Below are 57,671 nucleotides of genomic sequence, written 5' to 3'. Positions count from 1 at the left end.
AGATTTAATGGATTAACGGATAAATTAATTATTGAATCAACTAGTGAAATTGAGACTATTAAACATCCAAATATTATTGATGGGGTTAAAAATAGAGATTTAACATTACCTTTTTGTAGAAGCATTATTAACAGAGATTTACAGGGCGCATTAGAGGGATGGATGCCAAATGGCCAACACGATCCTTCTGCTGTTGAACTTGCCCAAGAAGCTTTAGCAGGAAGCATAAATAACGCATTATCATTCACATACCAACTAATAGAGATTATTCAAGATCGGGTTAAATATACCAAAAGACATACAGGTCCAGCATGGCCCGCTAGCAGAACACTAAGAGAAAGGGTAGGTTCATGCAGAGATTTGGCAATGCTTATGGTTGAAGCTTGTAGATCTGTGGGCATCCCAAGCAGATTTGTAAGTGGTTATCATTTTGAAGATCCGTTACCTTCTGATTTAGATTTACATGCTTGGGCTGAGTTATATATTCCAGGTGCTGGTTGGAGAGGATTTGATCCAAGCGGGAAAGGATTAATAGACGAAAGATATTTAACATTGGTATCCTCTTCCAAATCTAATTTGACTTCAGTAATTACAGGAAACTTTATTGGAAAAAATAATTTAGAAAATACTTTATCCTGGGAAATCAAACCTATTGAAATTAAATAAATACAGAATTATTAACCTTTTAAAATAAGAAAAAAAAGATAAATAAAAATATGTTTTGTTTTTAGTGTTTATTGATACGTTGTTAGATATATATATCTGTTTTCATTTGTTTATTCTTTAAAGAAAATTGAACTCAAGTTTACAAATTCCTGCTATTAAACCAAACAAATCGAAAATGTTTGAGTTGATAAGTTATGAAAAATTTCGCGATACAAAAGATGTCAGATTTTTTGATATAAGTATTAATGAATCAAATTATAGAGATTTAGTTATTCACAATGGTCCTGCAGTTAGTCCGCCAAATGATAGGGAATTTAATAATTGGCAATTTTATATACATCACAAGCAAGAAGATAATCTATTAGCTATTTCTGGGGGAAGAACATTTTTTCTCGTAAATTTTGGATGGGATTATCCATTTTATAAGGTTAGATTAGATTCTTGTGGATATATTTTAAAGATACCTAGAGGGACTTTTCATAGATCAGTATCTGATGAAAACGGTTCAATAGTTTTAAATCAAGCCGTAAGAGATAAATACGGTACAGTTGAATCTGAATTCAAGGTTACAAATAGCAAAGGGAACAAAAAACTTCTTGATTGTATAACCAATTTAGAGCCTAAATTTAAAATTTATAGTGTTAAATAATCTTAAAAAGGACTTTTAAATTTATATATCAATTTAAATAGTTATCTAATTGTTATAAAATAATATTATTGCAATTTTTGTTATGAAATTTTTTAGTTTTTTAAAATATTTTTTATGCATAACCTTTTCTTTCTTGATTTTATCCTCTCCAGTTTTTGCTGGCGCAAATGTTGCTGTTAAGGGAGAGGGAGATGAGGTTCCAAGTTATGTAAGATCGAATATTACAGGATATAATTTCCATGGAGAGGATCTTCATTTATCCTCCATAGCTGGAGCAGTAGCTAGAGATGCCGATTTTAGCGATGTTGATTTACATGGAACTACATTAACCCTATCTGATTTAAAAGGTTCCAATCTAAATGGAATCGACCTTACCGATACTCTTTCTGATAGAGTTAATTTTCAAAAAACAGATCTTAGAAATGCTGTTTTAATAAACATGATCGCATCGGGCAGTAGTTTCGCAGGAGCTCAAATTGAAGGGGCAGATTTTTCTTACGCTATTCTTGATAGCGAAGACCAAAGAAATCTTTGCGAAATTGCTGATGGTATTAATCCAAAAACAGGAGTTTCAACAAGAGAAAGTCTTGAGTGCCACTAGAAAATTAAAATCATAAGTAAATTTTCTTACCGTTTGTAATTTTATAAATTCTTTGTTCATCATCTTGAAATATCATTACGCCATTTAATTTAGATTTCTTAAATTTTGAAAGTCTTGCTCGGTGTATATTAGATTTTCTATTAATATTATTTTCACTATCGGAAATTCCAATAGAAATATTTATATTAGGATTTGAAAAGGTTTTTTCTTCCTCTCTTAAAAAAATTCTTTCGATATTGGCTTGCGTGCTCTTGAGTTTATTTTTAAATTTGTCTAATTTAAAGTTCTTTGGTTTTTTCGAGTTAATTTTTTTGTAAAACAAAAAGAAAATTCCTAAAATTAAAAAAACTAAAAAATTTTTCATTTCCTATTTAATTTTTATTTTTATATCTACGCCTAAGTTACTTTTAGTAGTTAATATTTCTTTTTTGAAAATTCCATAAGTAAAAATTCTAGATAAAGTTTTCAAAGATTTAAAAACCAAAACAACAGTGAATAAAAAGAAAACTATAAGGTTTTCTACAAGAAGATTTTTATTTTCATTATCTAAATTACTCATAAAAAACTTAAATCAATAATTACTCATAATTTTGTGCATATGGGCCAAAAAATTGACTAGTATTTCTTCCTATGATTTTAGCAAGATTTAAACTTTTATCTATATTCCATTTAGATGTCATTCCGTAAAGTATAGCAGCAGCGAAAGAATCGCCACAACCATAAGAATCAACCTTTGTTTTATTGTTTTTAAGAGCCTTATATCTTCCTCCGGGAAATATTATACCCCCATTCTCTCCTTCAGTTTTAATAATATATTTTGGCTTAACCGCTAATTCAGATAAAGAAAAACATTCTCCAGGATCAAGATTACTTCCTATCAATCCATCTAAAAGGACATTTGATTTATTAATTGTATTCAATCCCACCCTTGGAGTCGTACAAAGTATTGAAGCTGATCTAGCCATTTTAAAAATCTCTGAATCAGATGCAGTAATAAAAATTCCGTCCATATTTTTTAAAACGCTCCATTCTAAGTTGTCATTAGAATTTGGAGCCAACCTTTCTCCAATAACTGTAATTGCTCTCTCACCTTGTAAGTCAATTAAACTAAATCCTTTTCTAGTAGGTTTATCACGCCAAGCGACATGCAAGTTTATTCCCATATTTGAAAGAATTTTGAAGCATTTATCTCCATAATCATCTTTACCTAATGCAGTAAAAAAATGAATTTGGTTTAAAGTTAATTCTGAAAGTGTCTTCGCGATAATAGACCCTCCACCTGCAGGATATTCAAGTGACTTTTTAGAGTGAGAAATAACTCCTGGTTTTGGCAATTTATCGACGTTTAAGAAATTCATCCATTCAACATGACCTATTACAGCAAAATTTAAATTTCCTTTTTTAAATTTATCTTCTTCAAATCTATTATTCTTTTCAACAGCCATAAGCTTTTAAATACTATTATTAAAAGAAATTATTTTAAAAAGTGAACTCATTTAACATTCTAAAAGATAATAAACAGATCCTATCTTATCTTTACCTTTTTCTATCAATTTTGGGGGCTGTTCTTCCAATGATGGCGAATTTCGAATTTGCTAGAGAATATGGGAATAGTTTTGATATTAATAACTTTATTGCCTTGGCTAATGCAAATCCTGCAGCTCAGTCAATTTCCAGAGACTTATTAGTAGGAGCTAGCGCTATTTTTATATGGATAGTAAATGAATCAAAAAAATTGAATATGAAGAACATGTGGGTTGTTTACATTGGTACTTTTCTTATTGCATTTGCATTCTCTGCACCTTTTTTCTTATTTCTAAGGGAAAGAAGAATTATTGAATTAGAGAAGATTAACTAAAATAATTTTTTAAATAGAATTGCCAATACAATAAAGCAACAACATGAAATAGAAAGCCAGATTATTGAGGCATAACCAAATAGATCCAATATACGTCCCGAAAAAAATGGTCCAAAAAAATAACCCATAGCAAAACATTGTGACAATAGAGCAAGTGCAAAACCTTTTTTGTTTGAGGGAGCTATTCTGAAAACAACATCTGTTGAAGTTGGAAGAAATGAAGCAGTGCCTAAACTAACTAATATCAATGAAAAAGAAATCAAATAAAAAGCTAGGATATTTAAATAGCTAGAAATAAATAATAAAAATGAAGCAAAAGAGAAGTTTATTAAACTAAATTTCAATCCAAATAATCTTCCTTTCTTTGAAATCCAAGAACCGACAGGCCATTGTAAAAACAACAATAAAATTAACTGAATAGAAATTATAAAACTAGTAATTTCTTTACTTAATGCATTCCGAGATACTCCACCTTTAACAAGATCCAAAGGCAAAGTCACCTGAATCAAAGCTAAAGATGTAGTTATCAATAAAATAGATAAAATTATTATTTTGGAATTTTTATTCCATTTCAATTGTCCCTGATTAATTGGATCTACTAATTTCTTTTGGAAATTTTCTAAATTTCTTTTAATAGAAGAACTATTTCTAGATATTAAATATGTAATAACTAGCATGCAAAATATATCATTAATAAAAATTGATTTATGGTACATAAAATTCGTCATAACCCCCCCTAAGAAAACCCCTAGAAATATTCCAAAAGCCTCCGAACTTCTCACAAGAGCATAAGCTTTTCTTGTATCAATCGGATGGCAAAAATATGGCACTCCAAACTCGGCAGAAGGCCAATATATACCTGCAGCCGCACCAACAAATGATTGCCCAATTATGTAAAAAAAAGTATCTCTAGAAAAAATGAGAAATAAGCTAGCAGCAATACTTAGAATTGATGAAGCAATTAATGGAAATTGTATTTCGCCTGTTTTATTAAGATAATTACCTGTAAAGAATCTTGTTACGGTTCCAATTATTGCTGAGATGGTAAAGCCCAAGCCAATATCTGTTGCCGATAAGCCAATGTTATTAAAAATGAGTGATGTTAAATAAATAACACCTCCTGCGCCAAAAGCGGCGTAAAATCTTATTTTGGTTATTAACCTCAAATGATATGGAAATTGAATCCACCAATTTTTGCTAATTTGAATACTATTTGGACTAATCACAAGTGAAATACATTTTTATAATTTTTTTAGGTTTTTATAGTTTATTTTTTAATAATTGTTCAAAAGCAGCTGAAAAGGTAAATATTAATTTTGAAGAGATGGAAATCCCTCTTACTATAGAACAATTATCAAAATTAGAAAAATACAAAGAAGATTCAACAGAATTAGTTGATTGGTTAAAAAAATATGGATTTATAAAAGTTTTTGAATTATCAAAATATATAAATTTTCCAGTTTTCAAGGAAGAAGGATTAAATAGAGAAGTATTAAGAAGTTGGATAGGACGTAAAATCCTTACAGAATTAAGCAAAACAATTATAGTCCCTAATGACAAAAATGGAGTCGAAATTTATAACACTATAGAAAATTTATTAGAGGAGAAAAAAGAAGTTTCAACATATGACATCATTAAAGCATTACCTTCAGAAGAAATTTCATTAGATATTGATAACTTAATTTTAATAATATCGGCTTGGAAGAATGAATTAGCAATGCAACAAGATCTAATATCGAAATTAAATAATCTTGAGAAAACAAACAAAGCAACTTTTAAAAAAATTGATAATAATTTCACTTCAAATCTTATTAAGATAAATAAAAAGATTTATGCTCCTCACCGAGTAAAACCATTAGAAATTGAATTATGGAGAAGCAAAAGAAAAAACAATGATAAAGAACTAATAATTTTTATGCCAGGACTTGCAGGTGAAATCGATAATTTTAAGTGGTTAGGAAACGAATTAACTAAAAGGGGTTGGCCATTAGTATTCATAGACCATAGAGGAAGTAATTTGAAAGCCTTTACGGAAGTTATTGAGCGTGGAAAATCAATTCCAGGAAGTGCAGACTTTTTCTTATATAGAATTAAAGATTTAGAAGCTGTAATAAAAGCACATGGGGCTGGAGAATTTGACCTTCCTAATGATTCTTATATCTTAATGGGGCATTCACTTGGTGCTTTAATAGCACTTTTATATGAGGGCAATAAACCAACTGATCAACTTGAGGAAAAATGTGATTCAGCATTAAAAGACTTTGCTCTAACAAATTTATCTAAATTACTTCAATGTCAATTGAGCGAAATACCATTTCCTGAGCAAAATAATGATAAGAAGGCTACTGCGATAATAGGTTTTAATTCGTTTGGAAGTTTATTATGGCCAAAAGAAAAAAGTTCTGGGATTGAAATACCAACTCTACTTATAGGTGGAACATATGATCTTATTACACCCTTAATGAATGAACAGTTTAGAGTTTTTTCAGCTTTAAATAATCCGTCAAATAGGTTTCTAATTTTTGAAGGTGCAAGTCATTTCTCTCCAATAAGAATTAATAATAGTTATAGAGAAAATAATGATGTCTTCAAAATAAGTAAATCTTTTATTGGTTCAGATCCAAATTTAGTACAAGAATTATCTAAGGAACTTATAGTTAAATTTTTAAAAAATATTAAGGACCAAGAGGTCCCTACTGTAATTAAAAACCAAAGAGATTTGGGACTTGATTTCCATCTTTTAGATCTTGAAACTATTAAAAAAGTTTCAAAAAATTAGTACTCTATTCTTGGATCTAAATACGCAATTAAAATATCCACAAAGAGATTTAAAGAAACTATGAGAATAGAAGTAAAAATTACAATGCCTTGAACCAAGGTATAGTCCCTTTGAGAAATTGCTTCATATAATCTTAAAGCAATACCTGGCCATGAAAAAGTTACTTCAAACAATAGAGCTCCTCCAGCTAATGAAGCCATAGTCAACCCAGAAATAGTGACAATTGGCAATAGAGCATTAGGCAATGCATGGTTTAAAAAGATTTTTTTCCTCGATATCCCTCTACATATAGCAGCATTTACATAATCACTTTTTAATGTCTTATCCAAATTTACTCTTAATGAGCGGCTGAATATACCACTTAAAAGGAAACCAAGTGTAATTGAAGGAAGTGCTAGATGATAAAGGCTATCTTTCAAAGCAATAATATTATTTGAAAGAATACTATCTAAAACTAGAAAACCTGTAATTTGAGGTTGTTGCTGAAATATTGGAAATCTTCCCCCAATTGGAGAAACCTTAAAAAATACAGAAAATAATAATTGAGCTAACATCGCCCCCCAAAAAGGAGGTATAGAATATGTGGCAATTCCTAATATTCTCAAAATATAATCAGTTTTTTTACCCCTATTTCTTAAGCCAATTAATCCCAATGGGAAACCTATTAGTGTGGCACTTAATATTGAAAAGAAACAAAGTTCAAGACTTGCAGGAAATGACTTAAGAATAATATTTAGGACTGGCTCTTGGGTACTAAGAGATTGGCCAAAATCTAAGTGCAATATATTTTGAATATAGGAAAAATATTGATTTATTAAAGGTTCATTTAGTCCCAATTTATTTCTTAGAAATTCTCTTGAAACCTCATCGGCACCAGATCCAATAATTGCATCGACAGGATCGCCAGGAGCGACTCTCAATAAAATAAAAACTAATGAAGAAATTATCCATAACATTATTGGTATTAATGAAATTTTTAATAAGGAATAATTTAGTAGTTTCTTTAAATTTCTACTCATCAATTAACTTAAGATCACTCAATGAGATTATTCCTGCACCATTAAAAATAGGTTTTGATATCTTATTTTGAGACCATGCTTTTTGAGAGGATATCCAAATAGGAATGTAAGGAATTGAATTTGCTGCTATTTTTTCAATTTCAACAAGTTTTTCTAATCTTTTATGTCCACTTATTTTTTCACTCTCAAGAAATAAACTTTCCACTTTATTAGATCCCCAAAAACTACCGCTATAAACTGATTCTCCTTTTTTACATATGCCATCAACTATTTCATTACAACTTAAAAGTGGGGTAAGATAGGCTTCTGGATCTGAATAAGCTCCAGTCCAATCTAGAATAACAGCTGTGTAAATTCCTAAACTTAGATTCTTATAAACTGTTGTAGATTCAACCCCATTAAGTTCAATATCAATACAATCTTTCAAAGAATTTTTTATTTCTTCCTGCCATGTCAGGGCAATAAGTTTATCAGCTGGTACATTCGATCTGTAAGTAAGAGGTATTTTCAGTATGTTTCCATTACAATAATTCTCTTTTTGCAATAAACTTCTCGCTTCTAAATAATCATATTTAGGCCACAGTCCTTGATTATCGTTTTTTAATATCGGAGGAATAATTGATCTTGATGGTTTTCTTAAGCCATAACTTACTTTTTCACTAATTAGTTTTCTATTAATACTTTTAGCTAAAGCAAGTCTTAAATTAAGATTGTTTAATGGATAAGAACTAGTTCTAAGGCTTATAAAACTTAATTCGCTAAAAGGGCTATTACCTTCTTTAAATTTTTTATTTTTACTTAAATTATTTAAACTATTTCGCTGAATATCATCAATTGAGTTAGATAAGAGTACATCAATTTGTTTACTTTTTAAAGCTCCAAAAAGAGAGGATGAATTAGAATAACCCACAAAACTAATACCCTTATTTAGTGGTTTTTCTCCCCAATAATCTAAATTTGGATTGATCAGTTGAACTTCATTAGAAAAACTCGTAAGTACATACTTGCCAGTACCAATGAATTTTTCATTTAGATACTTATCAGAATATTCTTTATAAAAGATAGGAGAAATTGGTGTTAAATATACTGATGTAAGTAAACCATTTAAAGAACTTGATGGTTTATTTAAATTTATTATGACTGAAAATTCACTTGGAGTTTCAATTGATTTAATCCTATTTCCTAAAATATAATTCATCTTCCCAATGTTTTTGAATCTATCAAAAGTAAACTTTATTGCGTTTGAGTTAAATGAAGTACCATCGTGAAATAAGACATTTTTTCTTAAATTAATAGTTATCTTAAGTCTATCCTTTGAAATAATTGGCATTTCTAATGCCAATTTAGGTATTAATTCTCCATTAGAACTTAATTCATATAATGTGTCTCCAAGAGAACTTATTAATTGAAGAGCCTTAAGCGTATTAGCATTGGCTGGATCTAAAGATTCGATTTTCCCATAACTTGCAACTATAATTTTTTGAGATATATTTTTTGAACCACAAGAATTAGGTAATAGAGAAATAAAAAAAATAAAAATTGTTATAAGAAAATTTTTTTTCATCTTTATAAGTAACAAATTATTCAGAAGATTGATTAGAGCAAAAAATTTGTAAGGTTATTTTACTTATTTCTAAAGCAAATGTTTTTTTAGAATTACTGGCGAAGGGCCACTCTCTAACCCAACAAATTTTTTTATCTAGATTGATACCAATTACTTGAAAAGTCTTATTGCTATTTTTAATATTTACGCAAGCACCTTTATAAAGGTTTTCTGAACAAATTAAATTATTATTTTTTCTATATTTTTTATCTAATAATTTTGAATGCATCATTATAGCTTTAAAAATTAAACATTTACTTTCTTCGGTTTAACAAGCTATAAGGAAATTTGCAAATTATTTTTTTAAATACAACTTAATTGACTTGCAATAATTTTTACTTCTTTAAGAGAATTTATTTCATTTTTTGATTTCTCAAAATTCCCAGTATCCACTTTATGTGTTATTACAACAATTTCTGCTTCATCCGTACTCGCATCTAGTTGAACAATTGATTCGATTGATACATTATTATTTCCAAAAATATCTCCAATCTTGCCTATTACACCAGGACTATCAAGACAAATAATTCTAAGGTAATTTTTTTTAGTAATTTGAGACGATTCAACTATATGACAGTTTCTCCAGAAATCAAAAGCTAATAATGGATCGATTGAATTATTATTTTTTACTGAGGAAGCATGAAGATTCAATATGTCTGATACCACTGATGCAGCAGTTGGGCCACTTCCTGCCCCTGGACCATACAACATTATTTCTCCAAGAGGATCTGCCTCTATCAATAAGGCATTGTTAACTCCATCAACTGTTGCCAAAGGATGAGATTTAGGAATCAAAGAAGGTCCCACCCAAATATTTAAAGGAAGAGAATCATTAGTAGTAACTTTTTGTCTTTCGGAAAGCGCTAAAAGTTTTATTTCAAATCCTAATTTATTTGCATATTCGATATCTTTGAGGTTAATTTTACTAATACCTACAGTATTTATTTCATTTCTTTTAATTTTCCCTCCAAATGCGAGTTCACTAAGAATTGAAATCTTGTCAGCAGCATCATGTCCTTCGACATCTGCCGTTGGATCGAATTCTGCATAACCAAGGCTTTGAGCCAATTTTAAGGTCTCCTTATAATCAGCTTTTTCGTTTGTCATCTTTGAAAGGATAAAATTTGTAGTGCCATTTATTATCCCAATCATTTTTTTTATCCTGTTACTTTTTAATGATCTTTTTAAAGGCTCAATTATAGGAATCCCCCCGCAAACTGCCGCCTCTGACAAGACATAAACTCCTTCTCTAGATGCAGTTTCATATATTTCTTCTCCATATCTTGCAATCACGGCTTTATTTGCTGTAACTACAGATTTACCTGATTTTATTGATTTCAGAATTAGATCTCTCGCCAAATCAATTCCTCCCATTACTTCTACAATTACATCTATAGAAGAGTCATTAATTAATTCAAATGGATCTTCAGTTAATAAATTATTATCTAGCTCGATGTCTCTTTTTTTATTAAGATTTTTAACTGCAACTTTTGCAATTTCTATTTCTTTTAAAATAGGATGTGAATCAACATCTGAATTTAATATTTTATAAATCCCTGAGCCCACAGTTCCAAAACCTACAATACCAATTTTGCATTTTCTCATTTTTTATTTCTTTTTACTTTGAATTTAATTTTATATTATTGGGCCTACAAAAATTGATTTGCTTGAGACTGCATTTTCAATAGTATATTTAAAAAACCATTTGAACGTGAAGGAGTTAAGCTTGCTTTCAAACCAGTATCTTCAATAAATTTCTTATTTATTTTAACAACTTCATTTGGCGTTAATTCATTTAATCCAATAATTAGAAATGACAATAAACCCTTTGTTATTAGGGCATCTGAATATCCTTCCCAAAATAATTTACCGCCTTTAATATTTGCTTTAACAAAAACCTCTGAAACGCATCCCTTAACTTTATTTTCTTCGACAAGGAGCTTACTATCTGGTTCTTTCAATTTTTTCCCTAGCCATAAAATGTACTCATATTTTCTTTTTGGATCTTCTGATTTCTTCAACTTTTCGACTAGTTTTGATAAATTATTATATTTTATTTGATTTTCCATTTTTTAAAAAACTATTAATAAATCACTTGTAAACTAATTATTATACAAATATTTCTTTTTCTGTGATAAAACCTGATAAGGGAATATCCCACTCAGCTCTTGTTAATGGAATTGTACTTACACAATTAGAAGTTAAAACTCCAATGCATGGAACATTTCTCCAATTTTTATCTCTTCTTAATATATCAAAATAGCCTCCTCCATAACCTAATCTTATTAGATTTTTATCAATTGAAAGGCAAGGGACAAATATCATACTTATCTTCTTATAACTTAATGAGAAAGAGTTATTTGGACTTAGTATCCCCTCATAGTCTTTTGTAAGAGGTTTTTCAGCCCATGGATAAAACAATAACTCTTTTTTATCTTGGCATCTGGGCAAAGCCAAAGAAAATTTTTCCTTAAGACTTCTTATATCCACTTCGTTTTTTAGAGGCCAATATATTGCTATGTAACCTATATTTTTATATTCCTTGACAAATGAATCAACATATAGTTTTACATTCTTTACTACATTTTCCCTTTGATTAAGGGAGATTTGATCTCTAAGTTTTCTAAAAGTATGCCTTTCTAATTTCTTTTTTTCAAAGGTATTCATAATGAATCTTCAGTTGAAGCCTTCTTCATTAAGTTTTGTCAGTGCTATGGCCAACGCATCTGCCGAATCATCGGGTCTTGGAGGTTTGTTAAGATCTAAATTATACATAACAGCATCAAGAACTTCTTTCTTGGATGCTTTTCCAGAACCTGCAATAGTTAACTTTATCTGAGCAGGAGAATATTCGCTAACTCTAATTTTTTTAGAGGCCAATACCATCATAATCACACCTCTTGCTTGTACCACGCTAATAGTGGTACTTGATCTATAAAAGAAGAATTTCTCTACCGCTGCTACATTTGGATTCCAATGATTTATTAATTCATTAAGATCTGTGAATATCTCATGAAGTCTATCTTCTTCTTTTTTATCTTTACCTGTCTCAATAACACCACAATCTAATAATATCTTTTTCTCATTTTCTATTTCAATAATTCCATAACCAACTCTAGCTAATCCAGGGTCAATACCAATTATTCTCACTGTAATTAAGATTCTGCAGATAATTGAAATTTTGAAAGATTATCTTTTACATCTAAATCAAATACTTTACAAAAAGCTTGAATAACTCTTTCACCTGAATCAACTTGTTCTAGAGGATCTTTTCTAAGTCTATGTCTTAAAGAACAAGAAATAACCCTTGCTATGTCATCTTCTTGTACTTCAGTTCTGCCCTCAAAGGCTGCAATAGCCCTCGCCGATCTATTTGTAACAATATCTCCACGTAAACCATCAACATCAAGTTCTCCGCAGATCGCAGAAATATTTAATCTAAGGTCATCGTCCATTTGAACAGAATTTAAAATTTCCTGAGCTTTAATAACCTTTTGCTGAAGTTCATCTTGTTGATTCTCAACACTTAATGAAAACTCATCAGGATTATCATCAAAAGAAGTCCTTTGATCTACTACCTGTACTCTTAATTCAGCATCTCTAACTGTCTTAACCTCAACACTCATTCCAAACCTGTCTAATAGCTGAGGCCTTAATTCACCTTCTTCTGGATTACCTGAGCCAATAAGGACAAATCTCGCAGGGTGTCGAACTGAAACTCCCTCCCTTTCAACTGTATTCCATCCCGAAGCAGCCGAATCTAAAAGTACATCAACTAAATGATCATCAAGCAGATTCACTTCATCAACATAAAGTAGTCCCCTATTAGCTTTTGCCAATAATCCAGGTTCAAATGCCTTAACACCTTCACTTAACGCCTTCTCTATATCAATGGTTCCACAAAGCCTGTCTTCAGTAGCCCCTAGAGGTAAATCAACCATGGGGACTTGTTTTTGAATACTCTCTAGATTTTCTCCTTGAACAATTTTTTCCAAAACTTCTTTACTCTGCAAATCAGGATCAATTAAAGAACTATTGTATGGATCATCTTTTACAACTTCTATTGCTGGCAACAAATCAGCTAAGGCTCTAATTGTAGTAGACTTTCCAGTCCCTCTATCACCCATTATCATCACTCCTCCAATTCTTGGATCAATAACATTTAATAAGAGAGCTAATTTCATTTCTTCCTGACCAATTACAGCTGTAAAAGGGAAAACTCTTCTTTTCTTTGTTGTAGGCACAGTTTTAGTTCTCTTAAATATTCAAATAATCAATAGATGTTACTTCAGAAAATGTTTTTAGTAAATATCCCTTTCAAATTTAATCTACAGAGAAATAAAATCTAATTTTATTTATAAATCCCTAATTTTTTTTTGAATTATTCAAAAACCAGTTTATTTGATTTACAATTCCTCTTAAAACATTTATTTCGTGCATTGATGTATTTGCCCTTAATATGTAATTCTTAAATTTATTTATTTTTGCCCTTGAGGTATGTTTCAAAAGATATCCTACTCTCAGAAGCATTTCCTCTATCTCCCCAAATGAATCATGTATTTGTTTTGATGATGCAAGATTAAAAACTTCTAATTCTTTATTAAGATTTCTCTTAGAAGACTTATTTAATTCATACAAAACTATTGAAACAGCATGAGAAAGATTTAAAGAAGGATTATTCTGAGAACTAGGTATAGTAAAAATCTTATTTGCCAGGAGTAATTCACTATTAGTTAAACCTCTATCCTCTCTGCCAAATATAATTGCTAAATTTTTTATCTTTTTAAAAGATGTAGTCCAATTAAATATATCTTCAGAAGATTCAAAAATTAAATCTTTTCTTACATCAATCCTTCCAGAAGATGCGATTACCAAATCACAATCAAAAATTGCTTTTTCAAGATTATCAAAAACCTTGCAATGATCAAGAAATTTTTGACCTTTAAGGGCCATTTTTTTTGCTTCTATAGAGAAGATATCGCATTTTGGAGAGACTATTCTTAATTCATGAACTTCAAAGTTGGAACATAATCTAGCAACGCACCCTACATTTAAAGGGCCATTTGGTTCAACTAATATTACCTTTAAATTAGAAAAATTTTTGTCCAAAATAATTAAAGGCTATGAAGAAATTTTAATAAATTGGACATATTTTTTGGATCAATTTCAAAACTTGGCATTGGAGGTGTGAGGCCACCAGTAACTTGTTTTATTATCTCTTTATCATTCAAACGTTGAGTTATTGAGTGTAAGTCTGGACCCACTAACCCTCTTGCTGTAATTCCATGACATCCAACACAATTTATCTTAAAAAGAGCATCTCCTTCATCAGCAGATCCATTAAGCTCAAGAGTTTCAATTATAAATTTGTTATTTTCATGATTATTTAAGAAAAATATTAAAAAACAACCTATCAATAAAACTACAAAAACAATAATAAAATTTTTTAATAATCCTCTATTAAATTCTTTTTCTGCTGCAGATGATGAAGATGTTGACACAAAAAATAGTCTCTATGTAACAATTGTGAATAAGAAATTCAAAAAAGGCAAAAAAATGATCGAGCCTCTTCTATGTGGAATAGTTTTAGGGTTGGTTCCAATAACTCTTCTTGGATTATTCGTAAGTGCTTGGAATCAATACAGAAGAGGTTCAGGAATGTTGGACATTGATTAAAAATGTTAATCTTGACTGTCCATAATTTCTTACATCAATAGTTTCCCATAAAGTACTTTTCTTAATACATATGTTTGGAGAATGTTCACAAATAACTAATGAATCTTTTTTTAAAAAATTACAATTAAATATTTGATTTAAAACTAATTCATGGATATTTACATTATATGGAGGATCTAGATAAACAAAATCAAATTTTAATTTATCTAAATCCATAATTTTAGATGACTCGTTTCTCACATAATTTGGTTTTGTCCAGTTCATAACGTCTTTACAAATAACATCAATATCTTTTTTCCTATTGTCTATATCCTGCATCGAAAGTAAATTTTCTAAGCAAATTTTTGAGTTGTATTTGTTTTTTTCAATTGCAATTATTTTTCTTGCCCCGTGATTATATGCTTCACAAGATATTGCCCCTGTGCCACTAAACAAATCTAACCAGTTACTATTTTCAACTCTATTATTCAATATATTAAATATAGCCTCTCTAACTCTCAAAGTTGTAGGTCTAGTATAAATATTATTTGGACTTTGGAGTCTCTTGCCACCTATTAATCTTAAGTTTGTCTTCATCTCTATTATCAGTTATTGAATATTACTGAGCCATCTTCTCAAAAGTTTTTCTCCAGTTTTACCAGACTTTTCTGGATGAAATTGACAGGCCAATAAATTATCATTTTCAATCATCGCTGTTAATTTTTTAGAACCATAATTAACCTGAGCAGCAATAATATTAAGATCATCAGGTATTGCATGATAGGAATGTACAAAGTAGACCCAATTATTTAATTCTTCTAGATCTAATAGAGTATTGGGTTTTGTAGGTAAAAGCTGACACCAACCCATGTGGGGAATTCTTTGGTCCTTCATATTAGGTATTTTTTGTATTTTTCCCTTTAAAATTCCTATTCCTTGCACTTTTCCTTCATCACTAGATTCAAAAAGGAGTTGAAGGCCTAAACAAATCCCTAAAAAGGACTTGCCACTATTAATCCAGTTTTTTAAATCAGTTATCAAATCTGTATTTATGAGATTAATCATCGCAGGATCAAAAGAACCAACTCCTGGAAGTATTATCGCCTTGCAAGCCTTTGATTGATTAAAGTTTTTAATTAATATTATTTCTTCTCCAAGACTTTCAAGAGATTTTGTTACAGAATGAATGTTACCCATTCCATAGTCTATAAGTCCGATTTTATGCAAAGATCTTTATTTTACAAATGCTTAGTTAAGGTGCTAGAAAGTGTTGCTTTTGGTACTGCTCCAACTACGGTATCAACTTTTTGACCTCCTTTAAAGATCATTAATGTGGGAATACTTCTAATTCCATATTGACTTGCGACATTTGGATTCTCGTCTGTATTTAATTTGAAAACTTTAATTTTCCCTTCAAAGTCTTTAGAGATCTCTTCTACTACTGGTGCAACCATCCTACATGGACCACACCAAGGGGCCCAAAAATCAACCAATACTGGCAGATCGCTTTGCAGCACATCTTTATCAAATGAAGAGTCAGTTACGGCTGGAGCTGATGACATAATTTAAATATTCCTTTTAGAGAATTTAGCAAGCTATTCTTTTAAGTGATGATTTCATTACAGATAAAACAATATAAGTAACAAAACATCTAAAAAAGCCCGATTAATCGGGCGATTTAGTGTGTGAGGAGTATGGGGTTTCCCCCATCATTTAATAATAACTCCTAATCAGAAATTTGTTCAATTTAAATAATTAAAAATTTAGTTTTTAAAAATTTGTTCGATGCAAACTATTTACCCATTCCAAGCTGCTGAGCTTTTTGATAAACCTTTCCCTCTGTTAGCAGAGATGGGGCAATAACTATTTCAACAGCTTGCATTTCTTTGATATTTTTAGCCCCAAGAGTGCTCATTGATGTTCTAATTGCCCCTAACAAATTATGTGTACCATCATCAAGTAAAGCAGGTCCTTTTATTATTCTTTCTAATGATCCTGTAGATCCAACTTCAATTCTTGTACCCCTTGGCAAGAGTGGGCTTGGAGTAGCCATACCCCAGTGAAATCCTTTACCTGGAGCATTTGAGGATTTAGCTATTGGCGATCCAATCATTACAGCATCTGCACCACATGCTAGACATTTACAAATATCTCCCCCCGTCACTATTCCTCCATCACCGATAATAGGGATATAACGGCCACTTTCTTGAAAATAATCATCTCTGGCTGAACTACAATCAGCAATTGCAGTTGCTTGAGGAATTCCAATTCCCAATACACCTCTGGAAGTACATGCTGCTCCGGGTCCAATACCAACCATTAATCCTGCAACTCCAGCTTCCATAAGAAGTTTTGCAACTTCATATGTAACACAATTACCAGCTATGACTGGGGCTTTCATAGATTGACAGAGCAATTTAATATTTAAGGTTTCATTACCTTCTATACCAAGATGCTCAGTTGAAACTACTGTTCCTTGAAGGAAGAATAAATCTATTTTGGAATTATTAAGAATTTCTCTAAATTTAATAGCAGCTTGAGGAGTTCCACTAAACGCAGCAATACCGCCTCTTTCTTTAACTTCATTTATTCTCTGTAAAATCAATTCCTCTTTAACAGGCTCACTGTAAATCTTCTGCATTAATGGAACAAAATCATTTTTCCCGACTGATGCTATTTGATTTAATATTTCATCAGGATTTTCATATCTTGTTTGTATGCCCTCCATATTAATAACCCCTAGCGCACCTAATTTGGTAAGTTCTACAGCAGTATTAACATCCACAACGCTGTCCATAGCACTAGCAATAATTGGGACTTCTCTCCTTAAGTCACCTATTAACCATGAAGCATCTGTCAAATCGTAATCAAGTGTTCTTTTGCCAGGAACTAAAGCTATTTCATCAATGCCATAAGCCCTCCTAACTTTTTTGTTCAAGCCAATTTCAATATTCACGGAATTTTTACTTATTTTGAATAAATTAACAACTAAAGGGGTAATAAGCCAAGGATTATTCAAAAACAAAAGTTTTTTTTTAAATTTGTGATTAAATGTCAGTATTTGTGGATTAAATATATCTTTTTTTTTTTTCATTATGACAATCAACGACTATTATTAAATAAAGGTTTTTTGTATGTCTGATATTTTAGATTCCGGTAATTCTGGATTTAGCGAAGATAAAGACCGAATTATTCAGACCGACTTAAGAAATGAGATGTCTCGCTCTTATCTCGAGTATGCAATGAGCGTTATAGTCGGTCGTGCGCTGCCAGATGCACGGGATGGCTTAAAGCCTGTTCATAGAAGAATTCTTTATGCAATGTATGAACTTGGCTTAACTAGCGGTAGACCTTACAGAAAATGTGCAAGGGTGGTTGGAGAAGTTCTTGGAAAATACCACCCTCATGGTGATACTGCTGTCTATGATGCTTTGGTGAGAATGGCTCAGGATTTTTCTATGAGAATGCCACTTATAGATGGTCATGGGAACTTTGGTTCTGTAGATAACGACCCTCCCGCAGCAATGAGATATACAGAATCTCGTCTGCAGTCTCTTACAGATGAGAGTTTACTAGAGGATATTGAATCTGAAACTGTAGATTTCTCTGACAACTTTGACGGTTCTCAACAAGAGCCAACAGTTTTACCAGCAAGAATTCCTCAACTACTTTTAAATGGATCATCTGGAATAGCGGTAGGAATGGCAACTAATATTCCACCCCATAACTTGGGAGAATTAATCATTGGTCTCAAATCAATAATCAAAGATCCTTCGTTTGAAGATAGAGATCTTTTCGAACTAATCAAAGGTCCCGATTTTCCCACTGGTGGTCAAATCCTTGGAAGAGATGGAATCAGAGAAACTTTCAAAACAGGGAGAGGGTCAATAACAATGAGAGGTGTAGCAAATATTGAGCAAATTAAATCAACTGGCAGAGTGGAAAAAGATGCCGTAATAATTACAGAACTCCCTTTTCAAACCAATAAAGCAGCCTTGATAGAGAGAATTGCAGACTTGGTTAATGAGAAAAAATTAGAGGGTATTTCTGATATTAGAGATGAAAGTGATAGAGATGGTATGAGAATTGTTATTGAGCTAAAAAGAGAGGCCTATCCACAAGTAGTTTTAAATAACTTATTTAAGTTAACCCCTCTTCAAAACAACTTTAGTGCGAATATTTTGGCTTTAGTTAAAGGAGAACCCACAACTCTTTCACTTCGAAAAATGTTGGATGTATTTCTAGAATTTAGGGTAGAGACAATTAGACGAAGAACTGGATTTTTATTAAAAAAGGCAGAAGAAAGAGATCATATTGTAAAGGGACTTTTATTAGCATTAGATGTTATGGATGAAATTATCAATCTAATAAGATCAGCTAAAGATACAATTTCAGCTCGAGAAAAATTACAAACTGATCATGAGTTATCTTCTACGCAGGCAGAAGCAATTTTACAAATGCAGTTAAGAAGATTAACCGCCCTGGAGGCAGATAAAATTAAAGCAGAGCATGATGAATTAACTCAAAAAATCAACCGATATAAGGAAATATTGAATAGTAAGGAAAGAATATTTGAAATTGTTCTTGAAGAACTCAATAAAATCGATGAAAAATTTTCTTCCCCAAGAAAAACAGAAATACTAGACTTAGGTGGTGGTCTAGATGATATCGATCTTATAGCAAATGACAGATCAGTAGTTTTATTAACTGAAGCAGGTTATTTAAAAAGGATGCCTGTCAATGAATTTGAATCTACCAGTCGCGGGTCAAGGGGTAAAGCTGGCACAAAGACCCAAGGAGATGATGAGGTCAAATTATTTATAAGCTGTAACGATCATGATACTCTTTTGCTTTTCAGTGATAGAGGTGTCGCTTATGCTCTCCCAGCATATAGAGTTCCTATGAGTAGCAGAACCGCAAAAGGGACTCCATCAGTTCAACTTCTCCCAATACCAAGGGAAGAAAAAATAACTTCACTAGTTGCAGTGGATTCTTTTGACAACGATTGTTACTTATTAATGCTAACCAGGGCTGGATTTATAAAAAGAACTTCACTTTCTGCTTTCTCAAAAATTCGCTCAAATGGATTAATAGCAATTAATCTTGAGAATGGAGACGCCTTAACATGGGTCAGATTATCAAAAGAAGGGGATAGTGTTTTAATTGGATCAAGAACAGGAATGGCTATTCATTTCAGACTAGATATTAACGAATTAAGGCCACTTGGTAGGACGGCAAGGGGGGTTAAATCTATGAACCTGAGAGCAGGAGATAATCTAGTATCTATGGATGTTTTAACATCTGATTTAGTTGATGAATTGGCTAAAAATGAAGATCTTACTGAAGAAATTGATGAAAATCTTGAAGACAACTCTTCAGAAGGTCCTTGGGTACTAATCGCCAGTGGATTTGGACTAGGAAAGAGAGTACCCGTAACTCAGTTTAGATTACAAAAGAGAGCAGGGATGGGTTTAAGAGCAATAAAATTCAGAATTAAAGATGATGTATTAGTTTGTTTGAAGGTCCTTGGAGAAGGAGAAGAGTTACTTTTTGTGACCGAAAAAGGTGTAATAGTTAGAACAAACGCAGATAAAATTTCTCAGCAATCTAGAGCCGCAACTGGAGTAAAATTACAAAGACTGGACGAGGGCGATCATTTATCAGAAGTGGTATTAGTTCCTCGAGAACAAATAGAGGAAATAGACCAAATAAGCTTAGAGAAAGAAAAGTAAATTAATTGTTAATTAGATTATATGGAAATACTTGATATTTTAATTTTAGGTTCTGGTCCTGCAGCATTATGTTTAGCTTCTGAATTAGCCAAGCAGGATCTAAATATAAAGGGAATATCCACAAAATCTCCCAATGAAAAATGGGAGAATACATATGGTATATGGGCATCTGAATTAGAGGAATTAGGATTAGAGTCTTTGTTATCTCATCGATGGTGTAAAACAGTTAGTTTTTTTGGAAATGGGGAAAATAAAAATGGAGATATTCCGACAAAGCATAACTACGATTATGGTTTAATAAATCAAGAAGCCTTTCAAAATGAACTTTTAAAAAAATGTAAAGGAATTGAATGGTTGAATGAAACAGCAAAAGAAATTATAGAGAAAAACAAAATTTCTGAGGTAATTTGTTTTTCAGGCCTAAGAATAAATGCAAGGTTAGTAATTGACGCAAGTGGTCATAAAAGTAATTTTGTAAAAAGACCCATTCAAAAGGAAATCGCACAACAAGCTGCGTATGGAATTGTAGGTAAATTTTCATCCCCACCTGTTAATAAGGAAGAGTTTGTTTTAATGGATTTTCGTCCAAATCATTTAAACTATCAAGAAAAGTTATCATCTCCTTCCTTTCTTTATGCGATGGATCTAGGGAATGAAACTTTTTTTGTTGAAGAAACATCATTAGCTAGTTATCCGGCATTATCTCAAGAAAATCTTAAAAAAAGACTTTTTAAAAGACTGGATAGTAAGGGTATTAAGGTAAGTGAAATCTTTCATGAAGAGAATTGCCTTTTCCCAATGAATTTACCCCTTCCATTAAAAAAACAATTTGTACTTGGTTTTGGAGGGGCCGCAAGTATGGTACATCCTGCCTCAGGATACATGATTGGATCTTTGCTAAGAAGGTCTCCACTACTTGCGGAAAAATTAGCAATCTTTTTAAAAGAGCCCCAGCTAAGTTCTCTAGAGCTAGCCACAAAGGGTTGGAACATTCTATGGCCCTACGAGTTAACACAAAGGCATAAACTTTACCAATATGGTCTAAGAAGATTAATGAGTTTTGACGAAAGTAGACTAAGAAGCTTTTTCTCAAATTTCTTTAGACTATCGACCAAAGAATGGGTAGGTTTTCTTACGAATACACTTCCACTTCCAAAACTAATTTACGTCATGAGTAAGATGTTTATAAATTCACCTCTAAAAGTAAAACTAGGAATGCTTAAGTTAAATTAGTATTTTTATTTTCGCCAATCATCAATATTTATATCTGGAAAAACTTTATCTTCTTCCTCAATTTCTTCAAGAAATTGCAAATTAATATTGGAATAATCTTTAATCATATCAACTAGTTTCCAGAACCTGAACAAGTGTCTTTCTATCCTTTCTTTTGCAAGCTGGGTTGCAGTTCCAGCTCTTAGGATAAAACTCCAATCAGAGGATTCAGAGAGAAGTAATTCTCTTGCTGCTTGATTGAACAATCTTGGAGATAAGTCATTTTTAAAATTTTTCGAGCATAAATCAATAAAAGTTGAGCCTGCTTTTGTAATTTCTGGAACGATCCACGCATTTGCATCATTAATCCAGTAATTGTGGAAACCACCTTGCCCCCAGCTTGATGGCGATGGATCACAAATCTGAAGATTTGGCTTTTGAAGTAAGAATTCTCTTAGATTTGTAAGCCTAATTGAATATTTACTAGAATTCTTGAGAATAATTTCAATAAAAGAAGGTCCCTCATACCACCAATGACCAAACAACTCTGCATCAAATGGTGCTACCAATAATGGATTGAAGGAAGAAGATAAAGATATTTTTTCTAACTGCTTGGATCTCTCAATAAGATAAGCTTCAGCATGTTCTGCAGCCTTCTTTTGAGCTTCATTTTCTAAATAAAACTCCTTTTCCCCTAATGGTGTGTTTTCATCTGTAATCTTATGAAACTTTAAACCCAAAGGTCTTTTAGTTGAAATACCTTTCTTTTGGAGCTCATAAATAGGTAATTCCCACCCCAAATCTTTATGAAATTCCCTATAAACTTTGTCGCCAGGGAATCCATCTTTAGCAGACCAAACGGGCAAGGTTGACTCACTATCTCTTCCGAAGAATGCAACACCTTTTTTAGAACAGATTGGTGCATAAACTCCATACCTTGGCCTTGGAGTAGCATTTAGAATCCCATGACCGTCTAAAATTGCATATCTAATTCCAGAATTAAATAATATTTCATCTAAATTTTCATAATATGCACATTCAGGCAACCAAATACCTAAGGGCCTAGTTCCAAAAATTATTTCATGGCTTTTAATGGCTGTATTAATTTGTCCTTTAACAGTTCCAGGATTCTCTCTTAGGATTGGTAAATATCCATGTGTGGCCGCACAAGTAAGAATATCTAAATTTCCAGCTTTATTTAAAACTTTGAATTTCTCAATTAAATTTCCAGAACATTCTTGCCAATATAAGTATTTTTCATTGAGGTTCTTAATTAAAAATGCAGAAGCATTTTTTGCTTTTTGTGGTAGATCGCTTAAGAAATCATTCCTTGTTTTAATCCAACCTGGAAAGGTTTCTTGAATTTGTTTATTATCTAGAAGAGATAATAATGTTGGAGACAAACTAATAGTAAGTTTTGTGTTAAGAGGATTTTCTTTTTTGGAAGATTCTATTGTTTGAAGGAGGGGTATATAGCATTCCAAAATCGCCTGAAATAACCAATCCTCTTCTAAAGAGTTTTTTTCATTTTTCCTAACATAAGGAAGATGAGCATGTAAAACTATCGCTAATTGGCCTAAAACATTTTTTTTTGGGTATTGCCCATTCATATTTGTTAAAATTTACGCCTGAAATTCTATAAAGAATCAAAATTAACCTTTAAATAAAAAGTAGACTTTAATCATTAAACAATACTTTAATAAATAAAGCATTTTATTTTTTTTCTAAAAATTTTAACCAAAATTGTTAAGCAATAATCCCAAAGCAATTTTTATTGAACAAAAATCTAGTCAATTTTTTTTAATTAGCTTAGTATAAGTGTAAGTGATTTCTAATAATGTCCAAGGATCCTGGAAGAATTTTGATCTTTGATACAACTCTGCGAGATGGAGAGCAATCTCCTGGTGCTAGTTTAAATCTTGAAGAAAAACTTGCCATCGCTCATCAATTAGCAAGATTAGGGGTAGATGTAATTGAGGCTGGATTCCCTTTTGCAAGTCCAGGAGATTTTAAAGCTGTTAATAAAATTGCCAATTCTGTAGGAAAAGAAAACGGCCCAATAATATGCGGTTTAGCTAGAGCTTCCAAAGGTGATATAAAAGCGTGCTATGAAGCGGTAAGTGCAGCTCCCAAGAAAAGAATACACACTTTCATTGCAACAAGTGATATTCACCTAAAACATAAACTTAAAAAATCCAGAAAAGATGTTCTACAAATAGTTCCAGAAATGGTTAATTATGCTAAATCATTGGTAGATGATATTGAGTTCTCTTGTGAAGATGCCTCAAGAAGTGATCCTGATTTTTTATACGAAGTAATTCAACTAGCAATTTCTGCAGGAGCGACAACAATAAATATCCCTGATACTGTTGGATTTACAACACCTAGTGAATTTGGCAAATTAATTGCCGATATTAATAAAAATGTCCCAAATGTTGATGAGGCAGTAATCTCCGTTCATGGTCACAATGATTTAGGTTTAGCAGTTGCCAATTTTCTTGAGGCGGTAAAGAATGGGGCAAGACAACTAGAATGTACGATTAATGGAATTGGTGAAAGAGCAGGGAATGCCTCTCTAGAAGAATTAGTAATGGCATTGCATGTTAGGAAAAGTTTTTTTAATAGTTTTTTCAAAAGAAATCCAGATTCACCAACTCCTCTTACAGCTATAAGAACAGAAGAAATAACAAAAACTTCTAGGCTTGTTTCCAACCTAACTGGAATGACTGTCCAACCTAATAAAGCAATTGTGGGTGCTAACGCATTTGCACATGAATCAGGCATTCATCAGGATGGAGTTTTAAAAAATAGGCTCACTTACGAAATTATCGATGCAAAAACTGTTGGATTGAGTGAAAACAAAATATCTTTAGGTAAACTTAGTGGAAGAAGTGCAGTAAGAGCAAGATTAGAAGAGATGGGATACGACTTGAGCAGGGAAGACTTAAATGATGCTTTTGCTCGTTTTAAGGATTTAGCTGATAGGAAAAGAGAAATTACTGATAGAGACTTAGAAGCAATTGTAAGCGAACAAGTACAGCTTCCAGAAGCTAAATTTCAATTAAGTCTTGTACAAGTAAGTTGCGGTAACGCTTCTAAACCTACTGCCACCATTACGCTTATAAACACGGAAGATAATACCGAGGATAGTGCAGTAGCAATAGGGACTGGACCTGTTGATGCTGTGTGCGAGGCATTAAATAAATTAGCTAAAATTCCTAATGAACTAATTGAATTTTCTGTAAAATCAGTTACAGAGGGTATTGATGCTTTGGGAGAAGTAACAATAAGAATAAGAAGGGATAAAAAGATATATTCTGGTCATTCTGCTGACACGGATGTTGTAGTTGCTGCTGCGAATGCTTACCTTAATGCTTTAAATAGGCTTGTTTTTTCTGAGAAAAAAAGTTCAATTCACCCACAGTTTGATAATTTAGAAAATTCTGAGAAAACATTTTTATCTAATCCTGGAAATTAAATTATTTATTAGGATTATTAAGTAACATTCAAAATAGTCTCTTAATACTGTAAATTGAATTAATAGTTAAAGCAGTAAATAATGAGAGAAAGATTACTAGGATATTGGGCACTTTCATGGGTTGGGTTAATCAGCAATATAATCGCACTTCCTATAATCGCGTTAATAATAAGTTTTGGACCTCCACTAAAAGTTGCAAATATAACTCTTGCTATAAGCCTTGGTTGGCCTGCTGCAATAGTTGGAATAGTTTCTTCAGCAGCTCTCCTAGCAGAAAGAAAATGGGGAGTAACTTTAACTTTAGTATCCCTATCAATGGTAATTTCTGGTATGGGTCCTTATTCAATAGTAAGACTTATTACTCTTCAAGACATTTTGGGAATTGGTGGAATTACTCTTTTAACAACATTTTTAAGTATGTTAGCTCTTCTGTATTGGTGCAATCCCAAACATCGTAGAACTATAAGGCTTTAAATTATTTAAAAGAAAATTAAGAAAAAGTATTATTCTTGCTTGTTGGATACTGAATTCTTCTATGCCTAATTCTTTTCCATACACTCAAGAATGCCCTTTTAATTAAAAAAATCTCTCCCTTCGATAAATTACTATCATTTAATTGGCCATCTTTTTGACGTGAGTAGATGATATTAGATATTGTTTCCAAAGCTTCATTATCAGATGCGTTAATATTCATAGCTCTAAGTGCTGCTTCACATCCATCAGCAAGCATTAAAATAGCTGTTTCTTTTGACTGAGGGATAGGTCCATTGTATCTAAAATCATTTTCATTAATCTTTATATTTTTTTCTTTAGCCTTGTGAAGAAAATATCCCATTTTTAGAGTGCCTTGATGTTCTGGTATAAAATTTGCTATCAATTTAGGTAGTCTATTTTTTCTTGCATATTTTAATCCTTCATCAACATGTGCCTGTAAAACCTTTGCACTTCTAATAGGATCATCTATTTCGTCATGTGGATTTTTTGAACCATCCTGATTTTCAATAAACCAATTAGGGGCATGTAATTTACCCACATCATGATATAACCCTCCAGTTTTAATTAGATCAATATCACCACCAATCATTCTTGTTGCTTCTTCTGCTAAACCACATATTAATAAGGTATGTTCAAAAGTACCTGGAGCTTCAAGAGACAATCTTCTAATGAGAGGTTTCTCTTTATCAGCCAATTCAAGTAATCTTGCTTTAGTTAATAGTCCAAATATCGATTCAAAAATAGGAATAAATAAAATGGTAAAAAGCATTACTATTGCCAATAATAAGGAATCTGAAAATATTCTGTCGTTAGCAAAAACCAATTCTTGCTTATCAATTAGAGATATTTTATCTTTACCTATCAATATCCATTGACTTAACAATGCTCCAATGGGGACAAAGATTGATAGTTGAAGTAACTGAGCTCTACTTCTTATTCTTCCTCCAAGTATAGATACTACTAAAGCGCAAACTAATGCAATAAAAAATAAATTATTATTGATAGTAATTGATGGATCAGGCCAACGAAGGCTTGCTATTGATACCCAAGCTAAAGCGGTTATACTTCCCATCCCTTGAGATATTATTAAAGCAGGAGGGATGATAATTGATAATGGACTTATTGTTGAAGCTAAGGCTAATTTCAAAGCCTGTGCTGCAAAAAGAAGAGTTATGATTAATATAATATGTCTTGAAGAGATTATAGGATTCTCTTTTTTTGAAACTAATATCAAAATACCGCAACTAATAAGTGCCTCAGTAAAGTTCAAAAGCCAAGAAAAAATATCTGAGATATTTAAAGGCGAAATAAGAAGTTCTTGATAAGAAGAAATTATTGAAATTAAAATGCATATTAGAAAAATTATGAGATTATCAATTTTTGAAATTCTAATTGGTCTTTTAAATGGAACTTGACTTCTCCTCCACAGATAAAACAATTTTTTTAAAGTAGTTGTAATGTTTTGCACAGAATATAATTAAATCTATTTGATTAATTTAAAATTATAGGCATGCTAGGTGTAAAAAGGAGATGTTTTTCTAAATGTCATTAAAATTAGATGGTAAAAAATTATCTCTTAAGATTGAGCATAGATTAAATAATTATATTTCTAGTAATAAAAAAATTGCAAAAAGAGCTCCTGGTTTGGCTTTAATAAGAATAGGCGAAGATCCCGCTAGTGGTGTTTATGTTAATAATAAAGAAAAAGCATGTTTAAGGGTTGGGATAAAGAGCTTTATCTTTCATCTAAGAGATAATGTAGAACAAAAAGAAGTTGAACAATTAATAAACAAACTAAACTTTAACAAAGATATCGATGGAATATTGCTACAACTTCCCATCCCGAAAAAGTTTGATGAGCAAAGACTGATAAGTAGTATCAATCCAAGCAAAGATGTAGATGGATTAAATGAGATAAACATCGGCAAATTAGTGAAAAATGAGTCTGCCATGAGATCATGTACACCTTCAGGAATCATTAATTTATTAAAATCCCAAAATATTACAATTGCAGGCAAGAAAATTGTTGTTATAGGAAGAAGTTTACTAGTTGGGAAACCCTTATCGCTTATGTTGTTAAACCTTAATGGGACGGTAACAATGACTCATTCGAAAACATTAAATTTAAATAAAGTCTGTAGGGAAGCTGACATCCTAATTGCTGCTGCAGGGAAACCTAATCTTGTAGATTCGAGTTTTGTAAAAGATGGTGCAGTTATTATTGATGTCGGAATACATAGATTAAAAAGTTCTGAAATAAATAAAACCAGATTATGTGGCGATGTATTATTAGAAGATGTAATTCCTAAAGTATTTGCTTACACACCTGTTCCAGGAGGTGTTGGACCAATGACCGTAACAATGTTACTTGTAAATACTATTTTTAGCTGGCAAAAACAATTTGGATTATCATCAACCCTAAATGACCTTTTGCCATAAATCTAAGATGAAAAAAATTATTTTTAAAGGTATAAAATGACTGAAGTTATAAATCACATTTCAGATTTTGAAAAATATCTTAAAAACGCAAAAAAAGTTGTAGAAGAAGCACTTGATTTCTCCCTAGGCCCCGAAAATCCAGAAATACTTAGAGAGTCTATGAGATATTCTCTTTTAGCTGGAGGGAAAAGGATACGTCCAATTTTATGTTTAGCCTCTTGTTCAATGGCAGGAGGAGAACCTTCTCTAGCGGTTCCTACGGCGGTAGCGATAGAAATGATTCATACAATGTCCTTGATTCATGATGATTTGCCCTCTATGGACAATGATGACTTAAGGAGAGGTAGGCCAACAAACCATAAAGTTTATGGTGATGCAATTGCTATTCTCGCAGGCGATGCTTTATTAACTAGAGCCTTTGAAATGGTCTCTTTAAGAAGTCCCGGAGTTGATCCAACTAGATTATTAAATGTAATCGGTGAACTTTCCTTGGTCGCGGGAGCGCCAGGTTTAGTGGGAGGACAAGTTGTTGATTTAGAATGCGAAGGTAAAGAAGTTGATCTTGAAACCTTAGAGTATATTCATCTTCACAAGACTGGAGCTTTATTAAAAGCTTGCGTAAGAACAGGCGCTATGATAGCAGGGGCTAACAAAAAACTATTACAAGCTCTGACAACATATGCAGAGGGGATAGGATTAGCCTTCCAAATTATAGATGATATCCTTGATTTAACTTCAAGCAGTGAAAAGCTTGGTAAAACTGCCGGTAAAGATCTTTTGGCTGACAAAACTACATACCCGAAATTACTTGGAATGGAGGAGTCAAAGAAAAGAGCATTTGATTTAGTTGAAAAAGCAAAAAAGGCAATTGAACCTTGGGGTTCAGATGCAAAGTATTTAATATGCTTAGCTGACTTTATTACAAATAGAGACCGATAAATAGTTTTAATTTATGTCTGAGTCTTTTGCCTTTTTTAATAATTCAGTTCTTTTCTGGAGTTTATTATCATGTTTACTAGTTCAATTTTTAAAAATCGTATTCAATTTCTTTTCAACTGGAGAGATAAGATTTGGAATTATGTTCGAGACAGGTGGTATGCCTTCAAGTCATTCCGCCTTAATAACTGGTGCTTCATCTGGTATAGGTTATGAATTAGGATTTGATAGCTCAATATTCGCATTGGCAGTTGCTATCGCACTCATAGTTATGTATGACGCTAGTGGTGTTAGAAAATCAGCAGGAATTCAAGCGGCAGAAATCAACAAACTATCAAAGAAACTAGACCCTCAAGTTGAATTACTTTTAAAAGAAACCCTAGGCCATACAAAAATTGAGGTTTTGGTGGGAAGTTTTTTAGGACCATTAATTACTTTACCTGGAATGTTTTTTTTAGGTTCCCCTCTCAAGATATTTAATTCGATAATAAATTAAGAATCCTTTGAATAACCAACTTGGGTAGCATCTATGAAGTTTTTTGCAACTTCTGGAGTACTTGGCAAATGTAAGTGAACCCAACTTGCATGCAATTTATTATCAAAAACGCCTTCATTTTTGTATTCAGTTTCCCAAGATTTAATTTTCCATGGGGAAGAGAGTTTTTTCTGATGCTCGTTTTTTTTTAAATCAAATTCAGATAAATTATTTTCAATTTCCCAATAATGAAATTCGTGTCCTCTAATTAATTGATTTTGTTTAATGATCGGAGTGTCTTTTAAACCCTCAATGTATCTATAACCTACCGATAGATTACCTTTTTTTGAAATAAAAGGTAAGATACCACTCATTTTATGATTATTACCATTTTCATCTTTTATGAAATCTCCTAAAATCATCATCCCTCCGCACTCTGCATATATAAATCCATTTTTGCGGAATTTCCTTAATGAATTTAAACTTTTTCTAGAGTTACTGATTTGATCAGCATATTTCTCAGGAAATCCCCCAGGAATGATTAAAGAAGAAGCCTCATTAGGAATTTCTTCATCATCGTAAATACTCCATGAAATTAAAGGTATTCCAATTTCACTCAAAAACTCCTTAGTTTCCGGGTATTGAAAATGAAAGATTTTATCTTCTGCAATTGCGATAGGTTTTCTTTTGTCAATTTTAAAATCTTCAAAACTAAGAGAATTATATATTTTCTTTTGAGGAGATCTCAGGAATTTACTTAGAGAAAATACATCAAGATTTCTTTCGGCAAAATTTGCAAAATAATCAACATCAATCTCTTTACCATTATCCAATGGAGAGATCAAACCTAAATTAGCTTTTTTTAAAGATATTCTTGAATCAGAGGGTAAAAAACCAAGGATTTCGATATCTTCATTTTTAAAAACATCTTCGATTAATTTTCTATGTCTATCTGAATTAACGTTATTAAATATGATTCCTGCTATCGACAACTCACTATCAAAATCTCTGAAACCTCTAAAAGTCGCCAAAAGAGAAGCTACTTGTCCTCTAGCATTAACAATGAAAATTACTGGGGTATTGAGAAGTTTAGCAACATTTGCTGTGCTTGAACTAGTTGTCGAACCTAATCCATCAAAAAGACCCATTGCTCCTTCAATTAATGTGAATTCATATTTCAAAGAATGTTTTAAAAAACTTTCTTGAACCCATTCATCACCACTTAAAAAAATATCTAAATTCCTACAAATAGGTTGACCAATGCAACTCAGTTGTTGTTGATCAAGATAATCTGGGCCAACCTTAAAAGTTTGAATCTTTATACCTTTTGAAAAAGCCCAACAAGATATCAAAAGCGATAAGGTAGTTTTCCCACTATCTGTTGAAGGAGAAGATATTACGCAAGGCATTTATTGGTTTTTAAAATCATTAAATATTTGAAGAGCTATTTTAATAGCATTTTCAAAAAGAGGACTTGTATTCCCTCTACTACTCCCTAATAATTTACTAACATCAAACTCCGATGAAGAAAAAGAATTTGGAACAACTTGTTCTATTAATTCCATATTAGCCATTCCCCCTGCTTCGAGTCTCATGCATTCCACTGACTCACATCCAAGTATTACACAAGTGTTATTTTTTTGTACATCACTAATTTTTGAAACCAACCTCAGTCCAATAACCTGTCCTAAATGAATACTTGGATTCCCCAAAGGCAAAGGATTAATAGATGTAGAAATTTTTTCACCATTAATTCTTTCAAATTCTATTTGTGTTGATTCTTTTTCCCTTTCAACTCTTAGAAAAGACCAACCAAGTTTATCGCTAATCCAAGAGATCAAAAACAAAGCTTGAATCATATGATCTCCTGCGATATCAATATCAATATCAGTAATATGATCTAAAATTGGTCTCCTCGATGGCGGATCAAAAATCATCGCCAATGATTCCCTCCAATTTTTCAGCCTAACCCAATTTAGATCATTAATAGCTTTATTTGATTTCTTTAACTTATCTAAAACTTTTAAACATCTTTTAGGAGATCCAAGAGCAGTATCAATTATTAACCTTAGGCCATAATTAGTAAAGTATTCGAAAATTTCAGGTGATTCATCTAAGCTACCATTCCACCACAACCAAGAAGGTAATTCATCAATAGATAATTCATCAATTATTTTTAATCCTTTATGGGCTATTGAGTCAGAGTCCCCCCTAATAACAACTAAATCCCCACATATAGGTTGCATAGCTTGAGTATCACTTAATGGACAGTATGCGGATACAAAAGTTTTGATATCTGAATTTTTATTTAAAGTTGGAGCTAAAGTTATTAGTCTCCTTGGATTTAATGTACTTATTGATGATTCAAAAAATTGACCCCTAAAGTCTTCAAAGTCTATATTAGACAAATTTTCCTTCAATAATTTCAATAATTCTTCACTGTTAAGAGATGTAGTGATAGGTAGTCCTTCCTCTAGTATAAATTTTTTGGCTACTTCAATTATTTCTGGACTTAAATTTCCAGTAATTGGTCCATTTACTAATCCTTTTCGAACTAAACATTGTTCTAACCAGGCAGGCTGCCAGACCATTAATGTAAAAGTATTAGCTCCTGTGTTATCGTTATCTTCTGAAATCCATAACTTATTGAGGTAATTAGAAATTTCTTGATAAGGAAGCTCTAAAGGGGTTTGGAGTGTTAATTGAGGTTTCATTTTTAAGGTCTGCGCCAGAAAATATTATCTTTAGAAAGTAATTGATCAGACTCAGGAGGGCCCCAGGTCATAGATTCATAGTTATAAATAGGTAACTTCCAAGGAGAATTATCCATCAATTCTATTAATGGAGTATAAAGTTTCCACGCAGCCTCTACTTCATCACTTCTTGTGAATAAAGTTGGATCAGAAAGCATTGCATCAGCTAATAATCTTACATACCCTTCATCTGAGGGTTCTCCAAATGATTCATCATAAGAAAACTCCATCTCAACAGGTCTGGATTTCATTCCAGAACCAGGCGACTTCACCTCGAATTTAAAAGTAGCTCCTTCATTTGGCTGAATTCTTAGAACAAGTTGATTTGGTGCAGGATTTATTATTGTTGATTCAAATAAATGAACCGGAACGTCTTTAAAAGTTAAGACTATTTCTCCAAGTCTTTTGGGTAGTCTTTTCCCTGTTCTCAAATAAAAAGGTACCCCTTGCCAACGCCAGTTATCAATGAAAACTTTTGTTGCTATATAAGTTTCTGTAGTGCTATTACAATGCACACCATCTTCCTGCCTATATCCTTTGAGTCGATTTGAAACATTTCCTCCCTCTCCATATTGACCTCTTATGCAACAATTCCATGGTTCATTTTCGTCGGCAAGTTTTGAAGCTTGAAGAACCTTAGCTTTTTCATTTCTTATAGCTTCTGGTTCGAATTTCCCAGGCGGTTCCATAGCAGTAACAGCAAGCATTTGAGTCATATGATTTTGAAGCATATCTCTTAAAGCACCCGAGCTTTCGTAATAACCTGCTCTATCTTCAACACCTACTGTTTCAGATGAAGTAATTTGAACACTTGAGATGTAATTCCTGTTCCAAATTGGTTCAAAAATAGTGTTAGCAAACCTCAAAACAAGAATATTTTGAACTGTCTCTTTACCTAAATAATGATCAATCCTATAAATTTGACTCTCTTCAGCACAACTTTGAACAATCTTGTTCAATTTTTTTGCACTTGAATAATCTCTTCCAAAAGGTTTTTCAATTACTAAACGACTTTTCTTAGGGTCATCTAAAAGGCCAGCTGCTTTAAGAGCTTTACATCCACTTGCATAGAAATTCGGTGATACCGATAAATAAAATGTTCTATTTCCATGAGTAGCTTGTGTTTTATCAATTTGATTTAATATTTTAGAAAGCCTTACGACATGATCACTTTGTTGTAAGTCAACTGGTACATAGAAAAGATAATTTGAGAATTGTTCCCAGTCCTTTTCTTTCCCAGATATTTGATTGGAGAGCTTTACTTTCATCTTTTCTCTAAATTCACTATCAGTCCAAGGTCTTCTTGCGCAACCAACTATTCCAAATTCACTAGGAATTCTTCTTTGCAAATAGAGTTCAAATAAGGCTGGTATTAATTTTCTATGAGTAAGGTCTCCACTAGCACCAAAGATTACTAAACATTGTGGAGATATGACTCTTTCCTGCCGTAAACCTAATCTAAGAGGATTACTTAAAGTTGAAGGCATATTTTTAATATTCTTATTTTTAAAATCCTCCTTTTTTCTAAGAATAGCTACATATTGTGTCTAAACCAAAAAGTATCTCGAAGATTAAACCTTAATTCCAATCTTAGATGGTTAGTAAGTTTCTACGTGCCATCTTCCTGCTTTTTTTAATTTTGGCCTTAATTCTGACCAGTTCAATCCTTTTTCTTCTGCCGCCTTAGTCATAGCTTCATCTATTCCAGGCTCCATACCCTTCAATCCGCAAAGATATATGTGTGTCTTCTCATCTTCAATCATATTGAAGAGCTCATTTGCTGATTCTAAAACTCTGTCTTGAATATACATTCTTCCACCTTTAGTATTTTGTTGCTCACGACTAATAGCTTTTGTATATTTAAAATTTTCTGGATAATCAGTTAGATACCTTTGAAGATCTTCTTCGTATAATAAATTAGCTGATTTTGGGGCGCCCATAAATAACCAAGCTTTACCTTTAAAATTCCAGCTATTTTTTTCCTTTTCAGTTGCTTCAAACATTCTCCTTAAATAAGCTCTCATAGGGGCTATTCCAGTTCCAGTAGCTAACATAACAATATTCGCGTCTTCTTCTTCTGGTAAAAGCATTTCTTTACCAACAGGACCGGTGATTTTAACCTTATCTCCTGGTTTAATATCGCATAGATAAGTAGAGCAAACTCCATCTATAGTCTCTCCATCCTTTTCGTATTGCAGCTGCCTTACACATAATGAAACAGTATTGCCCTCGAAATTATCTCCATGCCTAGTACTTGCAATTGAATAAAGTCTTAACTTATGAGGTTTACCGTTAGCATCTTCACCCGCAGGCATAATACCTATACTTTGACCCTCAACATAATTTAAAAAAGGATCACTATCTTTTAAATCAAAAGTAATATGATTTACTCTACCTATAGCTCCCTCTTTTAGAAGACTGTAATTTTCTATTACAGTTCCTTCATAGGGTGTCTTTGGTCTATAGATATTAACTGGAACATCAGCGTGTTTTTTCTTCATAGATTTTTTCTCAATATTATTAATTTCCTTGTTGTTGAGAGGTTCTGTTTTTATTTCGGAACTATCTGAAACTTTTTTTTGAACCACAACTTTTGCTTCAATTTTTGTTGGCGCTGCGCTTTTCGCTTTTATTTCGGGGTTTTCAACTTTCTTCTCAACCTTCTTTGGTTTATTTGCCTCAGCATATTCTATGGCTCTTTTGTTAAAAAAAGTCATGATGAAGTAAAAAATACCGATCAAAATTGGGATATGAGCTAATCCACCAGCGATAACTTTTGCTTGAGAGTAAACCATTTTGTAAGCTTCTTTATATATGAGATTATCAATTTGTAGTTTAATTTGTTGTGATTTTACAAAAATGGTTACGTTTTGAGATCGGAATAAATAAATAAAATTATTTTTATTTTTCAGTATTTGTTGTTTTTATCAGTATAGTTACACAGAAATAATTTTTTATCTAATTAAAAAATTGATTTATGATTAATCCTCAAGAATCAGTAAATCATTCTAAAAACAATGATTACAGGACAATTGAGCAAACGATGGAAAAGCTTTCTGGCGGGACAAGGAGACTTGCTGCTCAACTTACAACTTCTGCAAGTTTAGATTCTTTATGGAATGTTTTAACAGATTATGATCGACTAAATCTTTACATACCGAATTTATTGTCAAGCAAAAAAATATTTCATAAGAATAACAATGTCCACCTAAAACAAGTCGGTGCTCAAGATTTCCTAGGCATGAAATTTTCAGCTGAAGTAACTATCGACTTATTTGAAGATAAGGAGCTTGGTCTTTTAAAATTCAATTTAATTAAGGGAGATTTCAGAAAATTTGAAGGTAGTTGGAAAATTCAAAATATTAAAAATACTTCAAATAATTCATTAATTTACGATCTAACTGTTCAAGGTTGTCAGTGGATGCCAATAGGGATGATTGAAAAGAGATTAAAAAAAGATCTTTCAGAAAATTTGATTGCGGTTGATAGGCAAGCAAAATTATCAAGAAATTAATTTAAATTGTAAATAATAGCCCCAAGGGGATTCGAACCCCTGTCGCCTCCGTGAAAGGGAGGTGTCCTAGGCCTCTAGACGATGGGGCCAGGTAATAAGCATAACAGCTTATTAAAAATTAAGAGTAAGGCTAGCCTTTCGTCAAGTATTGTTGCTCTTTGTTTTGTCCTTGCCATACAGGAACGGTGAAATGGAAGCAAGAACCGACACCAATTTCAGATACAACCCATATTCTTCCTCCATGAACTTGTACTATTCTCCTGCATACAGACAACCCAATTCCAAATCCTGAAGTTCCTTCAGAAGTCTGTGGGAGCCTAACTCTATCCAAAAATATTCTTTTTTGTTCACTCAAAGGAATTCCTGCACCTTTGTCACAAATTGTTATTTCTACCCATTGATTTGTCTTATGGATCATTGTAATTTTTATAGATCCAGCGTCTTTAGAAAATTTAATAGCATTCTCAATTAAATTTAGGAATACTTGCCGCATTCTTCTTTGATCTGCAAATACACTTGGCAAATCTGATGGGATATCAGTATCAATTTCAATATTCCTTAATCTCCATAGTTTTTCTAATTCGAGTATGGCTTCAGCACTAATATTACCTAAGTCAATTTTCTGAGGATTAAATAACGCTTCCCATTTTGTTGTTCCAACCTCTAAAAGATCCTGAGATAAGAGTTCAATTTCTTCTAGGCGCCTTTTAATTACCTCTTGAAATTTTGAAATATCTATTTGTCCAAGTTTTTGACTTTGGACAGCCAAAGTGGCGGCAGTTAATGGAGTTCTTAATTCATGTGCGACCATTCTTAATAACCTTTCTTGAGATTCTATTCTTTTTGTTAATGTCTCATTTTCTTGTCTTAAAACAAGAAGTTCGTCTTCTAGAAGAAATTCTTTTTGAGTTCTTATTGAATCAATTTTGGATGGTTGCAAATTAATCCCTAGATTTTTTGTTAAGCCTTCCTGCGTCCACCTTGGCAGCCATTTCTGCAACTGAGAGAAAATATTACTTCCAGCAAATATTTGCTTTGGAGCTGGGGAAATCTTAATAAGAGCGGGTATAGCCACTAGTCTATGTAGTTCAAGTAATTCTGGCTGTTCTGTGGGCTCAGAAATCTGAAGAGATATCTCAAATTCACAATCATCTGATTCTAAATAAGCTATCAGAGACTTAATATCATTACTAGAAAGTTGAGTCCTAGCTGCTACAAGTATTAATTTTAGCTCTTTTTTATCATTCAAATGATTTTCCCTGAAGTGTTGAAAAGCTGTTAATCCTTATAAACACATTAAGATATTTATATTTATTCTACAGATAAGCTATGAAATAGATGAGTCATATTTATATATGGTTGTTATTAATCATAAGAAAAATCTAGATTTTGGTGAAAATAATTCTCCAGAAATTAGTTTAAATAGTAATTTAAAAAGGTGGTTTTCAAGAAATATTGGTATTTGGAAATCTAATAGATCATATTTTCTTGATGAAGGACAAAAAACTTATAATTTATGCATGAATTTAAATATACAAGCTCTTAAAAATAAATCTGAATGGGAGTCGCACTATAAATTCACCTGGTATCCAGAAAGGAAATATAATTTTTTTGAAGAGAATCCCCAATATAAAGAACAAGGCGAAATGCATGCATTCTTAAAGGGACACCAACTTATTAGGGGCAAATTTTATTTAAGTAATGATGGTGGCATTTCAAATATTAAGCAAGTCGATGAACACGAAATGATTTTTGAATCTTCTTATCAAGATTGGTATATTATTGAACATACAAGACTAGTAGATTCGGATAATTATAGATTCAGGGTTATATATTCATGGAACAAAAATAAACTAAAAATAGTAGAGAATCATCACGAAATAAAAATTATTAAGTAAGTACTTTTTATCAATTAATATTAAAAGTAAAAATGTTATCTTGTAGTAAATATTATTAGTTAATGGATATTAATTTTCATTCAAAAAGGTTTCTCAAATTGTTAGGTATTAGTCTTATTGTACCCATTACACTTTTTGAGATTAATACAATTAATAAACAAATTAAAGCCGAAAAAAATTTAATTGCTGCCTCAGAAAAAGATCTTTTCTTATACAGGCAAATGGGGGCATCTTATCTTTGTATAGCTTCAAAAGCTGAAATAGATTTCAAAAAAAGTCTTGGCGTTGCCAGCGCTACTTTTGCAAATGTAATAATTGGCAAGCATGGTGGGGCTATTGAAGAATTAGGAAATAAAAAACTAGATGAAAAAAGATTATATAACGCAGGTACATTTCAGATTATTGGTAGTGCACTCAATATTTGTCCTGAAAGTGTTCCAAAGAATATAAAAAATGATTATGAAAAAAGGTTAAAACAATTTATAAAGGAAAGCAAAAAATAATTTTATTTATTACCTAAACATTGAACTAACAGAACTTTCTTCATGAATTCTCCAAATAGCTTCACCAAGCATATTTGCTACAGAAAGAACTTTTAACTGTGTGAAATTATCTTTAACAAGAACTGGTATGCTGTTGGTCACAATAACTTGTTCAAATAAATCTTTTGTACTTAATCTTTCATAAGAAGGAGGAGAAAATACAGCGTGTGAAGCACATGCAAATATTCTATTAGCTCCTTCTTTTTTTAATAAATGAGCTCCCGAACAGATTGTCCCCCCCGTGTCAATCATATCGTCTATAAGAATAGCCGTTTTACCTTTAACTTCACCAATAACCGTTAGACTTTCAGCTATATTATGAGCTGATCTTCTTTTATCAATTATTGCTAACGGAGCATCTTTCATTAATTTTGCAAATGCTCTTGCTCTAGCCACCCCGCCTACATCAGGCGAGACAACTACAACTTCATCTAAATTTAAAGATTCTAAATAATCAATTAATACGGGCGAACCGTAAATATGATCACATGGTATATCAAAATAACCTTGTATTTGAGCAGAATGTAAATCCATAGCAAGAACTCTATCGACTCCTGATTTCTCTAGTAAATTAGCAGTGAGTTTCGCAGTTATAGACTCTCTTCCTGAAGTCTTTCTATCTGCCCTTGCATATCCAAAATAAGGAATTACAGCCGTAATTTGTCTCGCAGATGCCCTCTTACAAGCGTCAACCATTATCATAAGTTCCATTAAACTATCGTTTACAGGAGCGCATGTAGGTTGAATCAGGAAAACATCGCAACCTCTAATAGATTGCTGAATCTGAACATAAAGTTCTCCATCAGCAAATCTTTTAGATATTAAAGGTACATTTTCAATCCCTAAGTATGATGCAATTTCTTCAGCTAATTTAGGATTTGTCGTTCCACTTACTAGCCTTAATCTACTATTAGTTAGATTAAAATTAGATTCATTATTCTGCACTGCCGTGATAAAACTTGTCACGAAATTAGCAATATAAAACTATATTCTTATCGTAGTCGTTTATTGGAATTTCGCAAAAGATAATGACTAGATCTTTTCAAAAGTCATATCTTTTAAGCAAAATGTAAAATAAAGTCGATTAAAATCAGAGTTCATTTATAAATCAGCCAAATAAAACTTAAATAATTATTTGTCAATTAAAAAAAATTTGTATATCGTTGAAATTAAAGGATTAATAACAATTTAGTTGTAAAGATTCAAAATATAATTAAAAAATGACTATTCAAACAGTTCTTACAAAAAAATCATTAGGCATACTTATGCATCCTACATGTATACCAGGAGGAAGATTATGTGGAACTTTTGGTAGAGGAGCTAAAGAGTGGATAAAAAAGCTTCACAAGCATGGGATCGAATACTGGCAATTTTTACCTCTCACACCAACTGACTCTAAAGGATCGCCATATAGTTCACCATCTAGTTTTGCACTGAACCCATGGTTTCTTGATATAGATTTTTTAATAGAGAGAGGTTTTATCTTTATTTCTAATAAAGAAGAATTAGGACCTACAAATAACAATAAGAATTATTTTAATTTTGAGGAAGCAGATGATTTAAAAAAAAAATTAGGTCGCCTCCTTTTGCAAGGTTGGAGTTCCCAATCTCAAGAGAGAAAACTTGATTTTCATAAATGGAATAGTGAGAATTCATGGGTTGAAGATTATGCAACATTTATTGCTATCAAGGAGGAATTTAATATGTTGCCTTGGTGGCAATGGCCTCAAGAATTTAAAATGAAAAATAATAAGTTCTTAAAATCATGGATTAATAAAAAAAGTGAAAAGATCCTTATTGAAAAATTAATACAGTGGCATTTAGATGAGCAATGGAGAACTATTAAAAACTTTGCGAAAATATATGGTATTAAGTTAATTGGAGATTTGCCCTTTTATGTCTCTAGAGACAGCGCCGATGTATGGAGTAATAAATCATTATTTTCAATTTTTAAAAATGGAGATTTAATCTTTCAAAGTGGTGTTCCACCAGATTATTTTTCATCAACAGGACAATTATGGGGTTCCCCTACTTACTTTTGGTCAAGACATAAGCGCACTAATTTCGATTGGTGGAGAAAAAGATTTAAAAGGCAGTTTGAACTTGTGGACTTGTTGAGATTAGACCATTTCAGAGGGTTAGCAGGTTACTGGAGAGTTAATGGCTATTCTAAAACAGCAATTTGCGGCAAATGGATAAATTCTCCAGGAAGAACACTTTTAAATAAACTAAAAAATGATTTAGGATCTGACTATCTACCAATAATCGCGGAGGATCTTGGAGTAATAACGTCTGATGTAGAAAAATTAAGGAAAAATTTTGAATTGCCAGGGATGAAAATATTACAATTCGCTTTTGATGGGAAAGAAGATAACCCATATTTGCCTAAGAATATTAAAGGAGAAAATTGGGTTGTTTATACAGGAACTCATGACAACTCTACTTCTATCTCATGGTGGGAAAGTTTAGATGATTTAAACAAAAAACGAATTAAAGATGAGTACAATTTTTCAGAAAATCCTTCACTGAGTTTAATAGAAATAGGTATGAAAACAAATGCCAATCTCTTTATCACTCCAATACAAGATATATTATCTCTAGATGATTCAAGTAGATTCAATATACCAGGCACTACAAAAAACAACTGGAGATGGAAATTAAATCGAACTTTAGAAGAAATAGAAAACGATCTTAGAACATTTAGTAAGCTAGGAAATGATTATGGGAGAACAAGAAAATAGGGTCTTGTTGAAGATTATTTATCAATGATTTTATTTTCAATATTTTGAATCTCAATAACATTTACATTCAAAATAAAGTATCTTTTTAATATAAACACAGTTAGAACTAATATAAAAAAATACAAAAGTGTTCCTTGCCAAGTATTTATAAGATCAAATTTGCTTAAGAGAAAATCCTTTTTTTCTTTCTTAAAAGTTTCTCTTTCTCTAATTGCTAAATCTAATAGTGTATTTTTTTTAAAAACTAAGCATTCCTCTAATTTAATTAATATAGATCTTATAAAGGGATACTTAGGTCTAATATTTTTATTATTATTTTCAATAGAAAATATTGTTCGTTCAGGAATTTTTGATATCTGTGACAATTCTGTTATTGTTAGATTCTTATGGATTCTTGCCTCTTTTACTAACTTTGCGATTTCTATATACTTATCGACTACTTCATAATTAGTGCCTATATTCATTTCATATTTTTTATTAAATAAAAAAAGATTTTTCAAAATATTCATCCTATATTTCCAAATTAGTTAATTCGTTGACTACTCAATTTTTATAAATAAGTAATTTATTAAATTTTAATAAATAAAAATTCATAAGTAAATTTATTAGATATAAAGATAAAACTATACTGTAGAAATAATATTCTGAACTGCACTTTTTGCAATATTTAAAGGGCTAAAAGTATCTCTAATTAAACCTAAGAGTTTTTTAGCATCAGTAAATTCTAATTTGTCATCTTTAATAAGGCTTAAAAGAAGATTTTTCCTAACTTCGGATCCTTTTTTACTAACAAATAATTTCAATCCAGCATTAGCAACTGGTATTAGATCTGAATTGATATTTTCAGAATCTTTAAATAAAATATTTAGTAAACTTTCAACTTTTTCTATTTGTATTCTACCTTTTTTATCAAAAACGACTTCTAATAGAATTTCTAAAATCTCATCAGAATTATCAGTAAGTAGTTTCTTAGCTATATAAGGATATGCGATTTTTAAAATTTTAAATTCAGGATCTAATCTAAGTGCCAAGCCTTCTTGACTAACAACTGCTCTTATTATCAAAGCAAACCTACTAGGTACTCTAAATGGATAAGAGTACATTAGTTTTGAGAATTTATCCGTTACATTTTTAAGATTAAAATTGCCAACCTCAGCGCTTAGAGATCCTCCTAAAACATCTTTTAATGGTTCAACAAGTTTATGAAGATTTTGTTCTTTGGTTAAGAAACCTAATTTCTGAAAATCTTTTGCAAGAAGATAATATTCATCATTTATTATGTGAACAATGGCTTTAATAAGAGTGAGTCTATCTGAATTTGTAATTGTATCCATCATTCCGAAATCTACATAAGCTAAATTTCCATTATCTGCATTTCCCCCTTTGAGAGCAAACATATTTCCAGGGTGTGGGTCAGCATGAAAATATCCATATTCAAATAATTGCTGCAGACCACTGATTACACAAGTTTTTATAAAAGAGGCAGGTACCAAGTTATTTTCCTCCAATAAAGCCCTATCTCTTAATTTGACTCCATCAATCCAAGAGGTTGTAATAATTTTCTTTGATGAATACTTTTTTTCCAATTTAGGGATAAAAACATTTGGGTTATCTTTGAATAAATTTGAGAACTTCAAAGCATTTTCACCCTCTTTTTCATAATCAATTTCATCAAAAAGCGCTTTCCCAAATTCATCGATTATTTCTCCAATCCCAACACCAATATTTAATGGTAGGGTTGGAGATAAAAAAGTTGCTAAAAACCTTAAAATCACAACATCTCTTCTTATAAGAAAGTATAAATTTGGCCTTTGTACTTTTACAGCTACATAAGTATTGATTTTTGTTTTTGCTTTATAGACTTGTCCTAAGCTTGCCGAAGCAATAGGACTTTCAGGAAACTCATCAAATAATTCATTAGGTGGCGCACCAAGTTCGTCTTCAATAATTTTTAAAGCAATTTTGTGATCAAAAGCTGGGAGATTATCCTGTAAATTGGTAAGTTCTGTAAGCCAATCTTGTCTAACAAGATCCGGTCTAGTTGAAAGTGCCTGTCCTAATTTTATAAAACAAGGTCCTAAATCTGTTATTACATCAAAAAGATATTTTGAGAGATTTTTTTGTACATTTTTATTTTTACTGTTACCTTGAAAAAGTATTCTTAAAAAAAGAAAAACAAAAGTTAAAAGGATATATAAAACTCTCGGGATGAAAATCCATGGTCTCAAAATCAACCAAATTAAGTCACCTTTTGCTGAGTATTGAGAGTAATACCTTGTCATTTAAGTTAAAAAATATCAAAGAAGGATTCTTATTAGTCCATTCTATATATGCCAATAATACTTTATGAGCATTTCATCTTTTCTAACTAAAAAGTTTTTAAAGTCACTTTTCTTTCCCGCTCATAACAGAGGGGCAGCTTTACCCAAGAAATTAGTGCAATTATTAAAAAAACAACCGGGCTATTGGGACTTACCTGAACTACCAGAGATAGGCTCACCCCTATCCAAAAGCGGATTAATTGCCAAAACTCAAAGAGAATTCTCTGAGAAATTTGGGGCGAAAGGATGTTTTTTTGGAGTTAATGGAGCCTCAGGATTAATACAATCAGCGGTAATTGCAATGGCAAAACCTGGCGAAACTATTCTTATGCCAAGAAATGTTCATATAAGTGTTATAAAAATCTGTGCAATGCAGAATATACATCCAATATTCTTTGACCTTGATTCTTCATCAGAAACTGGTCATTACAAACCAATAACAAAAATATGGTTGGAAAATGTATTTAAAAAGATAAATTTTAATGAAAAAAAGATTGTAGGGGTAATTCTTGTAAGTCCCTCTTATCAAGGTTATGCAGGAGATTTAGAGCCCTTAATAGATCTTTGTCATCAAAAAAATTTACCCGTTTTAGTTGATGAAGCTCATGGTTCTTATTTTCTTTTTTGTGAAAACCTTAACTTACCAAAATCCGCTTTAGTATCAAACGCTGACTTAGTCGTACACTCATTGCATAAGTCGCTAAATGGTTTATCTCAAACAGCCGCATTATGGTACAAAGGGAATCTCGTAAATGAGCATAATTTAATCAATAGTATTAATTTGTTGCAAACTACTAGTCCAAGTTCCCTATTACTTTCTTCTTGTGAAGAGTCTATTAAAGACTGGTTAAATAAAAAAAGTTTATCAAAATATCAAAAAAGAATTTTAGAGGCAAAAAGTATCTACAAAAAATTAATCCAAAAGAATATTCCTCTGATAGAAACCCAAGACCCTTTTAAAATAGTATTAAACACCTCTAAGGTTGGAATTGATGGTTTTACTGCTGACAATTTTTTTTATAAAAATGGTCTTATTGCTGAATTACCAGAAATGGGGACTCTAACTTTTTGCTTAGGGTTTGCGAATCAGAAAGATTTTCCTAATTTGTTTGAAAAGTTGTGGAACAAATTACTATTAAATTCTAAAAATTTAAAAAGTTTAGAAGTACTCCAATCGCCCTTTAAACTAGTTCAAACAACCGAGATTGAAATTGGAATTGCTTGGAGAAGTGAGACTCAGATTATTTCTTTCTCTCAATCATTAAATAAAATATCAGGAGATATTATTTGCCCTTATCCTCCTGGAATACCTCTACTAGTCCCTGGAGAAAAAATTGACATAGATAGGTTTAATTGGATAAATAATCAAAGTTTGTGCAACAAAGATCTGGTAAATTTTAATATAAGAGTCATAAAACCATAGAAATTTAATATGAGATTTAGAAGCGGATTACTTATAGGAATATTTGGTTTAATTGTTGTTTTGTTAGGGGGGTGGTTTTTTACATTAGCAATAGCATTGCTTACTTATTTAGCATCATTAGAATTTTTTAGAATGGCAGAATTTAAAGGAATAAAACCAGCCACAAAAACCACATTGTTTTCATCATTCGTTATTATAATTACTACTTATCTTGAGACCATAGGGTTACTGGAAGGAGAGATATCAAATTCAATTTTGCCTATCTGTTCAGTTGGAATATGCACTTGGTTACTGTTACAACCAAAACCTGGAACAATTTCAGATATTGCTGCTTCTATTTTTGGATTATTCTATTTAGGTTTTTTGCCAAGTTACTGGATTAAATTAAGGGGATTAGAGTCAGTGATAATAAGTTCAAATCAGGGTTTGATTTCGTTTGAAAACTTATCAAATACATCGGGTCTTCATTTAACTTTAACTTCCTGTTTTTTAATTGTAGCTAGTGATATTGGTTCTTATTTCATAGGAAAGTCATTTGGTAAAAAATCTCTTTCTCCAATCTCTCCTAGTAAAACAATAGAAGGTTTAATTGGAGGAATATCCTGTTCAATTTTATTAGCAATATTTTTCACATTTTCACTGAATTGGGAAAATCCATTATTAGTTGGAATTTTATATGGAATTTTAATTTCTCTTATGGCATTAGTTGGAGATTTAATTGAATCAATGATGAAGAGAGATGCAAAAATAAAAGATTCCGGAACTTTTTTACCCGGACATGGAGGTATTCTTGACAGAATTGACAGCTACATTTTTACTCCATCTGTTTTGTATTACATTTTTATAATTCTAAAGTATCTAAATTAATTATGAAATTTTTTTATTCCAAAAAATAATCTTGGATAATTTTACTAGATAATAATGGTAAATCCATATGAGGAAGATGACCACAATTTTTCAACCCTACAAAATTTAATTTATCAATTTTTTTTATATTTTTAATCTCTTTTTTTCCCAGAATACGATCATTTTCTCCACATACTGTTTTAATTGGGATATTTTGGATGTATTTATGTGTCCCAGCAAATCCTCCACTTTTTGCAAATGATGCAAGTGAGTTCCTCCATCCTTTACAACCTAAATGAATTGAAGCAATTTGCTCTTCCATTTTACCCACGCATTCGTCTGGAAAAGCAAATGCTTGCCTGCAAAGACTTTTTCTTACCTGCGGTAATCCAAGAAATGAGGCACCAATTTGGTTAAGAGGAAAAGGGATACTCTTAGGTTCTCCGAACAATCCGGCGGGAGATAAAAGAATAATTTTATCTATTGAATTTGGGATTTCAAAAGCAAGTTTTAAAGCTACTGAACCTCCCATAGAGGCACCAATAATTTTAAGATTCTTTGTTATTTTTAAGGCCTTAAGGAGATCAATTAAATATGAAATTATTTTAGATGGATTGTATTCATTTGTTGCGCACCTTGGACTAAAACCAAAACCAAACAAATCAGGAACTATAACTTGGAAATTTATTTTTAATGATTGATATATTCTCCTAAACTCTAAAAAACTGCTGTCAAAACCATGAAGGAGAAGTATAGGTTGACCTTTTCCTCCGATAACTACAGGAAATTCCAAAGATTTCCATTTCTCATTGAGTTTGATCCACTTAACATCATTTGCTAAATAAAGCCCCAATGGATCTAATAGAGATAATTTGGCTCTCTCAAAAAATTCAACATTTAAATCTCTAAATTGTTCGAAATGGGATTTGTTAGTCAAAATATAATTATATTTTAATTTTTTGTTGTTCAAAATTTGAAATAACTTCAATTATATCTTGTTTACTAATTTCAAAAGGTAAAAAGTGAATTTCAGATTTATCTCTACAAGTAAAATCAGCAATTTTTTCTAAATTTTTATTTTCAAAAACATTAATTCCTAATTCTGAAATAGTAGTAGGCAAATTCAATTCTTTCATGAGTTCCAACAATTGTTTAATAGACTGCTCAGCTAATTTATTATTATTTTTCATTTCTTCAAGTCTTAATTGCAATAACAATCCAACTCCAACAATCTCGCCATGTAAGAACTTATTTGGGGTAACAATCTGAGTAATTGCATTATGGATAGCATGTGCTGCTGCTGTCCTACACTTTTCTCCTCCGATACCTCCAACTAATCCTGCTGTAAGTCCACATGCTTCTATAGTATTCCTCCAAGAAGAATTATTTTCAAACTGGCTCTTAAAGGCTTTTTCTCCATCTATTAGTAATTGATCTCTTAGAACTCTTGAAATCTGAATAGCTTGTTGAACAAGACCATCATTTATAGTTGAACTTGTTATTGAAGATTCATACCATTTTGCCAAAGCATCTGCTATTCCACTTGCGAGTGTTCTTAATGGAGCTGTTTGAATAAATTTATGATCGTAGACTAGGATTTTTGGACAAGATCTTAATGAAACATCCTCTATGAATTGGCCATTTTTTGTATAAATATTGGATAAAGCCGTCCAACCTGCACATGTAGAGGCACTAAGAGGCACTGTAATACAAGGGATATTTAGAGAATCTGCTATGTATTTCCCAGAATCTAGAACCTTGCCACCTCCAGCTGCGATAACAGAATCATGATTATTGTTTAAAATGATTTTCTTAACTAATGAAATATCTTCGTAACAACAATCAAATTGTAAAATAGCTGAACTGACACCAGGGATAAGATTTTTTAAGTCTCTAAAAATCTTATCTCTGATAATTTGCGTATGTACGCTTCTACCTAAAATTAATGGATTTTTAGTTAATTTAATAATTTGAGGTAAAGCTTTTTTCCAAGCATCACTCCCCCTAAAAATATTTTCTGGAGAGATTGACTGCATATTTACTTTGAATAACTAGAAGTTAGCACTTGCTAACTCTTGAGGAGATTCTTCGGTAGTGATACTAATTTTAACTTTTTTATTATCATCTACATCAACTAAAGCCTTATCGCCATCTTTTATTCTCCCCGAAAGAACTTCTTCCGCCAAACTATCTTCCAATAAGCGCATAACAGCTCTTCTTAAGGGTCTTGCTCCATAAGAAGGATTATAGCCTTCTTCAACAAGCCTTTCTTTGAAAGCATCAGTTACATTTAACTTGATACCTTTATCTTGTAATCGTGCAAAAACCTCTTGCAACATGATTTCGGCAATTTGTTTAACCTCATTTTTAGTTAGTTGCCTGAATACAATAATTTCATCAAGTCTATTTAAAAATTCAGGTCTAAAGTATTGCTTTAGTTCTTCATTAACTAGAGATTTTATTCTATTATATTGACTATCTTCAACAGAATCACCGGAAAACTCAAATCCTAAACCACCGCCACCTTTCTCGATCACCTTAGAACCAATATTAGAAGTCATTATTAGCAAAGTATTTTTAAAATCAACAGTTCTACCTTTGGAATCGGTTAATCTACCATCCTCAAGTAGTTGCAATAATAGATTAAATACATCTGGGTGAGCCTTTTCTACTTCATCAAATAAAACAACCGTATAAGGACGTCTTCTAACCGCCTCGGTAAGCTGACCTCCTTCATTAAAACCAACATACCCTGGAGGCGAACCTATAAGTTTACTGACTGTATGTCTTTCCATAAATTCTGACATATCTAATCTAATCATGGATTCTTCGCTAACAAAGAAATATGAAGCTAATGATTTAGTTAATTCGGTTTTACCAACACCAGTAGGACCTGAAAAGATAAAACTTGCAATGGGCCTATTGGGATTTTTTAATCCAACTCTTGCTCTTCTTATTGCCCTAGAAACAGCCTTTACAGCTTCATCCTGCCCAATTAATCTTTGGTGAAGTGTTTCCTCCATATTAAGCAGCTTGACTGATTCGGTTTCTGTTAATTTTTGAACAGGTACACCAGTCCATGATGCAACAATATTTGCCACGTCTTCTTCACTAACAAGAGGGTTTTGTAAGAGTTTTGAATCATTTTTAGACGAGTTATTCTCAATATCAGAATCTTCCTCAGCTGAAGAGTCTTTTTTATTTTCGAGCACCTCTTTAATTTTTGCGGACAACTCTATCTCTTTTTCTCTTAATTGGCCAGCCTGATCAAAATTTTGATCCCTTACTGATTCTTCCTTTTGTTTTTGGATTTGTCTTAATTCTTTGTCTATTTGTTTGGCTTCAGGTGGGAGTTTAGAATTTATCAATCGAACTCTACTTCCTGCCTCGTCGATAAGATCTATAGCTTTATCAGGTAGAAATCTATCAGATATATAACGATCTCCTAGATGAGCTGCAGCTTCTAGTGCATCATCAGTAATTTTTAGACGGTGATGTTGTTCATAACGTTCTCTAAGACCTTTTAATATTTCGATTGTATCTTCAATAGATGGTTCACCCACCTGTACCGGTTGAAATCTCCTTTCTAGAGCAGCATCTCTTTCAATATGCTTTCTATATTCGTCGAGTGTTGTTGCTCCAATACATTGAAGTTCTCCACGGGCCAATGCAGGTTTCAGAATATTTGCAGCATCTATTGCTCCTTCAGCAGCACCAGCACCTATTAAAGTATGAACTTCATCTATGACAAGTATTACGTTACCTGCAGATTTAATTTCTTCCATTATTTTTTTTAATCTTTCTTCAAATTCGCCTCTATACTTTGTTCCAGCGACCAAAAGTCCTATATCTAGAGTTAAAACTCTTTTATCTTCGAGTATGTCTGGTATGTCCCCAGTCTGTATCCTTTGCGCCAACCCTTCTGCAATAGCGGTTTTACCTACACCAGGTTCTCCAATAAGTACAGGATTATTTTTAGTCCTCCTGCCTAATATTTGCACTACACGATCTATTTCTGCTTGACGTCCCACCACTGGATCTAGTTTTGATTCACTAGCTAATTTTGTTAAATTTGTTCCAAATTCATCGAGAGTGGCAGTTTTTAAATTACCCTTACTAGAGTTAGCGCCTGAAGCAACTTCAGCTGTTTCACCTAACATCCTTATAACTTGAGTTCTTACTTTGCTCAGGTCAATGCTAAGATTTTCAAGAACTCTTGCTGCTACTCCCTCACCTTCTCTTATTAAACCTAATAAAAGATGTTCGGTACCAATATAGTTATGTCCCAGCTGACGAGCTTCCTCAAGTGATAATTCTAAAACCCTTTTAGCCCTAGGTGTAAAAGGTATTTCTACGGCTACAAAACCTGAACCTCTTCCTATTATCTTTTCTACTTCTATCCTTGAATCTTTTAAATTAACGCCAAGTGACTTCAGTACCTTTGCTGCAACTCCCGTTCCTTCTCCAATCAAACCTAAAAGAATTTGTTCAGTTCCAACGAAATTATGACCAAGTCTTCTAGCCTCCTCTTGAGCGAGCATAATGACTTTTATGGCCTTTTCTGTAAATCTTTCAAACATTAGAAGATTAAATTCCTACTAATAACCTACCAGTAATATGTGATTTTTGTGTTCAGAATGAGCTTTTGTGAATAGCCAAAAGTATATTTTATTCAATCAAAATTAACTTTTTTAGTGATATAGCAATAAATTAAAGTAATTTCAAGCATTCTGGTTATCCGAACAATTAAATTTTTATATTATTTTGTTGTTAATTTTTTTTCTTTTAAGATGGCACCTGAACCGTCTTTATAGTAATTTTTTCTTACTCCCACAGTAAAAAAATCAAAGCGACTATAAAATCTTTGAGCAGTAATATTATTCTGTGAGACTTCCAATAGTAATTTATTTAAATTTATCTTTTCACATCGTTTTATTAAATAGCTCATAAGGTAAAAACCAAAACCCCTTTTCCTAAATTTCTGATCCACTACAAAATAATTTATTTGAGCTTCATCAAGAACAACTTGAAAAACGCATATTGCTATTAGTAAATTCGCAAAGAATAAGCCAAATATTTTTGAACCCTCTTTTTTGAATTCGTCAACCCATTGTTTTTTGCTCCATAATGAAATTGTATTTGAATCTAATTCATAACATAAGTCAATATCATTCTCATTTATTTGTTTAATAGATATCATTTTATAATATACCTACAATCAAAATTTCAAATTTAAAGTCATTATAAAATATGGCAGTTTAGTATAAGTTTGTTTATGTCCTCCCATGGAAGAAAAAAAATCCTTTTTAACGCAAAAAATTGACTCCGAAAGTCCTAATAAAAATATCGTACCTATTACTACATCCATTGGAGGAGATGGGAAATTATCAGTTGGTGGATGTTCTATTGAAGAATTAGTTAAAAAATATGATTCTCCCCTTTATATTTTAGATGAAACCACTTTAAGAAACTCTTGTAGAGCTTATAAAAGAGCATTAGAAAAATATTACCCAGGGAATTCACTACCAATTTATGCTTCCAAAGCAAATAGTTCTATATTCATGAGTAACCTGGTTTCCTCAGAAGGTTTAGGTCTTGATGCTGTTTCAGAAGGAGAATTATTAACGGCTCTAAAAGGTGGGGTGCCAAATGAAAAAATTGTTTTTCATGGGAATAATAAATCTGATAAAGAAATAGAGTTTGCAGTCAGAAACAATATAAAAATAATTGTAGATAATGACTATGACTTAAAAAGATTAGATGAGATTTCTAATTCATTAAATCAAGACTTAGAAATAATGATTCGCTTTACTCCCGGAATAGAATGCCATACACATGAATACATTAGGACAGGATCATTTGATAGCAAATTTGGTTTTGGAATTGAATATTTGAATATTTTATTTAAACGTATCAGCGATACTAATCATCTTAAATTAAAAGGATTACATGCTCATATAGGTTCCCAGATTTTTGAACTAGATCCTCATAAAGATCTTGGTGAAATAATGATAAAGGTTATTTTAGACGCCAAAAAATTTGGTCACAATATTAAGGAACTTAATCTTGGCGGAGGTTTAGGTATTAAATATACAGAAAGTGATGATCCCCCTTCAATTGATGAATGGGTTAAAACAATTTCTTCTTCCGTTGTTAAAGCCTGCGAAAGAAACAACCTAGAATTTCCCACATTAATGTGTGAGCCTGGTAGATCTATTGTATCTACAGCAGGCATAACAATTTACAAAATTGGGGCTTTTAAAGAAATTCCTGGTATTAGAACATATTTAGCTGTTGATGGTGGGATGAGTGATAATCCAAGACCAATAACATATCAATCAAATTATTCTGCATGTTTAGTGACTAATCCACTTAATATTAATTCAAAAAATAAATATACTATTGCTGGCAAACACTGCGAATCGGGTGATGTTTTGTTTAAGGAAATAGAACTAGCAAATTGTAAAACAGGAGATTTAATATGTGTTTTTGGTACTGGCGCATACAATAATTCAATGAGTTCAAACTACAACAGAATTCCAAGACCTGCTGCTCTTTTAGTTTGTAATGGAGAAGCAGAGATTATTCAAAAGAGAGAAAGTCCTTTTGATCTTTTAAAATATGATGTATTACCTGATCGCTTTATTAAACAAAATTAGGTACATTTAAATTAATTTTGTATTTAATGTGAATTTTTGGGGGTTTATAAATTTAAAGTTTTTATTAGATGTCTTATTCGCTCTTGGTTTTGGACTTTTATTATTTTCTAGGGTAAAAGAGCAGAGAACGTTATGGCTTTTAAGGGGATATTTATTTTTAGTTTCATCCGCATGGTTTATACAAAGGTATGCTTATCTTCCATTAACATCAAAATTAATTGATGCTGTAGTACTAGCCTGCTCTCTCTCATTAGCAATCCTTTGGCAAGGAGAGCTAAGAAGACTAATGGAATTATTAGGTACTGGTAGGCTAACTGTATTACTAGGAAATCCGCCAAAAGAATTTAGAGCAACTACTACTACTATTACTCAGTTAGTTGATACTGCAGGTAAACTTTCCCAAAATAGAAGAGGTGCTCTAATCGTTGTCGATTTAGGGAGTGACTTAAGGCCTGAAGATTTTTTATATTCCGGTACAAATATTGAAGCACAATTGTCAACTGACCTTTTAATAAATCTTTTTGCTACAGATACGCCTTTACATGATGGAGCAGTTCTCGTGAAAGGTAACAAAATAATATCTGCTGGTGTAATACTTCCTCTTTCGAGACAAGGAATTAGTAGATACGGTACAAGACATTTAGCCGCATTAGGAATTACAGAAAGATTTGATAGATGTATTTGTATTGTTGTTTCTGAAGAAACCGGTACGTTATCCTTAGCAAACCAAGGGAAACTGGAAAGACCAATTACAAGCAGTAGGTTACAAGAACTTCTTGTAGATTTAATTGGCAATCAAAACTCTTTAGGAACAAGTAAAACATCTTTAAGTAAAAATGCTTTATCCCAAAAGACAAGAGTAAGTGATAACATTATCAGTGATATCAATGAAAAAGAGTCTAATAAATCAGAAATCTTTACTCACAAAAAGGATTAACTAATGAGCTTAGGAAAAATAATTAACGAGACAAGTAATGACTTATCTAAGAAAATAGATAAGCGAAAAGTGCCCGAACATGTAGCGATAATTATGGACGGAAATGGGAGATGGGCTACTAAAAAAGGTTTACCTCGATCATTTGGCCATAACAAGGGCGTTAGTGTTTTAAAAGAGATAATTAAAGCATCAAAAAAATTAGGATGTAAGGTACTTACTGTATATGCTTTTTCAACTGAAAATTGGACAAGACCAACTAAAGAAGTTAATTTCCTCATAAATCTTTTTAGAGAAGTTTTGAAAAATGAAATTCTAGAGATACATCAGGAAACAATAAAAATAAAATTCATTGGAGATTTAACCCCTTTCCCAGAGCCTTTAAAAAAAATAATTTACAATTCAGAATCTCTAACTAAAAACAACAATAATTTTTTATTAAATGTTTGTGTTAATTACGGAGGTAGACAAGAGATAGTAAAAGTAGCGAAAAAACTAGCATTAAAAACTTCTTATGGAAAAATAAAACCAAGTGAAGTAAATGAAGAATTGTTTAATTCAGAGCTATTAACTCAAGGAATTAAAGATCCAGAATTACTAATAAGAACTAGTGGAGAAAAAAGGATAAGTAATTTTCTTTTGTGGCAATTAGCTTATTCAGAAATTTATATATCTGATGTTCTTTGGCCAGACTTCAATGAGTTTGAATTTCTTAAAGCAATAATTGATTACCAATCAAGGAATAGACGTTTCGGCGGTATAGAATCATTACCAAATGAATCTTATGAAGATTCTCAATATTCTTCCTAACAAGAAATGACTAATTCGAAAATGCAGTTATATAAAGATATTAGGTTTGATTGGGAGAGAAAGGAGATTTTAGAAATACTTAATATGCCCCTGATTGATTTGATGTGGAAAGCTCAAATCGTTCACAGGAAATTTAACAACTACAACATTCAATTAGCATCATTATTCAGCGTAAAAACTGGTGGATGTGAGGAAAATTGCTCGTATTGTAGCCAATCAATCTACAGCACTAGCCAAATAAAAAGTCACCCGCAATTTCAAGTTGAAGAGGTTTTAGCAAGAGCTCAAATAGCAAAAAATGAGGGTGCAGATAGGTTTTGCATGGGTTGGGCTTGGAGAGAAATTAGAGATGGGAAATACTTTAATGCAATGTTAAAGATGGTAAGTGGTGTGAGAGAGTTAGGAATGGAAGCATGCGTTACGGCTGGAATGCTAACTGAAGAACAAGCCTTAAGACTAGCTGAGGCAGGTTTAACAGCATATAATCACAATCTTGATACCAGTCCGGAGTATTACAAAAATATTATTACAACTAGAACTTATCAAGACAGATTAGATACTATCAAGAGAGTAAGAAATGCAGGAATAAATGTATGTTGTGGAGGAATAATCGGTTTAGGAGAAAGTAATGGTGATAGAGCATCTCTCTTGGAAGTTCTTTCAAACATGCATCCACATCCTGAAAGTGTTCCTATAAATTCATTAGTAGCTATCGAAGGTACTGGTTTAGAAGAAAATCAAGAAATTGATTCGATTGAGATGATAAGGATGATTGCTACGGCGAGAATTCTTATGCCTAAGAGCAAAATAAGATTAAGTGCAGGGCGAGAGAATCTTTCAAAAGAAGCACAAATTTTATGTTTTCAATGTGGTGCGAATTCAATTTTTTATGGAGATGAGTTACTTACAACTTCAAATCCATCTTTTCAATCTGACAGAAAACTTTTAAAAGAGGTTGGTGTTCTATTTAATAAAGATTTTGGAATCCATGAAAAAACATTATCCTCTTTATGAAAAGCAAAAACTATAGAATAGTTTCTCTTTATTCTTTCTTCCCATTTCAAGAAGACTTAATTCTTGAACTCAAAAATAAATTATTAAACCTTGAAAATAAAAATGACCTTTCAGGTTTATTGATTTTTGCAAGTGAGGGTATTAATGGAACTATTTGTGCTGAGAAAAATGTAATTGAAATTGTTATCAATTTACTAACGAAATATACCGATAATAGAAATTTAAATATAAAAGTAAACTTTTCAAATAAGAAAGTCTTCAAAAAATTAAAAATAAAACTTAAGAAAGAAATAGTTACAATGGGTGTACCTAAAATAAATCCTTCACAAGATAATGGGAACTATATTGACTCAGTTAATTGGAATAAGTTAATTAAAAATCAAAATACAATAGTTATTGATACTAGAAATCACTATGAGGTTTCAATAGGAACATTTCAAAATGCTATAAATCCAAATACAAAAAACTTTAAGGAATTTCCTAAGTGGGTAGATGATCATTTAGATAGTCACTTAGAAAATAAGAAGTCTCCAAATATAGCCATGTTTTGTACAGGAGGCATCAGATGTGAAAAAGCTACAAGTTTGCTTAAAAATAAAGGTTATAAAAATATTTATCACCTAAAAGGAGGAATCCTACAATACCTTGATGATATGCCTGAAGAAAAAATTTTATTTGAAGGTGAATGTTTTGTTTTTGATAAAAGAGTTGCTTTAGATCACCAATTAGAAAAAGGTTCTTACTCCATTTGTCATGCATGCGGAATGCCAGTTTCAATTCAAGATCAAAAGAGAAAAGAATATAGAGAAGGTATTCAATGTCATTTCTGCATAAATCAATTCAGTGATGATGATAGAAAAAGATTTGAAGAAAGGCAAAAACAGATCGATAGATTAAAAGGGGGACATCAAAAAATCTATCAAGATTAATTTTCCAAAATTATGAAAGTTGAAGAATTAGAAAATGTAGCAAGCTCCGTTGGACTATTAATTAAAATTCAAGTTAGAGAAACTCTTGGATTTTGTTTTTTTAAAATCGTTGTAGCAGAACAAAAAGAAAACATCATAAAGATTTGGGCCGAAATGAAAGGTTGGACTTATTTGAATAAGCAAGGGATTCAACTTGATACATTAAGAATACTGAGTAAAGCACCCCCTTTTGTTTCGGAATTAATATGGGCAACAACTATGTCTTGGGCAATTGAAAAAAAATCAAGCAATAAAGCAAGACTCTTAGCCATTTTTGATAGTGAAGGATACAGCAAAAAACTTGTAAGATACTTCAAGTTAATAGGATTTAAAATTGTAAAAGAAGTTGGTTCTAGCCCATTAGATCTCTTTTTAAGGTTGGTTTGGGGAGGTGCCGGGACACTTATGAAAGGAGAATGTATTCCCATTTTGAAAAAACTTGAAAAGAAACTCTCCTTAATTGAAGATAATTAACCAGCATGATAACTACTTCTAACTAAGGGACCAGAAGATACTTTCTTAAATCCTAATTCCTTAGAGAAAAGATATAAATATTCAAACTCTGATGGATCCCAATATTTCTTAACTGCCAAATGATTTAATGAGGGCCTTAAATATTGACCGATTGTAATTTGATCACAATCTATTTTTTTAAGATCATAAATTGTATTTTTTATTTCATCCAATGTTTCCCCGAGACCTAACATAATTCCAGATTTAGTTTGAATATTAGGAGCAATATCTTTTGACTTTTTTAGTAAACTTAGTGATTTTTTGTAATTAGCACCTCTCCTAACTTCTTTTTGAAGTCTTTCAACAGTTTCAAGATTATGATTAAAGCAAACTGGATCTTTTTCTAAAATCATCTTCAATCTTTTGGTCTGAAGGTTATTAGTTTCATCAAAATTTTTGCCACCACCCCATAAATCAGGAGTTAAAACTTCTATCTTTATAGTTGAATCAATTTTTCTAATCTCATTAATTGTGGATACAAATAAATTTGCACCATGATCAGGGAGATCATCTCTAGCTACAGATGTTAAGACAACATATTTCAAATTTAGTACTTTTACTGCTTCAGCGACTTGAATGCATTCATCAATATTGATTGAACTAGGTCTACCTTTATTTACCTGACAGAAAGCACAAGAACGAGAACATATCGATCCACCTAGTAAAAAAGTAGCTGTTCCTGAGGCATAACATTCTGCTCTATTTGGACATCTTGCTTCTTCACAAATAGTATGAATATTTGATTTTTTGATAAGTCTTTGTATATTTTCAAACTCTGAAGCCTTACTAATAGGAAATTTTATCCAAGAAGGAAGTCTTAAAATTTTTTCTTGCTTGATTAGATTATTTTGACTCATTTTTAAATTAAATTAGTTCTCCCTTCTAACGCCCTAGCTAGTGTAATTTCATCTACATATTCAAGTTCACTGCCCATTGGTAGGCCATATGCAATTCTAGTAACTTTAGTGAAAGGTGATAATAATTTTCCAATATAAAGACTTGTGGTATCTCCCTCAACACTTGGAGTTAATGCCAATATGATCTCATCTATTTCAGACTTACTAACTCGTTCTACTAAGCTTCTTATTTCTAGGAGTTCCGGGCCAACAGAATCCATTGGGGATATCAAACCTCCAAT

At 31.8% G+C, this 57,671-nt stretch carries 59 protein-coding genes and 1 tRNA gene (2 of these 60 only partly in view); 25 read left to right on the top strand and 35 right to left on the bottom strand.

The window, feature by feature from the left end; all coding sequences use genetic code 11:
* The 3 genes from EU92_RS04125 to EU92_RS04135 all read left to right on the top strand — a co-directional run.
* Positions 1-666: the 3' portion of a transglutaminase family protein gene (locus EU92_RS04125; protein WP_032514161.1), read on the top strand. It extends 192 nt beyond the left edge of the window; only the last 666 of its 858 coding nucleotides appear in the window; the start codon falls outside the window, past its left edge; its stop codon occupies positions 664-666.
* 175 nt (positions 667-841) lie between these two features.
* Positions 842-1,315: a hypothetical protein gene (locus EU92_RS04130; protein WP_032514241.1), complete on the top strand. Its 474-nt coding sequence runs from the start codon at positions 842-844 to the stop codon at positions 1,313-1,315.
* An 82-nt stretch (positions 1,316-1,397) separates the two neighbouring features.
* Positions 1,398-1,916, top strand: coding sequence for a pentapeptide repeat-containing protein (locus EU92_RS04135; RefSeq protein WP_032514162.1), 519 nt, complete (start codon positions 1,398-1,400; stop codon positions 1,914-1,916).
* Positions 1,917-1,926: 10 nt separating this feature from the next.
* Here EU92_RS04135 and EU92_RS04140 read toward each other — a convergent pair whose 3' ends face one another.
* The 3 genes from EU92_RS04140 to EU92_RS04150 are packed head-to-tail and all read right to left on the bottom strand — an operon-like array spanning position 1,927 to position 3,361.
* Positions 1,927-2,280, bottom strand: coding sequence for a hypothetical protein (locus tag EU92_RS04140; RefSeq protein ID WP_032514163.1), 354 nt, complete (start codon positions 2,278-2,280; stop codon positions 1,927-1,929).
* Between the two features lie 3 nt (positions 2,281-2,283).
* On the bottom strand, positions 2,284-2,475 hold the full coding sequence (locus EU92_RS04145) for a hypothetical protein (protein ID WP_032514164.1): 192 nt from the start codon (positions 2,473-2,475) through the stop codon (positions 2,284-2,286).
* A 19-nt stretch (positions 2,476-2,494) separates the two neighbouring features.
* A complete protein-coding gene (locus tag EU92_RS04150) occupies positions 2,495-3,361 on the bottom strand; it encodes a carbohydrate kinase family protein (RefSeq protein WP_032514165.1) in 867 nt (288 codons plus the stop codon).
* Between the two features lie 41 nt (positions 3,362-3,402).
* On the opposite strand from EU92_RS04150, the gene EU92_RS04155 reads away from it, so the two are divergent.
* Positions 3,403-3,774 carry a DUF2834 domain-containing protein gene (locus EU92_RS04155; protein ID WP_032514166.1) on the top strand — a complete coding sequence of 124 codons (372 nt, stop codon included), beginning with the start codon at positions 3,403-3,405 and terminating at the stop codon, positions 3,772-3,774.
* Here the strand turns inward: EU92_RS04155 and EU92_RS04160 are convergent.
* Positions 3,771-5,000, bottom strand: a complete 1,230-nt coding sequence (locus tag EU92_RS04160) for an MFS transporter (RefSeq protein ID WP_032514167.1) — start codon at positions 4,998-5,000, stop codon at positions 3,771-3,773. The two genes, EU92_RS04155 and EU92_RS04160, sit on opposite strands and share 4 nt — an antisense overlap.
* 2 nt (positions 5,001-5,002) lie before the next feature.
* Here EU92_RS04160 and EU92_RS04165 point away from each other — a divergent pair, with 2 nt between their 5' ends.
* Positions 5,003-6,553 carry an alpha/beta hydrolase gene (locus tag EU92_RS04165; RefSeq protein WP_032514168.1) on the top strand — a complete coding sequence of 517 codons (1,551 nt, stop codon included), beginning with the start codon at positions 5,003-5,005 and terminating at the stop codon, positions 6,551-6,553.
* Here the strand turns inward: EU92_RS04165 and EU92_RS04170 are convergent.
* The 10 genes from EU92_RS04170 to EU92_RS04210 form a co-directional block, all read right to left on the bottom strand.
* Positions 6,550-7,572 carry an ABC transporter permease gene (locus EU92_RS04170; protein WP_032523563.1) on the bottom strand — a complete coding sequence of 341 codons (1,023 nt, stop codon included), beginning with the start codon at positions 7,570-7,572 and terminating at the stop codon, positions 6,550-6,552. The genes EU92_RS04165 and EU92_RS04170 overlap by 4 nt on opposite strands.
* Positions 7,565-9,136 carry an ABC transporter substrate-binding protein gene (locus tag EU92_RS04175; RefSeq protein ID WP_032523436.1) on the bottom strand — a complete coding sequence of 524 codons (1,572 nt, stop codon included), beginning with the start codon at positions 9,134-9,136 and terminating at the stop codon, positions 7,565-7,567. The genes EU92_RS04170 and EU92_RS04175 overlap by 8 nt, the downstream gene beginning before the upstream one ends.
* Before the next feature lie 16 nt (positions 9,137-9,152).
* Positions 9,153-9,404 carry a hypothetical protein gene (locus EU92_RS04180; protein ID WP_241432568.1) on the bottom strand — a complete coding sequence of 84 codons (252 nt, stop codon included), beginning with the start codon at positions 9,402-9,404 and terminating at the stop codon, positions 9,153-9,155.
* A 74-nt stretch (positions 9,405-9,478) separates the two neighbouring features.
* Positions 9,479-10,780: a homoserine dehydrogenase gene (locus EU92_RS04185; RefSeq protein WP_032514172.1), complete on the bottom strand. Its 1,302-nt coding sequence runs from the start codon at positions 10,778-10,780 to the stop codon at positions 9,479-9,481.
* 44 nt (positions 10,781-10,824) lie between these two features.
* Entirely contained in the window at positions 10,825-11,244 is a 420-nt protein-coding gene (locus EU92_RS0109010) for a SufE family protein (RefSeq protein WP_032514173.1), read from the bottom strand.
* A 40-nt stretch (positions 11,245-11,284) separates the two neighbouring features.
* Positions 11,285-11,842 carry a 5-formyltetrahydrofolate cyclo-ligase gene (locus EU92_RS04190; RefSeq protein WP_032514174.1) on the bottom strand — a complete coding sequence of 186 codons (558 nt, stop codon included), beginning with the start codon at positions 11,840-11,842 and terminating at the stop codon, positions 11,285-11,287.
* A 9-nt stretch (positions 11,843-11,851) separates the two neighbouring features.
* Positions 11,852-12,325 carry a crossover junction endodeoxyribonuclease RuvC gene (ruvC, locus tag EU92_RS04195; protein WP_032514175.1) on the bottom strand — a complete coding sequence of 158 codons (474 nt, stop codon included), beginning with the start codon at positions 12,323-12,325 and terminating at the stop codon, positions 11,852-11,854.
* A gap of 5 nt (positions 12,326-12,330) precedes the next feature.
* A complete protein-coding gene (gene bchI, locus EU92_RS04200; RefSeq protein ID WP_032514176.1) occupies positions 12,331-13,419 on the bottom strand; it encodes a magnesium chelatase ATPase subunit I in 1,089 nt (362 codons plus the stop codon).
* A gap of 121 nt (positions 13,420-13,540) precedes the next feature.
* Positions 13,541-14,290, bottom strand: coding sequence for an RNA methyltransferase (locus tag EU92_RS04205; RefSeq protein ID WP_032514177.1), 750 nt, complete (start codon positions 14,288-14,290; stop codon positions 13,541-13,543).
* Positions 14,290-14,676 carry a c-type cytochrome gene (locus tag EU92_RS04210; protein WP_032514178.1) on the bottom strand — a complete coding sequence of 129 codons (387 nt, stop codon included), beginning with the start codon at positions 14,674-14,676 and terminating at the stop codon, positions 14,290-14,292. Before EU92_RS04210 ends, EU92_RS04205 begins: the two co-directional genes overlap by 1 nt.
* Before the next feature lie 55 nt (positions 14,677-14,731).
* Here EU92_RS04210 and petG point away from each other — a divergent pair, with 55 nt between their 5' ends.
* A complete protein-coding gene (gene petG / locus EU92_RS04215; protein WP_011376619.1) occupies positions 14,732-14,851 on the top strand; it encodes a cytochrome b6-f complex subunit V in 120 nt (39 codons plus the stop codon).
* Here petG and rsmD read toward each other — a convergent pair.
* From rsmD to EU92_RS04235, 4 genes are all read right to left on the bottom strand, one after another.
* The gene (gene rsmD, locus EU92_RS04220) at positions 14,828-15,427 is read right to left on the bottom strand and encodes a 16S rRNA (guanine(966)-N(2))-methyltransferase RsmD (RefSeq protein WP_032514179.1); all 600 of its coding nucleotides are present in this window, start codon (positions 15,425-15,427) and stop codon (positions 14,828-14,830) included. The two genes, petG and rsmD, sit on opposite strands and share 24 nt — an antisense overlap.
* A 12-nt stretch (positions 15,428-15,439) precedes the next feature.
* On the bottom strand, positions 15,440-16,057 hold the full coding sequence (gene hisH, locus EU92_RS04225; RefSeq protein WP_032514180.1) for an imidazole glycerol phosphate synthase subunit HisH: 618 nt from the start codon (positions 16,055-16,057) through the stop codon (positions 15,440-15,442).
* Positions 16,058-16,068: 11 nt separating this feature from the next.
* Positions 16,069-16,392 (bottom strand): thioredoxin, encoded by a 324-nt coding sequence (trxA, locus tag EU92_RS04230; protein ID WP_011376622.1) that lies wholly within the window; start codon positions 16,390-16,392, stop codon positions 16,069-16,071.
* Positions 16,393-16,622: 230 nt separating this feature from the next.
* Positions 16,623-17,786, bottom strand: a complete 1,164-nt coding sequence (locus EU92_RS04235; protein WP_032523568.1) for a GuaB3 family IMP dehydrogenase-related protein — start codon at positions 17,784-17,786, stop codon at positions 16,623-16,625.
* 178 nt (positions 17,787-17,964) lie between these two features.
* Between EU92_RS04235 and gyrA the strand changes: the two genes are divergently transcribed.
* Together gyrA and crtL are read left to right on the top strand one after the other, a co-directional pair.
* A complete protein-coding gene (gene gyrA / locus EU92_RS04240; protein ID WP_032514181.1) occupies positions 17,965-20,562 on the top strand; it encodes a DNA gyrase subunit A in 2,598 nt (865 codons plus the stop codon).
* Between the two features lie 21 nt (positions 20,563-20,583).
* Positions 20,584-21,795, top strand: a complete 1,212-nt coding sequence (gene crtL / locus EU92_RS04245; protein WP_032514182.1) for a lycopene beta cyclase — start codon at positions 20,584-20,586, stop codon at positions 21,793-21,795.
* Between the two features lie 5 nt (positions 21,796-21,800).
* Here crtL and EU92_RS04250 read toward each other — a convergent pair whose 3' ends face one another.
* On the bottom strand, positions 21,801-23,384 hold the full coding sequence (locus EU92_RS04250) for a glycoside hydrolase family 57 protein (protein WP_032514183.1): 1,584 nt from the start codon (positions 23,382-23,384) through the stop codon (positions 21,801-21,803).
* A 227-nt stretch (positions 23,385-23,611) separates the two neighbouring features.
* Between EU92_RS04250 and EU92_RS04255 the strand changes: the two genes are divergently transcribed.
* Both EU92_RS04255 and EU92_RS04260 read left to right on the top strand, forming a co-directional pair.
* Positions 23,612-25,252, top strand: coding sequence for a 2-isopropylmalate synthase (locus EU92_RS04255; protein WP_032514184.1), 1,641 nt, complete (start codon positions 23,612-23,614; stop codon positions 25,250-25,252).
* Between the two features lie 81 nt (positions 25,253-25,333).
* Positions 25,334-25,726: a hypothetical protein gene (locus EU92_RS04260; RefSeq protein ID WP_032514185.1), complete on the top strand. Its 393-nt coding sequence runs from the start codon at positions 25,334-25,336 to the stop codon at positions 25,724-25,726.
* Positions 25,727-25,742: 16 nt separating this feature from the next.
* Here EU92_RS04260 and EU92_RS04265 read toward each other — a convergent pair whose 3' ends face one another.
* Complete coding sequence (locus tag EU92_RS04265) at positions 25,743-27,215, bottom strand: HDIG domain-containing metalloprotein (protein ID WP_032514186.1); 1,473 nt, start codon at positions 27,213-27,215, stop codon at positions 25,743-25,745.
* 74 nt (positions 27,216-27,289) lie between these two features.
* On the opposite strand from EU92_RS04265, the gene folD reads away from it, so the two are divergent.
* Genes folD through EU92_RS04280 form a run of 3 tightly spaced genes read left to right on the top strand, consistent with a single transcriptional unit; the run spans position 27,290 to position 29,618 of the window.
* Positions 27,290-28,186, top strand: coding sequence for a bifunctional methylenetetrahydrofolate dehydrogenase/methenyltetrahydrofolate cyclohydrolase FolD (gene folD / locus EU92_RS04270; protein WP_032523562.1), 897 nt, complete (start codon positions 27,290-27,292; stop codon positions 28,184-28,186).
* A 36-nt stretch (positions 28,187-28,222) separates the two neighbouring features.
* The gene (gene crtE, locus EU92_RS04275) at positions 28,223-29,125 is read left to right on the top strand and encodes a geranylgeranyl diphosphate synthase CrtE (RefSeq protein ID WP_032514188.1); all 903 of its coding nucleotides are present in this window, start codon (positions 28,223-28,225) and stop codon (positions 29,123-29,125) included.
* A 13-nt stretch (positions 29,126-29,138) separates the two neighbouring features.
* Entirely contained in the window at positions 29,139-29,618 is a 480-nt protein-coding gene (locus EU92_RS04280) for a divergent PAP2 family protein (protein ID WP_032514189.1), read from the top strand.
* Here the strand turns inward: EU92_RS04280 and EU92_RS04285 are convergent.
* From EU92_RS04285 to EU92_RS04300, 4 genes are all read right to left on the bottom strand, one after another.
* Positions 29,615-31,006, bottom strand: a complete 1,392-nt coding sequence (locus EU92_RS04285; protein ID WP_032514190.1) for a cobyrinate a,c-diamide synthase — start codon at positions 31,004-31,006, stop codon at positions 29,615-29,617. The two genes, EU92_RS04280 and EU92_RS04285, sit on opposite strands and share 4 nt — an antisense overlap.
* Positions 31,007-32,311: a glucose-6-phosphate dehydrogenase assembly protein OpcA gene (locus tag EU92_RS04290; protein WP_032514191.1), complete on the bottom strand. Its 1,305-nt coding sequence runs from the start codon at positions 32,309-32,311 to the stop codon at positions 31,007-31,009.
* A gap of 2 nt (positions 32,312-32,313) precedes the next feature.
* Positions 32,314-33,837: a glucose-6-phosphate dehydrogenase gene (zwf, locus tag EU92_RS04295; RefSeq protein WP_032514192.1), complete on the bottom strand. Its 1,524-nt coding sequence runs from the start codon at positions 33,835-33,837 to the stop codon at positions 32,314-32,316.
* Positions 33,838-33,948: 111 nt separating this feature from the next.
* Complete coding sequence (locus EU92_RS04300) at positions 33,949-35,145, bottom strand: FAD-binding oxidoreductase (RefSeq protein ID WP_032514193.1); 1,197 nt, start codon at positions 35,143-35,145, stop codon at positions 33,949-33,951.
* A 182-nt stretch (positions 35,146-35,327) separates the two neighbouring features.
* On the opposite strand from EU92_RS04300, the gene EU92_RS04305 reads away from it, so the two are divergent.
* Positions 35,328-35,864 (top strand): SRPBCC family protein, encoded by a 537-nt coding sequence (locus EU92_RS04305; protein ID WP_032514194.1) that lies wholly within the window; start codon positions 35,328-35,330, stop codon positions 35,862-35,864.
* Positions 35,865-35,880: 16 nt separating this feature from the next.
* Here the strand turns inward: EU92_RS04305 and EU92_RS04310 are convergent.
* Together EU92_RS04310 and EU92_RS04315 are read right to left on the bottom strand one after the other, a co-directional pair.
* Positions 35,881-35,953 (bottom strand) — tRNA-Glu (locus tag EU92_RS04310).
* Positions 35,954-35,994: 41 nt separating this feature from the next.
* The gene (locus EU92_RS04315) at positions 35,995-37,113 is read right to left on the bottom strand and encodes a histidine kinase (protein WP_032514195.1); all 1,119 of its coding nucleotides are present in this window, start codon (positions 37,111-37,113) and stop codon (positions 35,995-35,997) included.
* A 106-nt stretch (positions 37,114-37,219) separates the two neighbouring features.
* On the opposite strand from EU92_RS04315, the gene EU92_RS04320 reads away from it, so the two are divergent.
* A complete protein-coding gene (locus EU92_RS04320) occupies positions 37,220-37,762 on the top strand; it encodes a hypothetical protein (RefSeq protein WP_032514196.1) in 543 nt (180 codons plus the stop codon).
* Positions 37,763-37,824: 62 nt separating this feature from the next.
* Positions 37,825-38,265 carry a hypothetical protein gene (locus EU92_RS04325; protein ID WP_032514197.1) on the top strand — a complete coding sequence of 147 codons (441 nt, stop codon included), beginning with the start codon at positions 37,825-37,827 and terminating at the stop codon, positions 38,263-38,265.
* 9 nt (positions 38,266-38,274) lie between these two features.
* Here EU92_RS04325 and EU92_RS04330 read toward each other — a convergent pair whose 3' ends face one another.
* Positions 38,275-39,270 (bottom strand): ribose-phosphate pyrophosphokinase, encoded by a 996-nt coding sequence (locus tag EU92_RS04330; RefSeq protein WP_032514198.1) that lies wholly within the window; start codon positions 39,268-39,270, stop codon positions 38,275-38,277.
* A gap of 254 nt (positions 39,271-39,524) precedes the next feature.
* On the opposite strand from EU92_RS04330, the gene malQ reads away from it, so the two are divergent.
* Positions 39,525-41,045, top strand: a complete 1,521-nt coding sequence (malQ, locus tag EU92_RS04335; protein WP_032514199.1) for a 4-alpha-glucanotransferase — start codon at positions 39,525-39,527, stop codon at positions 41,043-41,045.
* Between the two features lie 14 nt (positions 41,046-41,059).
* Here the strand turns inward: malQ and EU92_RS04340 are convergent, their stop codons facing one another.
* Positions 41,060-41,554 carry a helix-turn-helix domain-containing protein gene (locus tag EU92_RS04340; RefSeq protein WP_032514200.1) on the bottom strand — a complete coding sequence of 165 codons (495 nt, stop codon included), beginning with the start codon at positions 41,552-41,554 and terminating at the stop codon, positions 41,060-41,062.
* 114 nt (positions 41,555-41,668) lie between these two features.
* Positions 41,669-43,327: an ABC1 kinase family protein gene (locus EU92_RS04345; protein WP_032514201.1), complete on the bottom strand. Its 1,659-nt coding sequence runs from the start codon at positions 43,325-43,327 to the stop codon at positions 41,669-41,671.
* A gap of 64 nt (positions 43,328-43,391) precedes the next feature.
* Between EU92_RS04345 and EU92_RS04350 the strand changes: the two genes are divergently transcribed.
* Positions 43,392-44,789 (top strand): aminotransferase class I/II-fold pyridoxal phosphate-dependent enzyme, encoded by a 1,398-nt coding sequence (locus EU92_RS04350; RefSeq protein ID WP_032514202.1) that lies wholly within the window; start codon positions 43,392-43,394, stop codon positions 44,787-44,789.
* A 9-nt stretch (positions 44,790-44,798) separates the two neighbouring features.
* Entirely contained in the window at positions 44,799-45,656 is an 858-nt protein-coding gene (locus tag EU92_RS04355; RefSeq protein ID WP_032514203.1) for a phosphatidate cytidylyltransferase, read from the top strand.
* Between the two features lie 13 nt (positions 45,657-45,669).
* On the opposite strand, the gene EU92_RS04360 is transcribed toward EU92_RS04355, so the two are convergent.
* The 4 genes from EU92_RS04360 to EU92_RS04375 form a co-directional block, all read right to left on the bottom strand.
* Positions 45,670-46,572 carry an alpha/beta fold hydrolase gene (locus EU92_RS04360; RefSeq protein ID WP_032514243.1) on the bottom strand — a complete coding sequence of 301 codons (903 nt, stop codon included), beginning with the start codon at positions 46,570-46,572 and terminating at the stop codon, positions 45,670-45,672.
* Between the two features lie 7 nt (positions 46,573-46,579).
* Positions 46,580-47,671 (bottom strand): iron-containing alcohol dehydrogenase, encoded by a 1,092-nt coding sequence (locus EU92_RS04365; RefSeq protein ID WP_032514204.1) that lies wholly within the window; start codon positions 47,669-47,671, stop codon positions 46,580-46,582.
* A gap of 15 nt (positions 47,672-47,686) precedes the next feature.
* Positions 47,687-50,215: an ATP-dependent Clp protease ATP-binding subunit gene (locus EU92_RS04370; protein WP_032523561.1), complete on the bottom strand. Its 2,529-nt coding sequence runs from the start codon at positions 50,213-50,215 to the stop codon at positions 47,687-47,689.
* Positions 50,216-50,394: 179 nt separating this feature from the next.
* Positions 50,395-50,835, bottom strand: coding sequence for a GNAT family N-acetyltransferase (locus EU92_RS04375; protein ID WP_032523560.1), 441 nt, complete (start codon positions 50,833-50,835; stop codon positions 50,395-50,397).
* 85 nt (positions 50,836-50,920) lie between these two features.
* Here EU92_RS04375 and lysA point away from each other — a divergent pair, with 85 nt between their 5' ends.
* Genes lysA through EU92_RS04405 form a run of 6 tightly spaced genes read left to right on the top strand, consistent with a single transcriptional unit; the run spans position 50,921 to position 56,494 of the window.
* Entirely contained in the window at positions 50,921-52,294 is a 1,374-nt protein-coding gene (lysA, locus tag EU92_RS04380) for a diaminopimelate decarboxylase (RefSeq protein WP_032514207.1), read from the top strand.
* Positions 52,295-52,322: 28 nt separating this feature from the next.
* On the top strand, positions 52,323-53,231 hold the full coding sequence (cdaA, locus tag EU92_RS04385) for a diadenylate cyclase CdaA (protein WP_032514208.1): 909 nt from the start codon (positions 52,323-52,325) through the stop codon (positions 53,229-53,231).
* 3 nt (positions 53,232-53,234) lie between these two features.
* Positions 53,235-54,038, top strand: coding sequence for an isoprenyl transferase (locus EU92_RS04390; RefSeq protein WP_032514209.1), 804 nt, complete (start codon positions 53,235-53,237; stop codon positions 54,036-54,038).
* Positions 54,039-54,044: 6 nt separating this feature from the next.
* Complete coding sequence (bioB, locus tag EU92_RS04395) at positions 54,045-55,052, top strand: biotin synthase BioB (protein ID WP_032514210.1); 1,008 nt, start codon at positions 54,045-54,047, stop codon at positions 55,050-55,052.
* Positions 55,049-55,981: a rhodanese-related sulfurtransferase gene (locus EU92_RS04400; protein ID WP_032514211.1), complete on the top strand. Its 933-nt coding sequence runs from the start codon at positions 55,049-55,051 to the stop codon at positions 55,979-55,981. The genes bioB and EU92_RS04400 overlap by 4 nt, the downstream gene beginning before the upstream one ends.
* 12 nt (positions 55,982-55,993) lie before the next feature.
* On the top strand, positions 55,994-56,494 hold the full coding sequence (locus EU92_RS04405) for a hypothetical protein (protein ID WP_032514212.1): 501 nt from the start codon (positions 55,994-55,996) through the stop codon (positions 56,492-56,494).
* On the opposite strand, the gene lipA is transcribed toward EU92_RS04405, so the two are convergent.
* Both lipA and recR read right to left on the bottom strand, forming a co-directional pair.
* Positions 56,491-57,390 (bottom strand): lipoyl synthase, encoded by a 900-nt coding sequence (lipA, locus tag EU92_RS04410; protein WP_032514213.1) that lies wholly within the window; start codon positions 57,388-57,390, stop codon positions 56,491-56,493. The two genes, EU92_RS04405 and lipA, sit on opposite strands and share 4 nt — an antisense overlap.
* A 2-nt stretch (positions 57,391-57,392) precedes the next feature.
* On the bottom strand, positions 57,393-57,671 hold the end of the coding sequence (gene recR, locus EU92_RS04415; protein ID WP_032514214.1) for a recombination mediator RecR. Its footprint extends 321 nt past the window's final position; only the last 279 of its 600 coding nucleotides appear in the window; the start codon falls outside the window, past its right edge; it ends in the stop codon at positions 57,393-57,395.

The organism is Prochlorococcus marinus str. MIT 9107 (genome assembly GCF_000759855.1).
GTDB lineage: Bacteria > Cyanobacteriota > Cyanobacteriia > PCC-6307 > Cyanobiaceae > Prochlorococcus_A > Prochlorococcus_A marinus_N.
The sequence above is the reverse complement of the archived record's forward strand: the minus strand, read 5'-3'. Positions and strand labels throughout refer to the sequence as shown.

Bases quoted from the DNA above. Each gene is read 5' to 3' on its own strand.
- EU92_RS04130 (WP_032514241.1), top strand. From the start codon at position 842: ATGTTTGAGTTGATAAGTTATGAAAAATTTCGCGATACAAAAGATGTC.
- EU92_RS04135 (WP_032514162.1), top strand. From the start codon at position 1,398: ATGAAATTTTTTAGTTTTTTAAAATATTTTTTATGCATAACCTTTTCT.
- EU92_RS04140 (WP_032514163.1), bottom strand. From the start codon at position 2,280: ATGAAAAATTTTTTAGTTTTTTTAATTTTAGGAATTTTCTTTTTGTTT.
- EU92_RS04145 (WP_032514164.1), bottom strand. From the start codon at position 2,475: ATGAGTAATTTAGATAATGAAAATAAAAATCTTCTTGTAGAAAACCTT.
- EU92_RS04150 (WP_032514165.1), bottom strand. From the start codon at position 3,361: ATGGCTGTTGAAAAGAATAATAGATTTGAAGAAGATAAATTTAAAAAA.
- EU92_RS04170 (WP_032523563.1), bottom strand. From the start codon at position 7,572: ATGAGTAGAAATTTAAAGAAACTACTAAATTATTCCTTATTAAAAATT.
- EU92_RS04175 (WP_032523436.1), bottom strand. From the start codon at position 9,136: ATGAAAAAAAATTTTCTTATAACAATTTTTATTTTTTTTATTTCTCTA.
- EU92_RS04180 (WP_241432568.1), bottom strand. From the start codon at position 9,404: ATGCATTCAAAATTATTAGATAAAAAATATAGAAAAAATAATAATTTA.
- EU92_RS04185 (WP_032514172.1), bottom strand. From the start codon at position 10,780: ATGAGAAAATGCAAAATTGGTATTGTAGGTTTTGGAACTGTGGGCTCA.
- EU92_RS0109010 (WP_032514173.1), bottom strand. From the start codon at position 11,244: ATGGAAAATCAAATAAAATATAATAATTTATCAAAACTAGTCGAAAAG.
- EU92_RS04190 (WP_032514174.1), bottom strand. From the start codon at position 11,842: ATGAATACCTTTGAAAAAAAGAAATTAGAAAGGCATACTTTTAGAAAA.
- petG (WP_011376619.1), top strand. From the start codon at position 14,732: ATGATCGAGCCTCTTCTATGTGGAATAGTTTTAGGGTTGGTTCCAATA.
- rsmD (WP_032514179.1), bottom strand. From the start codon at position 15,427: ATGAAGACAAACTTAAGATTAATAGGTGGCAAGAGACTCCAAAGTCCA.
- trxA (WP_011376622.1), bottom strand. From the start codon at position 16,392: ATGTCATCAGCTCCAGCCGTAACTGACTCTTCATTTGATAAAGATGTG.
- gyrA (WP_032514181.1), top strand. From the start codon at position 17,965: ATGTCTGATATTTTAGATTCCGGTAATTCTGGATTTAGCGAAGATAAA.
- crtL (WP_032514182.1), top strand. From the start codon at position 20,584: ATGGAAATACTTGATATTTTAATTTTAGGTTCTGGTCCTGCAGCATTA.
- EU92_RS04250 (WP_032514183.1), bottom strand. From the start codon at position 23,384: ATGAATGGGCAATACCCAAAAAAAAATGTTTTAGGCCAATTAGCGATA.
- EU92_RS04255 (WP_032514184.1), top strand. From the start codon at position 23,612: ATGTCCAAGGATCCTGGAAGAATTTTGATCTTTGATACAACTCTGCGA.
- EU92_RS04260 (WP_032514185.1), top strand. From the start codon at position 25,334: ATGAGAGAAAGATTACTAGGATATTGGGCACTTTCATGGGTTGGGTTA.
- folD (WP_032523562.1), top strand. From the start codon at position 27,290: ATGTCATTAAAATTAGATGGTAAAAAATTATCTCTTAAGATTGAGCAT.
- crtE (WP_032514188.1), top strand. From the start codon at position 28,223: ATGACTGAAGTTATAAATCACATTTCAGATTTTGAAAAATATCTTAAA.
- EU92_RS04280 (WP_032514189.1), top strand. From the start codon at position 29,139: ATGTCTGAGTCTTTTGCCTTTTTTAATAATTCAGTTCTTTTCTGGAGT.
- EU92_RS04285 (WP_032514190.1), bottom strand. From the start codon at position 31,006: ATGCCTTGCGTAATATCTTCTCCTTCAACAGATAGTGGGAAAACTACC.
- EU92_RS04290 (WP_032514191.1), bottom strand. From the start codon at position 32,311: ATGAAACCTCAATTAACACTCCAAACCCCTTTAGAGCTTCCTTATCAA.
- zwf (WP_032514192.1), bottom strand. From the start codon at position 33,837: ATGCCTTCAACTTTAAGTAATCCTCTTAGATTAGGTTTACGGCAGGAA.
- EU92_RS04300 (WP_032514193.1), bottom strand. From the start codon at position 35,145: ATGGTTTACTCTCAAGCAAAAGTTATCGCTGGTGGATTAGCTCATATC.
- EU92_RS04305 (WP_032514194.1), top strand. From the start codon at position 35,328: ATGATTAATCCTCAAGAATCAGTAAATCATTCTAAAAACAATGATTAC.
- EU92_RS04320 (WP_032514196.1), top strand. From the start codon at position 37,220: ATGGTTGTTATTAATCATAAGAAAAATCTAGATTTTGGTGAAAATAAT.
- EU92_RS04325 (WP_032514197.1), top strand. From the start codon at position 37,825: ATGGATATTAATTTTCATTCAAAAAGGTTTCTCAAATTGTTAGGTATT.
- malQ (WP_032514199.1), top strand. From the start codon at position 39,525: ATGACTATTCAAACAGTTCTTACAAAAAAATCATTAGGCATACTTATG.
- EU92_RS04340 (WP_032514200.1), bottom strand. From the start codon at position 41,554: ATGAATATTTTGAAAAATCTTTTTTTATTTAATAAAAAATATGAAATG.
- EU92_RS04345 (WP_032514201.1), bottom strand. From the start codon at position 43,327: ATGACAAGGTATTACTCTCAATACTCAGCAAAAGGTGACTTAATTTGG.
- EU92_RS04350 (WP_032514202.1), top strand. From the start codon at position 43,392: ATGAGCATTTCATCTTTTCTAACTAAAAAGTTTTTAAAGTCACTTTTC.
- EU92_RS04355 (WP_032514203.1), top strand. From the start codon at position 44,799: ATGAGATTTAGAAGCGGATTACTTATAGGAATATTTGGTTTAATTGTT.
- EU92_RS04365 (WP_032514204.1), bottom strand. From the start codon at position 47,671: ATGCAGTCAATCTCTCCAGAAAATATTTTTAGGGGGAGTGATGCTTGG.
- EU92_RS04370 (WP_032523561.1), bottom strand. From the start codon at position 50,215: ATGTTTGAAAGATTTACAGAAAAGGCCATAAAAGTCATTATGCTCGCT.
- EU92_RS04375 (WP_032523560.1), bottom strand. From the start codon at position 50,835: ATGATATCTATTAAACAAATAAATGAGAATGATATTGACTTATGTTAT.
- lysA (WP_032514207.1), top strand. From the start codon at position 50,921: ATGGAAGAAAAAAAATCCTTTTTAACGCAAAAAATTGACTCCGAAAGT.
- EU92_RS04390 (WP_032514209.1), top strand. From the start codon at position 53,235: ATGAGCTTAGGAAAAATAATTAACGAGACAAGTAATGACTTATCTAAG.
- bioB (WP_032514210.1), top strand. From the start codon at position 54,045: ATGACTAATTCGAAAATGCAGTTATATAAAGATATTAGGTTTGATTGG.
- EU92_RS04400 (WP_032514211.1), top strand. From the start codon at position 55,049: ATGAAAAGCAAAAACTATAGAATAGTTTCTCTTTATTCTTTCTTCCCA.
- EU92_RS04405 (WP_032514212.1), top strand. From the start codon at position 55,994: ATGAAAGTTGAAGAATTAGAAAATGTAGCAAGCTCCGTTGGACTATTA.
- lipA (WP_032514213.1), bottom strand. From the start codon at position 57,390: ATGAGTCAAAATAATCTAATCAAGCAAGAAAAAATTTTAAGACTTCCT.